The sequence below is a fragment of the Pararhizobium antarcticum genome (genome assembly GCF_001885585.1).
Lineage (GTDB): Bacteria > Pseudomonadota > Alphaproteobacteria > Rhizobiales > Rhizobiaceae > Pararhizobium > Pararhizobium antarcticum.
Genome location: NZ_LSRP01000002.1, coordinates 57,672 through 115,342 on the forward strand (window position 1 = coordinate 57,672; position 57,671 = coordinate 115,342).

The 57,671-nt window shown below is 61.2% G+C and carries 47 protein-coding genes (1 of these 47 only partly in view); 15 read left to right on the top strand and 32 right to left on the bottom strand.

Annotated elements, in window-relative coordinates:
* Both AX760_RS01555 and AX760_RS01560 read right to left on the bottom strand, forming a co-directional pair.
* Positions 1-92 carry the beginning of an FkbM family methyltransferase gene (locus tag AX760_RS01555; RefSeq protein WP_071831084.1) on the bottom strand. The gene continues 679 nt to the left of window position 1, outside the view, so the window shows 92 of its 771 coding nt (coding positions 1-92); its start codon is at positions 90-92; the stop codon falls past the left edge of the window.
* Entirely contained in the window at positions 89-1,333 is a 1,245-nt protein-coding gene (locus tag AX760_RS01560) for an FkbM family methyltransferase (protein ID WP_071831085.1), read from the bottom strand. The genes AX760_RS01555 and AX760_RS01560 overlap by 4 nt, the downstream gene beginning before the upstream one ends.
* Positions 1,334-1,485: 152 nt before the next feature.
* Between AX760_RS01560 and AX760_RS01565 the strand changes: the two genes are divergently transcribed.
* The 3 genes from AX760_RS01565 to AX760_RS01575 are packed head-to-tail and all read left to right on the top strand — an operon-like array spanning position 1,486 to position 4,651.
* Positions 1,486-2,343, top strand: a complete 858-nt coding sequence (locus tag AX760_RS01565) for an NAD-dependent epimerase/dehydratase family protein (protein ID WP_071831086.1) — start codon at positions 1,486-1,488, stop codon at positions 2,341-2,343.
* The gene (locus AX760_RS01570) at positions 2,340-3,413 is read left to right on the top strand and encodes a radical SAM/SPASM domain-containing protein (RefSeq protein WP_071831087.1); all 1,074 of its coding nucleotides are present in this window, start codon (positions 2,340-2,342) and stop codon (positions 3,411-3,413) included. The genes AX760_RS01565 and AX760_RS01570 overlap by 4 nt, the downstream gene beginning before the upstream one ends.
* Positions 3,410-4,651: a glycosyltransferase gene (locus tag AX760_RS01575; protein WP_071831088.1), complete on the top strand. Its 1,242-nt coding sequence runs from the start codon at positions 3,410-3,412 to the stop codon at positions 4,649-4,651. Before AX760_RS01570 ends, AX760_RS01575 begins: the two co-directional genes overlap by 4 nt.
* An 86-nt stretch (positions 4,652-4,737) precedes the next feature.
* On the opposite strand, the gene AX760_RS01580 is transcribed toward AX760_RS01575, so the two are convergent.
* The 5 genes from AX760_RS01580 to AX760_RS01600 all read right to left on the bottom strand — a co-directional run bounded on the left by AX760_RS01580 (position 4,738) and on the right by AX760_RS01600 (position 11,406).
* Positions 4,738-5,841, bottom strand: coding sequence for a hypothetical protein (locus AX760_RS01580; RefSeq protein ID WP_071831089.1), 1,104 nt, complete (start codon positions 5,839-5,841; stop codon positions 4,738-4,740).
* A gap of 224 nt (positions 5,842-6,065) precedes the next feature.
* Complete coding sequence (locus AX760_RS01585; RefSeq protein WP_071831090.1) at positions 6,066-6,875, bottom strand: inositol monophosphatase family protein; 810 nt, start codon at positions 6,873-6,875, stop codon at positions 6,066-6,068.
* Positions 6,876-6,923: 48 nt separating this feature from the next.
* Positions 6,924-7,985, bottom strand: a complete 1,062-nt coding sequence (locus tag AX760_RS01590) for an ABC transporter ATP-binding protein (protein WP_071831091.1) — start codon at positions 7,983-7,985, stop codon at positions 6,924-6,926.
* Positions 7,982-10,231, bottom strand: coding sequence for an ABC transporter permease (locus AX760_RS01595; protein ID WP_071831092.1), 2,250 nt, complete (start codon positions 10,229-10,231; stop codon positions 7,982-7,984). The genes AX760_RS01590 and AX760_RS01595 overlap by 4 nt, the downstream gene beginning before the upstream one ends.
* A 146-nt stretch (positions 10,232-10,377) precedes the next feature.
* Positions 10,378-11,406, bottom strand: a complete 1,029-nt coding sequence (locus tag AX760_RS01600; protein WP_071831093.1) for an ABC transporter substrate-binding protein — start codon at positions 11,404-11,406, stop codon at positions 10,378-10,380.
* A 211-nt stretch (positions 11,407-11,617) separates the two neighbouring features.
* On the opposite strand from AX760_RS01600, the gene AX760_RS01605 reads away from it, so the two are divergent.
* A complete protein-coding gene (locus tag AX760_RS01605; protein ID WP_071831094.1) occupies positions 11,618-12,634 on the top strand; it encodes a LacI family DNA-binding transcriptional regulator in 1,017 nt (338 codons plus the stop codon).
* 85 nt (positions 12,635-12,719) lie between these two features.
* Here the strand turns inward: AX760_RS01605 and AX760_RS01610 are convergent, their stop codons facing one another.
* Positions 12,720-12,911, bottom strand: a complete 192-nt coding sequence (locus AX760_RS01610) for a DUF2735 domain-containing protein (protein WP_071831095.1) — start codon at positions 12,909-12,911, stop codon at positions 12,720-12,722.
* A gap of 508 nt (positions 12,912-13,419) precedes the next feature.
* On the opposite strand from AX760_RS01610, the gene AX760_RS01615 reads away from it, so the two are divergent.
* Positions 13,420-14,460 (top strand): glutamine synthetase beta-grasp domain-containing protein, encoded by a 1,041-nt coding sequence (locus AX760_RS01615; protein ID WP_071831096.1) that lies wholly within the window; start codon positions 13,420-13,422, stop codon positions 14,458-14,460.
* 111 nt (positions 14,461-14,571) lie between these two features.
* Here the strand turns inward: AX760_RS01615 and AX760_RS01620 are convergent, their stop codons facing one another.
* The 5 genes from AX760_RS01620 to AX760_RS01640 all read right to left on the bottom strand — a co-directional run bounded on the left by AX760_RS01620 (position 14,572) and on the right by AX760_RS01640 (position 18,832).
* Complete coding sequence (locus AX760_RS01620; RefSeq protein ID WP_071831097.1) at positions 14,572-15,219, bottom strand: acyltransferase; 648 nt, start codon at positions 15,217-15,219, stop codon at positions 14,572-14,574.
* 138 nt (positions 15,220-15,357) lie between these two features.
* Positions 15,358-16,713 carry a capsular polysaccharide export protein, LipB/KpsS family gene (locus AX760_RS01625; RefSeq protein ID WP_425348804.1) on the bottom strand — a complete coding sequence of 452 codons (1,356 nt, stop codon included), beginning with the start codon at positions 16,711-16,713 and terminating at the stop codon, positions 15,358-15,360.
* Between the two features lie 21 nt (positions 16,714-16,734).
* The gene (locus tag AX760_RS01630; RefSeq protein ID WP_071831099.1) at positions 16,735-17,745 is read right to left on the bottom strand and encodes a KpsF/GutQ family sugar-phosphate isomerase; all 1,011 of its coding nucleotides are present in this window, start codon (positions 17,743-17,745) and stop codon (positions 16,735-16,737) included.
* A gap of 199 nt (positions 17,746-17,944) precedes the next feature.
* On the bottom strand, positions 17,945-18,409 hold the full coding sequence (locus AX760_RS01635) for an RrF2 family transcriptional regulator (protein WP_071831100.1): 465 nt from the start codon (positions 18,407-18,409) through the stop codon (positions 17,945-17,947).
* A 210-nt stretch (positions 18,410-18,619) separates the two neighbouring features.
* On the bottom strand, positions 18,620-18,832 hold the full coding sequence (locus tag AX760_RS01640) for a hypothetical protein (RefSeq protein WP_071831101.1): 213 nt from the start codon (positions 18,830-18,832) through the stop codon (positions 18,620-18,622).
* Between the two features lie 329 nt (positions 18,833-19,161).
* Between AX760_RS01640 and AX760_RS27900 the strand changes: the two genes are divergently transcribed.
* Positions 19,162-19,284, top strand: a complete 123-nt coding sequence (locus AX760_RS27900; protein ID WP_280950744.1) for a hypothetical protein — start codon at positions 19,162-19,164, stop codon at positions 19,282-19,284.
* Here the strand turns inward: AX760_RS27900 and secD are convergent.
* The 6 genes from secD to AX760_RS01670 all read right to left on the bottom strand — a co-directional run bounded on the left by secD (position 19,271) and on the right by AX760_RS01670 (position 26,844).
* Complete coding sequence (gene secD / locus AX760_RS01645; RefSeq protein WP_071831102.1) at positions 19,271-21,802, bottom strand: protein translocase subunit SecD; 2,532 nt, start codon at positions 21,800-21,802, stop codon at positions 19,271-19,273. The two genes, AX760_RS27900 and secD, sit on opposite strands and share 14 nt — an antisense overlap.
* 93 nt (positions 21,803-21,895) lie before the next feature.
* A complete protein-coding gene (locus tag AX760_RS01650; RefSeq protein ID WP_071831103.1) occupies positions 21,896-22,354 on the bottom strand; it encodes a hypothetical protein in 459 nt (152 codons plus the stop codon).
* Between the two features lie 131 nt (positions 22,355-22,485).
* Complete coding sequence (locus tag AX760_RS01655; RefSeq protein ID WP_071831104.1) at positions 22,486-24,096, bottom strand: 5-guanidino-2-oxopentanoate decarboxylase; 1,611 nt, start codon at positions 24,094-24,096, stop codon at positions 22,486-22,488.
* Positions 24,093-25,307 carry a pyridoxal phosphate-dependent aminotransferase gene (locus AX760_RS01660; RefSeq protein ID WP_071831105.1) on the bottom strand — a complete coding sequence of 405 codons (1,215 nt, stop codon included), beginning with the start codon at positions 25,305-25,307 and terminating at the stop codon, positions 24,093-24,095. The genes AX760_RS01655 and AX760_RS01660 overlap by 4 nt, the downstream gene beginning before the upstream one ends.
* Positions 25,308-25,327: 20 nt before the next feature.
* Positions 25,328-25,969 carry a TetR/AcrR family transcriptional regulator gene (locus tag AX760_RS01665; RefSeq protein WP_071831106.1) on the bottom strand — a complete coding sequence of 214 codons (642 nt, stop codon included), beginning with the start codon at positions 25,967-25,969 and terminating at the stop codon, positions 25,328-25,330.
* On the bottom strand, positions 25,966-26,844 hold the full coding sequence (locus AX760_RS01670; RefSeq protein ID WP_071831107.1) for a dimethylarginine dimethylaminohydrolase family protein: 879 nt from the start codon (positions 26,842-26,844) through the stop codon (positions 25,966-25,968). Before AX760_RS01670 ends, AX760_RS01665 begins: the two co-directional genes overlap by 4 nt.
* A gap of 207 nt (positions 26,845-27,051) precedes the next feature.
* Here AX760_RS01670 and AX760_RS01675 point away from each other — a divergent pair, with 207 nt between their 5' ends.
* The 5 genes from AX760_RS01675 to AX760_RS01695 all read left to right on the top strand — a co-directional run bounded on the left by AX760_RS01675 (position 27,052) and on the right by AX760_RS01695 (position 31,436).
* Positions 27,052-27,825, top strand: a complete 774-nt coding sequence (locus AX760_RS01675) for an ABC transporter ATP-binding protein (protein ID WP_071831108.1) — start codon at positions 27,052-27,054, stop codon at positions 27,823-27,825.
* Between the two features lie 36 nt (positions 27,826-27,861).
* Positions 27,862-28,644, top strand: a complete 783-nt coding sequence (locus tag AX760_RS01680) for a transporter substrate-binding domain-containing protein (protein WP_071831109.1) — start codon at positions 27,862-27,864, stop codon at positions 28,642-28,644.
* A gap of 68 nt (positions 28,645-28,712) precedes the next feature.
* A complete protein-coding gene (locus tag AX760_RS01685; RefSeq protein WP_071831144.1) occupies positions 28,713-29,444 on the top strand; it encodes an ABC transporter permease in 732 nt (243 codons plus the stop codon).
* Positions 29,441-30,265, top strand: coding sequence for an ABC transporter permease (locus tag AX760_RS01690; RefSeq protein ID WP_071831110.1), 825 nt, complete (start codon positions 29,441-29,443; stop codon positions 30,263-30,265). The genes AX760_RS01685 and AX760_RS01690 overlap by 4 nt, the downstream gene beginning before the upstream one ends.
* A gap of 1 nt (position 30,266) precedes the next feature.
* On the top strand, positions 30,267-31,436 hold the full coding sequence (locus AX760_RS01695; RefSeq protein ID WP_071831111.1) for a M20 aminoacylase family protein: 1,170 nt from the start codon (positions 30,267-30,269) through the stop codon (positions 31,434-31,436).
* A gap of 184 nt (positions 31,437-31,620) precedes the next feature.
* On the opposite strand, the gene AX760_RS01700 is transcribed toward AX760_RS01695, so the two are convergent.
* Positions 31,621-32,184 carry a transglutaminase-like cysteine peptidase gene (locus AX760_RS01700; RefSeq protein ID WP_071831112.1) on the bottom strand — a complete coding sequence of 188 codons (564 nt, stop codon included), beginning with the start codon at positions 32,182-32,184 and terminating at the stop codon, positions 31,621-31,623.
* Positions 32,185-32,668: 484 nt separating this feature from the next.
* On the opposite strand from AX760_RS01700, the gene AX760_RS01705 reads away from it, so the two are divergent.
* The 3 genes from AX760_RS01705 to AX760_RS26550 are packed head-to-tail and all read left to right on the top strand — an operon-like array spanning position 32,669 to position 35,209.
* Positions 32,669-34,102 carry a cytochrome ubiquinol oxidase subunit I gene (locus tag AX760_RS01705; protein ID WP_071831113.1) on the top strand — a complete coding sequence of 478 codons (1,434 nt, stop codon included), beginning with the start codon at positions 32,669-32,671 and terminating at the stop codon, positions 34,100-34,102.
* Positions 34,092-35,096, top strand: a complete 1,005-nt coding sequence (cydB, locus tag AX760_RS01710) for a cytochrome d ubiquinol oxidase subunit II (RefSeq protein ID WP_071831145.1) — start codon at positions 34,092-34,094, stop codon at positions 35,094-35,096. Before AX760_RS01705 ends, cydB begins: the two co-directional genes overlap by 11 nt.
* The gene (locus AX760_RS26550; RefSeq protein ID WP_139276022.1) at positions 35,096-35,209 is read left to right on the top strand and encodes a DUF2474 family protein; all 114 of its coding nucleotides are present in this window, start codon (positions 35,096-35,098) and stop codon (positions 35,207-35,209) included. Before cydB ends, AX760_RS26550 begins: the two co-directional genes overlap by 1 nt.
* Before the next feature lie 9 nt (positions 35,210-35,218).
* Here the strand turns inward: AX760_RS26550 and AX760_RS01715 are convergent, their stop codons facing one another.
* The 5 genes from AX760_RS01715 to AX760_RS01735 all read right to left on the bottom strand — a co-directional run bounded on the left by AX760_RS01715 (position 35,219) and on the right by AX760_RS01735 (position 48,171).
* On the bottom strand, positions 35,219-36,520 hold the full coding sequence (locus tag AX760_RS01715; RefSeq protein WP_071831114.1) for a capsule biosynthesis protein: 1,302 nt from the start codon (positions 36,518-36,520) through the stop codon (positions 35,219-35,221).
* A 31-nt stretch (positions 36,521-36,551) separates the two neighbouring features.
* A complete protein-coding gene (locus tag AX760_RS01720; protein WP_071831115.1) occupies positions 36,552-38,153 on the bottom strand; it encodes an LTA synthase family protein in 1,602 nt (533 codons plus the stop codon).
* A 202-nt stretch (positions 38,154-38,355) separates the two neighbouring features.
* Positions 38,356-39,165 (bottom strand): SDR family oxidoreductase, encoded by an 810-nt coding sequence (locus tag AX760_RS01725; protein ID WP_071831116.1) that lies wholly within the window; start codon positions 39,163-39,165, stop codon positions 38,356-38,358.
* A gap of 25 nt (positions 39,166-39,190) precedes the next feature.
* Positions 39,191-40,606, bottom strand: coding sequence for an aminotransferase class I/II-fold pyridoxal phosphate-dependent enzyme (locus AX760_RS01730; RefSeq protein ID WP_071831117.1), 1,416 nt, complete (start codon positions 40,604-40,606; stop codon positions 39,191-39,193).
* Positions 40,603-48,171, bottom strand: coding sequence for a type I polyketide synthase (locus tag AX760_RS01735; RefSeq protein WP_071831118.1), 7,569 nt, complete (start codon positions 48,169-48,171; stop codon positions 40,603-40,605). Before AX760_RS01735 ends, AX760_RS01730 begins: the two co-directional genes overlap by 4 nt.
* A gap of 411 nt (positions 48,172-48,582) precedes the next feature.
* On the opposite strand from AX760_RS01735, the gene AX760_RS01740 reads away from it, so the two are divergent.
* Complete coding sequence (locus AX760_RS01740) at positions 48,583-49,755, top strand: polysaccharide biosynthesis/export family protein (RefSeq protein WP_071831119.1); 1,173 nt, start codon at positions 48,583-48,585, stop codon at positions 49,753-49,755.
* A gap of 102 nt (positions 49,756-49,857) precedes the next feature.
* On the opposite strand, the gene AX760_RS01745 is transcribed toward AX760_RS01740, so the two are convergent.
* The 7 genes from AX760_RS01745 to AX760_RS01775 all read right to left on the bottom strand — a co-directional run bounded on the left by AX760_RS01745 (position 49,858) and on the right by AX760_RS01775 (position 57,483).
* A complete protein-coding gene (locus tag AX760_RS01745; protein ID WP_071831120.1) occupies positions 49,858-50,616 on the bottom strand; it encodes a FadR/GntR family transcriptional regulator in 759 nt (252 codons plus the stop codon).
* Complete coding sequence (locus tag AX760_RS01750; protein WP_071831121.1) at positions 50,606-51,760, bottom strand: four-carbon acid sugar kinase family protein; 1,155 nt, start codon at positions 51,758-51,760, stop codon at positions 50,606-50,608. Before AX760_RS01750 ends, AX760_RS01745 begins: the two co-directional genes overlap by 11 nt.
* Entirely contained in the window at positions 51,757-52,767 is a 1,011-nt protein-coding gene (locus AX760_RS01755; protein WP_071831122.1) for an ABC transporter ATP-binding protein, read from the bottom strand. The genes AX760_RS01750 and AX760_RS01755 overlap by 4 nt, the downstream gene beginning before the upstream one ends.
* Positions 52,767-53,774, bottom strand: a complete 1,008-nt coding sequence (locus tag AX760_RS01760; RefSeq protein WP_071831123.1) for an ABC transporter ATP-binding protein — start codon at positions 53,772-53,774, stop codon at positions 52,767-52,769. Before AX760_RS01760 ends, AX760_RS01755 begins: the two co-directional genes overlap by 1 nt.
* Positions 53,771-54,730, bottom strand: coding sequence for an ABC transporter permease (locus tag AX760_RS01765; protein ID WP_071831124.1), 960 nt, complete (start codon positions 54,728-54,730; stop codon positions 53,771-53,773). Before AX760_RS01765 ends, AX760_RS01760 begins: the two co-directional genes overlap by 4 nt.
* 2 nt (positions 54,731-54,732) lie before the next feature.
* On the bottom strand, positions 54,733-55,689 hold the full coding sequence (locus AX760_RS01770; RefSeq protein ID WP_071831125.1) for an ABC transporter permease: 957 nt from the start codon (positions 55,687-55,689) through the stop codon (positions 54,733-54,735).
* A 141-nt stretch (positions 55,690-55,830) separates the two neighbouring features.
* Positions 55,831-57,483: an ABC transporter substrate-binding protein gene (locus tag AX760_RS01775; protein ID WP_071831126.1), complete on the bottom strand. Its 1,653-nt coding sequence runs from the start codon at positions 57,481-57,483 to the stop codon at positions 55,831-55,833.
* Between the last annotated feature and the right edge of the window lie 188 nt (positions 57,484-57,671).

Below are 57,671 nucleotides of genomic sequence, written 5' to 3' on the forward strand. Positions count from 1 at the left end.
CGAAAACCGCGCTTCAGGTAATAGTCGGTGTCGTCGCCATTGTTCATGCCGAGGTCGAAGACAAGGTTGCTGTCAAAGGCGAATGCGCTCATCGGTTCTCCACCCGCTCCCGCGGGATCGCATAGACGACCGCGCCGGTGCCGCACCAGCTGTGCAGGCGCATCAGGAAGCGGTAGTTTTCGAAATGTTCCATCATGAAGAGCGGCGTTTTCCAGAGCCCGTCATCATTGTGATAGGTGGTGACGGCGACGATCGGCCGGTGTTGGTGGATCGTCTGCATCGCGCCCCGCAGCGCATCATATTCGCCGCCTTCGAGGTGCAGCTTGATAAAGCTCGGGGTAATTTTCAGCGCGTCGACGGTGGTCGTCTGCACGACGTCCTGTCCGGTTTCGGCAAATTGCGAGGCATAGCCGAGGCCGGAATGAAAGCGACGGGGGCGTGCCACGGCGTCGAGTGCGGCAGCACCTGTGCGGATGCGGCCGGCGATATCGGACGGCAGGGTCGCAACCAGCGTTTCCAGATGGCTGCGGCTTTCGGCATCCGGCTCGAGCGCCAGAACCCGCGAAAAGGCACCGTCGGTCTGTGCCACAAACGCCTCGACGACGCTGCCGTGATGGGCGCCGGCATCGAGAAAGACTTCGTCGCTGCGCAGCACGCAGACAATTTCCGGGATGAAGAAACGCACGCAACTGGCAACGGGCGCCGCATCGAAGGTCCATTCCTGTCGCAACCGCCGCCAGGCGATGAACTGCAGGTGATGTGCGCGGGAAGTATCGTCGTCCCAGCTTTCGAGCACGTCCGTCGTGTGGGCAAGGTTGTTCGCATCGAGCGGCCCGGCAAACCAGCCGTTCGACAGCGGATGGCGGTCGCGGAAACTTTCGGCGAGATCGTAAAAGGGCACCACGTTTTGCCAGCCATCGGCCATCAGCTCTGCCTCAAGCGGGGCATAGGCGCTGGTCGCGACGCTGACGGCAAGCAGGCTGTCGCGCTTGACGGACGCCGGCACATCCTGCGGTCTTGCGAGGACAACGCCCTGCCAGGCCGGATCGGCCGCAAGCCTGTCGGCCTGGCGATCGATGACCATGGCAAAGTCCAGGCCGACGAGGCGCAGATGATCGCGCGCCAGCCGGCCCATATTGCCGGCCCCATAGAGCACCAGCGGCTGACGCGGCGTTTCGGCTGCAAACGGGCAGATGCCGTTGTTGATGTCGTGGAGCAGGGCGGACGCCCGCGGTGCATCCGGCAGCTCCGGAAAGACCCGCGCAATATGGGCCACCCGCGTGCCATCGGCGCCGGAAGCGCTCGCCGTTCTATGTTCCTGCGAACGTGCCATTTCAGTCCCGTCTGCGGCTTGATACGCTCAGGCTCCATTCTTATCCGATTCGGGCCGGTTCCAATGAAGCTTGTTTTATCCGCACCTAACAGACCCGACCTTTCCCGGAGCTTGTCCCCAGGCGTGTCTCGTAGCATGTCCGGAGTGTCCTCATGAGCCGCGTGCTGTTGACCGGCGCGACCGGTTTCGTCGGGCGGCACATTCACAGCCACCTTCTGGCACTTGGCCATGACGTGGTCGCCGTCGTGCGGCCGGGGTCCGAAGACCGTCTGGTCGGTCCGGTGGCCGGGATCGTGCGCACAGCGGATGGCTTTGCGCAGGATGCGACCTGGTGGGCCGATGCCTGCCGCGATATTGATGTCGTCATCCATGCCGCCTGGTATGTCGAGCCGGGAAAATATCTCGACGGCCCGGAGAACATGGTCTGTGTCAGCGGCACATTCGAACTGGCAAGGGGCGCGATGCAGGCCGGTGTGCGCCATTTCATCGGGCTTGGCACCTGCATGGAGTACGCGCTGCCCTCCGCGCATCTCGATATCGACGCGCCGCTTCATCCGACGACGCTTTATGCTGCCTGTAAACTTTCCGTTTACCATATTTTGCGAGAGTGGTTTTCCAAACAGGAGGGCACTTTTTCCTGGTGCAGGATCTTCTATCTTTTCGGCGAGGGAGAGCATCCGGCAAGGCTTGTGCCCTACCTTCGCAGACGGCTCGAGGCGGGCGAAATCGCAAAACTGTCGGCTGGAACCCAGCTGCGCGATTTCCTCGATGTATCCCTTGCCGGGGCGATGATCGCCAATGTGGTTGAAACTGGTCAGCCTGGGGCAATCAATATTTGTTCAGGTCGATCGACAACGATTCGCCAGCTCGCGGAGCGGATCGCCGACGACTATGGCAGACGTGATCTGCTGGAGTTCGGCACGGCGCAGATCCATCCTTCCGATCCGGCGGCAGTCGTAGGTGTTTGCAACGCCATCCCGAAGCGGGATGTGCCGGAGACAAGTATATGAAAGCCGAACTGAAACCACGGATCAATCTCGAAGGCCGCACCTTGCTCGAGACGGTCATTCCGATCGAAACCCCGTTTATCGTCTTCATCGATCCGGCCAGTTCCTGCAATTTCAAATGCACCTTCTGCCCCACCGGCCACCGCGGCATGATCGCCGAGACCGGCCGCTACCAGGGCGCCATGAAGTATGACGTCTTCACCAAGGCGATCGACGATCTGGCTGCCTTCAGCAAGCCGATCAAGGTTCTGCGCATGTACAAGGATGGCGAGCCCTTCCTCAACAAGCGCCTCGCCGACATGATCCGCTATGCCAAGCAGAGCGGCTATGTCGACTATATCGACACGACGACCAACGGCACCTTCCTGACGCCCGAGCGCATGAAACCGATCATCGCCGCCGGCCTCGACAAGCTGAACATTTCGGTCGACGGCATGACCAAGGAAACCTATCAGGAGTTTACCGGCTTCAATTTCGACTTCGACACATTTGTCGAGAATGTGAAGTGGCTCTACGACAACAAGGGCGACATGGAAGTGTCGATCAAGATCCCCGGGGAACTGATCACCGAAGACCAGCGCCAGCTGTTCTTCGACACGTTCGGCGATTATTGCGACCGCATCTTCGTGGAAAACTTCGCGCCCTGCTGGCCGAATTTCGACGTCGAGGAAAAGTCGGGCATCAAGATCGGCGACGTCGGCATCTACCAGCAGAAGCTCAAGCCGACCGACACCTGCCCCTATATTTTCTACGCGATGAGCGTCAATGCTGATGGCCTTGTCTCGTCCTGCTTCCTCGACTGGGGCCGCAAGCTCATCATCGGCGACGTGCGCACCACGCCGCTTTCGGAAATCTGGAACTCCGACAAGATGAACGCGCTGCGCCTGCAGCACCTCGAGGGCCGCCGTTGCGAAAACAAGGTCTGTGGCAGCTGTGGCCAGCTGACCCACTGCCTGCCCGACAATATCGACGATCACCGGCCGATGCTGCTCGAAAAATTCAGGAGCATCGTCAAGATCAACCCGAATGTTGCGGCGCCCGGCGGGCTGAATTTGCCCATCGCCGCTGAATGAAGGTTCTGCATGTCACTGCGCATCTGGGCGGAGGGGTCGGAAAGGCGCACTCCGCCCTTTGCGTTGCGACAGATCCCGCCATCCAGCGAAATTATGTGCTGCTGGAAACACCGCGCGACCGGCGCTTTGCCGATCAGGTCGAGGCCGCCGGCGGGCGCCTGACGATCGCGCCGGATAGCGCCACGCTGGCGGCTCTTGCGGCAGACGCCGATATCGTCCAGATCGAATGGTGGAACCATCCGCGTCTCTATGCGGCCCTGTGCTCGACGCCGTTTCCTGCCATGCGAACCGTGTTCTGGTGTCATATTTCCGGTCTGTTCGCGCCCTTCATCCCGGCATCGCTGTATCAAGCGGCGGACCGGTTCGTCTTCACTTCGCCCTGTTCGCTGGCAATGCCTGATGTTCTGGCCCTGCCGGACCATGCCCGCGCCGGGCTGGAGGCGATCGGCAGCGGCTTCGGCTTTGCCGGTGCTGCCCCGAATCAACCGGCCGCCGCCCGCCATCCGCGCCGGATCGGCTATCTCGGCACGCTCGACTTCGCGAAGATGAGCCCGCAGTTTTTTAAAATGGTCGATGCTGTCGAGGCAGACCCTTTTCAGGTTTCGCTCTGGGGCGCCTGCGATCCGGATGGTCCGGTCGCCCAGGCAGCAAGACGCATGCGGCATCCCGACCGCATCCGTTTCGAAGGCCATGTCGACGATCCGGCAGCGGTGCTGAGCGAAACCGGCATCTTTCTCTATCTGCTCCAGCCGGAACATTATGGCACGGCGGAAAATGCGCTGGTCGAGGCGATGTCGCTCGGCTGCGTGCCGCTGGTCCTTGCCAATCCGGCAGAACAGGCGATCGTCGATCATGGCGTCACCGGCTTCACCGAGGTGGATATACCGGCCGCCGCCCGCCGTCTGGAAGGGATGCTTGGGCACCCCGAAACGCTTTGCGAGATCGGCCGAAACGCCATGGCTGCGACGGCGGCCACGCGCACACCGGTCCTGTCTGCCACGCGGTTCCAACGGCTTTACACGGACCTGCTGCGCAGCGAAAAACGGCCCCTGGATTTCAAGGCTCTGCTGGGTGAGACGCCCGCGCAATGGTTTCTCGGCACGCAGATGCGCGGCCCCCTTACCGCCGGTGCGGCGCAGGATCTTCTGCGTGGCTTTGCCGCCGCCGGGTCAGAAGCCAAAGGCAGCCTCGTCCATTTCCGCAGCTGCTTCCCGGATGATCCCTCGCTCGCCGTGTAACGCCTAACTGGAACGCACATGGAAACACCCGGAAGCGAGGGCTGCCGGGTGTTTCTATGTGCGTTCCAGTCGGTTTGTTGGTCGCTTCAGGCGCTGGCCGTTGTGCCGCCGCAGATCAGGCCGACAGGGGCCATCATCGATTTGACGACATTGTAGAATTCCGGTGCCGTGCGGGCGCCGCCGATGAAGCGATCGACGAGAACAGCGCTGTCGTGCAGGCCGCGGCGGTTGTCCTGCTTGCGTGCCTCGACGAATTCGGGCTTGAACAGCGGCGCCAGGCGCCCGTCCTCGAAAGCCTGGAGACCGGCAAAATAAGCGTTGCCCTTGGCGCGGAAAGCGTCACGCGTGGTTTCCATCATGCAATCGATCACCAGGGCCCGGACAAAGGCCTCGTTGCCGCCGGACCACGGCGTTCCCAGTTCGCGCAGGACATGGAACTGCACGTCGGCGATGGCGCCGGTCAGGCCGATGCCGCCATGGAAAGGGAAATTCCAGGCTTGGCCGACCTGTTCGGCAACATAGGGCGTGGTCGCCGCTGCCGACATCGGGCGCGAGCAAAACGCCAAGCTTTCCGAAAACAGCAACACCTTGGTCGCCCATTCGTAATGCGGGACTGTGGTCGCCCAGTCGCTCGGCTCGGGATGCTGCAGGAGGATGTCGACCAGCGACCGGCGAATGGCGGCGTGGTAGAGACCAAACGGCATTTTCGGCGTGTTCAGGCTGTTTTCCCAATAGAAAAAGCTCTTCAGCATGGCGGTCTTGTCGAACGTATTGATCTGGTAGCCGGCCGGAATCGCAATCGATGCTGACTTGCCCGGCTCTGCATCATGGTCGATCTGGAAGACATTCCATGCGAGCGCATCGATGCCGGACGACGTCTGATCGAGAAAGCCGACCATCGTTGCAAGCTCTGGTTCGATCATGTCGCCGGGATTGACGAGCGTCACCCATTCGCCGCTCGTGGCGGCAACCGCACGGCGCCACAGGCGCTGGCGGGTAATGTCGGCTTCGGTACGGATGATTCTCAGGCGACTGTCGCTAGCAGCAAGTCCGACCAGGCTCTCGAGCGGCGCGGCGCCGGCCACGACCACCTCGAGGGCAGCGTTGCTGTTGCGCAGCAGGAGACTGACGAGTTCGACCGGATCGGTGGCGGCGGTTTCGACGGGAATGCAGATCGAGAGTTTTGTCATGGGGCTTGCCTCTGAACTGTCGCGCCGTTGAGATCGGCGATCTGCCGTTGCGCGAGGCTGTCGGGTGGTCACATCAGCAGGCAAGTTAACTTCTGCCCGGGAGGAGGGTGCGGTCCTGTCTCCCTTCGGAAGCCATTGCCTGCTGATGTGTGAGCCCAGAGATAGCGCCTCAAACTTGAGCGAGGCTTTGCATCCGCGTCGCGATCGCGCGGATGTCGCGATCATCACGCGTCGGCGGGAAGACCTGCGATCTTTTTCAGGTCCTTGATCGCGCCGGGGGATGCGGCAAGCACCGGTGCACCTTTTGTCAGGGCTCCCCCCTCGACGGGAAACGGCAGGACCCAGCCGCCGGCTTCCGTGATCAGGCAATAGCCGGCCAGGCAATCCCAGGCGTGCATGTAGGGCTCGTAGTAGCCGACCAGCCGGCCAGCCGCGACATAGGCCAGCATCAGCGCACCCGAGCCGTTGCGGATAAAATTGCCACCGGCCTCAAGCAGGTTTTCCACCATCTTGCCGACGAAGGCCGGCGTGACATGGTTGTTGGCGCCAAGGCCGGTGACGGCATTGCGGATCGTGCGGGACGGATCAAGCGACAGGACCTTGCCGTTCAGGGTTGCGCCCTGGCCTTTGGCACTCAGGTAGAGCTCGTCGTGACAGGGCGCCGAGATGACGCCGATGACCGGTTCGCTATCGTGCAGGACGGCGATCGACACGCACCAGTTCGGCATGCCGTTGACGAAGGGGCTGGTGCCGTCGATCGGGTCGACGACCCAGGTATATCCCGACGTACCGTCGACAAGCCCGTATTCCTCACCGAGAAAACCGTCTTCGGGAAAGTGTTCGGCAACGCGATCGCGGATCATCGTCTCGACATTGCGATCGGCGATCGACACGACATCCTGAAGATCGCGTTTGGTCTCGATCACCAGCGTCTCGCGGTTCTCGAAATAGTCGAGTGCCAAGGCGCCGGCGGCGCGCACGATGTCCTGCGCCAGCGTGAAACGGGCGCCGAGATCGGGTGTCAGCGAGGTCATGACGATGGTCCTTCTTTCAAAAAATGCGGGCTGCGGCAATGTCGCCGATCAGTCGTTTATAATCGCGATGCCGCGACCCTTGAAGCCGATGGAAACGGAAGTATTCGCGGCGAGCGGCCTCTCGACCGCCGGGTCTACAACAAAAAGCGGGCCGTTTGCGGTTTCCACCTCGTATTCGACATGGTCGCCCAGATAGGCGGTATGCGTGATGGTCCCGGAAAAGGCGGCTTCCGCTGCCGGTTCCAGCGTAATCGAATTGGGTCGCACAGCGAGTTTCGCCGGGCCCTTCCTGGCATTGCGGCTGGGAACACGATGTTCCAGCGCGCCGATCCGGATGGTGGCGTCCTCGCCATCGACGGAGATGACCTCGCAGGCAACGACATTCGCCTCGCCCATGAAATCGGCGATGAAGGCGGAGGCCGGCGCCTCGTAGAGATCGCGCGGCGTGCCTTCCTGTGCGATATGCCCGTCTTTCATGACAATGATACGATCGGATACGGCCAACGCTTCATCCTGGTCATGCGTGACATAGACCGCGGTGAAGCCGAGACGCTGCTGCAGTTCGCGGATTTCGGTGCGCACGCGGCGGCGCAGCCGGGCATCCAGATTGGACAACGGCTCGTCCAGCAGCAGCACCTGCGGTTCGAGCACCAGCGCCCGGGCAACGGCGACGCGCTGCTGCTGTCCGCCGGAAAGCTCGGCCGGCAGGCGCTGTCCGAAACCGCCGAGGCCGACTAGCTTCAGCCCCTCCTCGGCCCGCTCGCGCGCTTCCTTCTTTTTCAAGCCGGACGATTCCAGCCCATAGGCGACGTTGTCGAGCGAGGTCATATGCGGAAACAGCGCATAGGACTGGAACACCATGGAGACGTCGCGCTCGTTGGCCGGCAGCATGGTGACGTCCTTGCCACCGATGAGGATGCGGCCGGATGTCGGATGCTCGAGACCGGCGAGCATGCGCAGCGTCGTGGTCTTGCCGCAACCGGACGGTCCCAGAAGCGTCACCAGCGTGCCCGGCTCGATGGTCAGCGACAGGTCATGGATGGCGGTAAAGGCACCGAAGGTCTTGCGCAGATTCTGGAAGACCACCGAACCGGACGTGAGAGCGCTCATGCGGTTTTCTCCTGGTGGGAAGACGAAGGGTGAACAGGAAGGGAAGGGGACGGCGTGGTGATGCCGGCAACACGGTTTTCGCGGCGCAGGCGACGTTCGCCAACCAGAAGCTGGAAGCCTGCGATGACGACGATCATCACCACGATCAGCATCGAGGAATAGGCGATCGCCACGCCGTATTCGCCATTTTCGACAAGGCCGACAATGTAGGAGGTGGCCATGTTGTATTCGGCGCTGACCAGGAAGATGACCGCGCTGATCGAGGTGATCGCCCGCACGAAGGAATAGACGAGGGCCGCGGTGATCGCCGGGCGCAACAGGGGCAGGATCACCTTGCGGATCGTCCGGAAACTGGTGGCGCGCAGCGTCAGAGAAGCTTCATCAAGGCTCTTGTCGAGCTGGCTCATGGCCGCCACGCCGCCGCGCACGCCCACCGGCATGTTGCGGAAGACGAAGCAGGCGATCAGGATCAGCGCCGTGCCGGTCATTTCCAGCGGCGGCAGATTGAAGGCCATGATGTAGCTGATGCCGATCACCGTTCCCGGAATGGCAAAGCTCATCATCAGCGCGAATTCAAAGAGTTCGCGGCCGGCGAATTTCTGCCGGACGATGAGATAGGCGGTCAGAAGCCCGACAATGGCTGTCAGCGGCGCGGAAATCAGCGCGATCTCCATCGTCGTCCAGAAGGAGTTCCAGGCAACGCCGGTCCAGGCGATGGCCCCGTCGCGGATTTCGATCGAGAAGGCGCGGCTGTAATGTTCTGTTGTCAGCGAATTGTCGAGCCCCCAGGTCTTCACGAAACCACCGACCAGGATCATGCCATAGACGACAACGGTGAAGATCATCCACGGGATGACGATAAGATGCACGCCGATCGACAGCGGCTTCGGCAATGCGATATGCGAGCCGCTGTCACCCTTGCCGGTGACGGTCGCGAAATTCTTGCCCGACAGCCAGTACCGTTGCGCAAGGAATGCGGTGAGCGTGAAGCTGAGCAGGATGATGGCGAGCACGGCGGCCCGGGACGGATCGTTCTGCGAACCGACGACGGCAAAGAAGATTTCCGTCGAGAGCACGCCATGACTGCCGCCGAGCACCAGCGGATTGCCGAAATCCGCCATGCTTTCGATGAAACCGATGAGGAAGGCATTGGCAAGGCCGGGCTTCATCAGCGGCAGCGAGACCCGCCAGAAGGTCCGCCAGCGGTCGGCCCGCAGGGTCTGCGAGGCCTCTTCCATCGACGGACTGACGCCTTCGACGACGCCGATCAGCACGAGGAAGGAGATCGGCGTGAACGACAGGACCTGGGCGATCCAGATGCCGGTCAGTCCATAGAGCCAGCGGCCGGGCTCGATGCCGAACAGATCGGAAAGCCCCTCCGTGACGACGCCGGCACGGCCGAAGAGCAGGGTGAGCGCCAGGCCGATGACAAAGGGCGGCGTGATGATCGGTAGTACGGTCAGCAATCGCAGCCCCTTCTTGAAGGGAAACCGCGTGCGGGTGGCAACCAGGGCGAAGGCGAGCCCGAGCAGTGTCGAGCCGCTGGCCGTCATCAGGGCGAGCCACAGCGTGCGCCAGGCAACGCCGCAGCGCTCAGTGCCAATCACGCAGCCCAGGCTCCAGATCGAATTGTCCTGGATGTTGCGGGTGAAACCGTCGGGATTGAACGAGCCGTCGAAATCCTGGAAGGCGCCGACGAGCATGCTGACGACCGGATAGAAGACGAAGATCGCGACGAGGAAAACCAGAAGCGAGATGGCGGATACGACGAAGGCGTCACCCTTCATCACGCCGCGTTCGGCAAGGCCGAAGGAAAAGATGAGGGCAAAACACAGGCCCGCAAGCACGGCGCCTGCTCCCATGGCCGGCTGGCCATCCGCAAGTGCGCCGAACAGCGTTTCGCTGATCGTCCAGCTCCAGCCCGAAAAGCCGATCGCCAGCCCCTGGAGTGACAGCATGAGCATGCCGAGCCCGCCGGCAAGGGCAAGAAGCCCGCCACGGCGCATGGGATCGCCGACGAAGCGGGCCGCCAAAGCAAGGCCCAGAAGCGCCAGCGCTGCGATCAGCCACCAGCGGCCATGCGACAGCATCTGAAGGATACCCGGCGCACCGGCCGCATCCGAGGGAAATCCGCCCAGCCAGCCAAAGCCGAGAAATCCGCCTTCGATGCGATACCAGGGGACGACGAGAAAGGCGGCAATGGCCAGGCCCAGCACGATATCCAGTCTGCGGTTACGATTGTCCATAACGAGCCCCGCGCCTTTTCATGACGTCAAAAAATTTGGATTGGAATATTGGCCGGAGACCGCATCTCCATCATTGAAGAATGCGATGCGGTCCCCGGAGAGGCTGCGGACGCGGCAGGGGACCTGCCGTCGGCCGAGAGCCGTGCCTAGTTGGCGCTGGCGCTGATTTCGCGATCCCAGCGCTCCAGCAGTTGCTTGCGCTTGGCAGGGTCGCCATAGGTCTTGAAGTCGTAGTCGATCAGCTTGATATCCTCGAACCGTGGCGCTTCCTTCGGCACTTCGGCGGTCTTGTTGGACGGAAGCTGGAAGGACTTTGCATCCTTCATGCGCGACTGCACCTCGGGCTTCAGCGCCCAGTCGTACCAGGCCTTGGCATTGTCGAGGTTCTTGGCGCCCTTGATGATGGACATCGAACCGATTTCATAGCCGGTGCCTTCGCAGGGCGCGACCGACTTGACGGGGAAGCCTTCGACGGTCTGCGCCACGGCGTCATGCATGAAGACGATACCGAGTGCCGTTTCGCCGCGGGCCGCAGCCTTGACCGGTGCAGAGCCGGATTTGGTGTATTGCGAGACGTTCGCATTCAGCTTTTTGAGATAGTCGAAAGCCGGTTCTTCGCCCATGATCTGGACCAGCGAGGCGAGCGCCGTATAGGCGGTGCCGGACGAATTCGGATTGGCAATCTGGATCTCGCCCTTCAGCGCAGGATCCAGCAGATCCGCCCAGCACTTCGGCTCCTTGAAGCCCTTGGCGGTGAAGATGTCAGTGTTGTAGCCCCAGCCGAGTGCGCCGGCATAGACGCCGACGGTCTTGTATCCGGCGCTTTCCGCCTGCTTCTGGGCCCAATCCTGCAACTGGTCGAGCATCGGTGACTTGTATTCGAGCGTCAGATCCTCGGCGGCAGCCTGCAGATGGGGATCTCCTGTGCCGGCCCACCAGAGATCGGTCTTCGGATTGCGGGCCTCGGCCCGGATCTTGGCATAGGTCTCGCCGGAAGACAGGCGCACCATGTTGACCTTGATGTCATTTTCCTTCTCGAAGCTTTCCTTCATCTGTTCGCAGATGACAACGTCGGCCGAGCAGATCAGGTTGAGATTGCCCACCGCCTTGGCGGGCGTGCTGGTGATCGTCAACCCCGTGGCAATGGCCGTGGCTGCAATGAGTGCTGAACGCATGGATAGTCCTCCCGTTTGAATGCGGCGCCTCCACGCCGCCCGCCTTGCAAGCGTGTGCAAAACTCTCACAAACAAAACACGGCTGTCAATACATCGGGTGCTCGAATTGTCATATTTGATAAGATTGGAGGGTGCAGCTTTTTACAGATGGTGCATTGCACAGCATTGCATTCTTGTGCAAACTCCGTGCAACAATCAACGGGACGACGGTATGGCTCAGGGCAAGATCTATGTGAGTGCGCTGGAGGTGGCCGAGCGGGCCGGCGTGTCGCGCTCCGCCGTATCACGCACCTTCACGCCCGGCGCGAGCGTCGCGCCGGAAACGCGCCGCAAGGTGGTGGAGGCTGCCGAAGCGCTGGGCTACCACGTCAACCAACTGGCGCGCGGCTTGATGCGCAATGAAAGCGGCATCGTCTGCCTGATCGTCTCCGACATGGCGACGCCCTATCGCTCTAGCCTGATCAAGGCGCTGACGCAGCAGCTGCAGAATACCGGCAAGATCGCCATGCTTGTGAACACCGACCGCTCCGACGGCAGTGTCGATCTGGCGCTGCGTCAGGCCATTCGTTACCGCGCCGACGCATCGATTATTCTGTCCGGCCTGCCGGACAAGTCGATTGCGGATCTCTGCCTGAAAAGCGGACAGCGGCTGGTGCTCATCAATCGCAATGACGATCAGGAAGGAACCCTGAAAATCAACCTCGACGATCGGGAGGCCGCAGGCCGGGTGCTGACGGCTTTCGTTCGAGCCGGGTGCGAGCGGCTGGCCTTTGCCAATTCGGATGCGCGCACGCCCAGCCTGATGGCCCGCGAGGACGGCTTCGTGGATGCGGCCAGGGCCCATGGCCTTGATGTCATCGTCGAGCGGTTCGGGGGGACGACCTATGAGAGCGGCAAGATTTTGGCGCAGAAGCTGTTGACGCGGTCGCTCCGGCCGGATGCCGTGTTCTGCGCTACGGATCTTTTGGCCTGTGGATTGCTGGATGCGGCGCGTCACCAGTTTTCCCTGTCGGTGCCGGAGGATCTCTGTGTGGCCGGCTTCGACGATATCCAGCAGGCGTCGTGGTCGTCCTATGATCTCACGACATTTTCCCAGCCGGTAGAGGCAATCGCGCTTGAAGCGGTGTCCTGGCTTGCGGACGAGATGGATCCTGCGGTGCGGCAGTCGCACTCATCGCGACGGTTGCACGCCGAACTCGTCTGGCGCGGCTCCATCAGGGGCGGTTGAGGCTTCCAGTCAGACAGGACAGTGCTAGCTGGCTGGTACTCGCAGAACGCATAGGCGAGAGAGTAAGCGGGCGTTTTGCGCCGGATTACGATTTCGGCTTCTGGTCTTCGCGCATCGCCTCGTCATGGTACCAGTTGCTGTAGTCGACAACCATGACCGGCTTCGGCTTGAACTCGGCAATCGTGCCGGCCTGCTCGAAGCGGCGGCGACCGAAATTGCGGCCACCGATGGGGAATTCGAAGATCTGGGCGGAATTGCCCATGGAAATCACAGCCATGTCTGAACTCTTTCTGCTTTGCGAACCCTCGTGGATCGAATTCTCTGAATATAACACGTCTGCGCAGGAAATGCGCGTGTCTGATTAAAAAAAAATCACTTCGCCTAAAAAATAGGCTATTTTTTAGGCATGGGGACAAAGCATCGTTTTTCCAAACAAATTTTGTGCGTCTGCACGAAAAGGCAAAATGTCGCGCGTTCTGTGCAAAATTTGCGCACGAAGAGGATTTCCCGGAGAGGATCGGTCCAAAAATCTCCGAAAAATGCACCAGATCGTCGCAAAATGTTCAATTGTGCCAGTTGTTTCGCCCTGCGCGCTGTAACCACGGGGTCAGTTCGCGTCCAAGAACTGTGCAGTGTTGCGAAGGGTCGCAAATGACGAATCTGCGTGGGAACGCAACCCCGCGCACAAACTGGCACGCGCCGTGCATGTTCCTGGTCAGCCGTTGGCGGCGGGGCACGGTTCAGGTTCCTGGTGCCGCGCATCATCAACCCATGAGAGGTTTGAAATGACGAAATACAAGCTCGAGTACATCTGGCTCGATGGTTACACACCGGTACCGAATCTCCGCGGTAAGACACAGATCAAGGAATTCGAAACCTTCCCGACGCTTGAACAGCTGCCGCTGTGGGGCTTTGACGGTTCGTCGACGATGCAGGCCGAAGGCCGCTCGTCCGACTGCGTGCTGAAGCCGGTCGCCATCTATCCTGACCCGGCCCGCACAAATGGCGCGCTGGTCATGTGCGAAGTCATGATGCCGGACGGTGTCACGCCGCATGCGACCAACAAGCGTGCGACCATTCTCGATGACGAAGGCACGTGGTTCGGCTTCGAACAGGAATACTTCTTCTACCAGGACGGCCGCCCGCTCGGCTTCCCGGAAAATGGCTTCCCCGGTCCGCAGGGTCCGTACTACACCGGCGTCGGCTTCAAGAATGTCGGCGACGTGGCGCGCGAAATCGTCGAAGAGCATCTGGACCTGTGCCTCGCTGCCGGCATCAACCACGAAGGCATCAATGCCGAAGTGGCCAAGGGCCAGTGGGAATTCCAGGTCTTCGGCAAGGGCTCCAAGAGAGCTGCCGACGAAATCTGGATGGCCCGCTACCTGCTCGAGCGCCTGACGGAAAAATATGGCATCGACATCGAATACCACTGCAAGCCGCTCGGCGACACCGACTGGAACGGTTCCGGCATGCATTGCAACTTCTCGACGAAGTACATGCGCGAAGTCGGCGGCAAGGAGTATTTCGAAGCCCTGATGGCAGCCTTCGAGAAGAACCTGATGGACCACATCGATGTCTACGGCCCTGATAACGACAAGCGCCTGACCGGCAAGCACGAAACCGCTCCGTGGAACAAGTTCTCCTACGGCGTTGCCGACCGTGGCGCCTCGATCCGCGTGCCGCACTCGTTCGTCAACAACGGCTACAAGGGCTATCTCGAAGATCGTCGCCCGAACAGCCAGGGTGACCCCTACCAGATCGCTTCGCAGGTTCTGAAGACGATCGCCGAAGTTCCGACGGCCGACAGCGCTTCGGCTGCTGCCTGATCCAATTCATCGTGGCGCCGGTTTTCCGATCGGCGCCACGATTGCGTTCAGCGTATCCTACCGCGACGATCTGCCAGCACGCGTGCCGGATTTTACCCGAAAATTTCCAGTTCAGAGATCGTTTGGCGGCAATCGCCAGACGTCCATTTCGGCTGGCGAGAATTTCCGCTTGCGGCCCCGGTGCCAGGTTACGCCTTTTTTGATGACCTTCGCCGGCACGCCGGCAATGAGGCTGCCGCTTTCCGCAAACGGTTTGTTAACGAACGACTTGGCCCCGACGACGCAATCGTCGGCGATCGTCGTGCCCTTGTTAATGATCGAGCCGACGCCCACCCAGACGTGATCGCCGATGGTGACCGAGGCCGCCGGATTGAGGCGTTTGCCGGTCTTGCGGTCCAGCAGCGAATGGGCATCGCTGGTGCGGACTTCGATCTCGCGGGAAAACATGCACCAGCGTCCGATGCGGATGTGACTGGCTTCGATGCAAAGAAGGTAGACCGAGGCAAAGGTTGTTCCCTCGCCAATCGTGACGGTCTGGTTCGAACCCTTGACGACAATGTCTGCGGCTAGGCGGCAGTGCTCACCGATGGTCACGGTGACATTGTTGCCCTGAACAAAGATGTGGCCTCTGAAGCTCGTCGATGCTGGAATCTGGATGCGGTTATTGTTGCCTTTGACGCGCAGCGTGCCGTTGAAGCGCCCCTTGATCGACAGGACGTTCTCTCGTCCCCATTCCAACTTGACGGCGAGCGGCCGCATCCATCGGATGCATGGCAGGGCCGTGAGGAAATCACGCATGCGGAGACGGATGAGATAAGACCATTCTAAAAAACGGTGGGTTCTTCCAGGGCCAGCCAACCAACAGTGCCGTGAGCGCCATAAAAAGAATGCCGTTTCCTAACCACTGAAGGGATAAAGAATACGGCCGAGCAAGCGAAGCTTTGCATCAGGGACTTCGCGGAAAAAGGTGATCGGATCCTCGCGGTAGATCTGGACGTCATATTGCCCGCTGACCTTGCCGATGATGCCGGAGATCAGCGGGGTCAACAGATGGCGCCAGCCAAGCAGCCCGTAAGGGCCGTAGGCGCGCCAGAGCGGCCCGGCTCGCAGTCCATCGCGCTTTTGTATGTCATCGTCTTCGTTGGTCGCACTTCTGGCAAAATGGTTGGAAATGCTCTGGACCGTCGTTTCGAACGTCGCAGCCGAGCCGGTATCGGGATCGAAATAGTGAGGATAGAGAAGGAATGTACCGGCGAACAATTCCTCGATGGACAGGGTTCGGCCCCTGCGCGGATTGGGCTGGCGATCGTCGGTCAAACCCCATCCAGCGTAGAACGGGCAGCCGAAAGCCGTGACCTTGATGCCGCGCATCAGGGCTTCGAAGCCGGCAAGCGATGTGATCGTATAGACATGATCGATGGTCTCGAAGGCTTGCGCCATGGAAAGCGGCGCACTGAGGATGCCACAGAGATGACGCACGTCCTGCGGGTCGGACTGTGCAAGCCGCACCCTGTTCAAGATATCCGGATGCGGTTTGTAGAGAATGTCTGCGCCGGGGTTCTCGGTTGCTGCCAACACAACCAGGTCATTGTTGGTGACAGGCCTCGCGCAGCCGTACTGGATCGAAGCGTCATCCTCGACCTGGCCGATGACAAGAACGCGTTTTCGCATCTTGCGGCCGTAGAGGGCGTTCATGTCAGACTTGACATCACTGTTGTATTTGCTGACGCCGCGTTCGAGCATGAAGCGAATGCCCGCCCGGGCGCGCTCCATAAGCGCCGGGTCGCCGTCGAAATCATGCGTCTTCAGCAGGTTTTCCAGGTCGGAAGGTGCATTGCTGTCGAAATAGGCCGTGCCCTGGTCGAGGGTGAGCGACAAGGGTGGTGTCCGGCTGGCATTCGCCTTGACGGAGCGGATGAACCCGTCTTCTATGAAATAGAGTGGAATGCGGTGTTTCCTGGCAAGATCGACCAGGCCCGGCGGCGCCCGCTTGCTCCACACGAACACTTCGGCATCGCGCTCCGCAATGATCCGGGCGGCCCATTGGCTGGCAAACTCGTCAGCGCCCATGTACATCCGCGGGAACACGAAATCCCGATCGGGAAAATACAGACAGAAAACCTTCTGTTTCCAGACGGATATATGGAAGGCGAATGTCCTGATGCGTCTGACGGGCATCTGCGCGGTGCTTGTCCGGGAAAGATCGCTAGGCGTGTTCATGAAACCGCGCCGTTGACGAGACAAAACGCTCAGGTTCGCCGGGCATGCCTTGCGTCAAGCGACGCCCGCCCTCAGCAGGTCATGGATATGCAGAATGCCGGTCGGCGCACCTTGCGCGTCGACGAGAAATAGCACGGTGACCTTCTGTGCCTGCATGAATTCCATGGCAGCGCTGGCAAGGATCGTGCTCTTCACCACGCGCGGATTGTGCGACATGACGGTTTCGACCGTTTCCAGAAGCAGGTTCTGCGACATGTGACGGCGCAGGTCGCCATCCGTAATGACGCCGGCGAGCAGGCCGTTTCCATCGACGATTCCCAGAACACCGAAGCCTTTGGTGGACATGTGGATGACCGCATCGCTCATCGCAGTGCCGATTGGCAGCAGGGGAATGGCCTCGCCGGAATGGGCAAGTTCACTGACCAGCAGCAATTGCGATCCGAGTTTGCCGCCGGGATGGAAGGTCTTGAAATCCTCGGCCGAAAAGCCGCGTCGTTCAAGCAGGGCAATCGCCAGCGCATCGCCAACGGCAAGTTGCAGCATGGCCGACGTGGTCGGTGCCAGACCATGTGGGCAGGCTTCAACAACCTTCGGCAGCGCGATCGCTACCGCAGAATTGCGGGCCAGCAGGCTTTCCGCATTCGAGGTCACGGAAATGACCGGGACGTTGAAGCGCTTGGCATAGGTCAGCATGTTGGCGAGTTCGGCTGTTTCTCCCGACCAGGACAGAAGAATGAGCAGATCATCGGAGGTGATCATGCCGAGATCGCCATGGCTGGCTTCCGTCGGATGCACGAAATAGGCAGATGTCCCGGTGGAGGCCATGGTGGCGGCGATCTTGCGGCCGATATGACCGCTCTTGCCGACACCGGAAACGACAACGCGCCCGCCGCTGTTGGCGATCAATTCGACAGCCTTGACGAGGCTCATGCAGAAGTTCTGGTCGGATGAAAACCGGGCAGCCAGCGCACTGATGCCATCCACTGCCTTCGCCATCGTCCGGCTGATCGAATCGATCACTCCGGCTTCCGTCGCCGTACCGTTTGCCACTTGCCTGAGACCCATATTCACATCACTCCGGATCCGGATGACCAGCACTGCAGGCCGGCGATCACAGATCAATTCATACAGACGACCATATGCGCCCGACCAATGCCGTAACATAATCTCTATGATCAACAATTGCATCAGTGATGTGACAGTCTGGTGAAAACCGCACAAGATGCGCTGATCCCGAGACCGTCACTGGACGGGCAAGCTGAGCCTAGCCGGCCAGATTTTCCACCATCTCGCCCTCTGACATCCGCGGGATCCGCGCGCTGCGAACGAAATCCTCAAGCGTCATTGTGTCCAGGATGTCTGCAATCGCGTCCCTGACTGTCGTCATCGATCGCCGCACTTCGCAGGTTTCCGGATCATTGCAATCGTCGCAGATTTCGTACGCAGTGCGGCTCGCGCAGCGGATCGGGGCAAGCGGGCCATCCAGTGTCCGCACCACATGGCCAATCCGGATGTCCGCTGCCGGACGCGACAGGGAGTATCCTCCGCCAGGGCCCTTCTTCGAGCGTAAGATGCCGGAATTGCGCAGTTCCAGCAGGATCGTATCGAGAAATTTCTTCGGAATATTGTTGCGGCTGGCGATCTCGTTGATGAAGGCGGTTTCACCGGGCGCCAATGCAGCCAGATCGACCAGAGCCTTCAGTCCGTATTTTCCCTTTTTCGTCAGCATGGCAGTTTGATTTTCCCGCAGAGGCAGCCCGAATCTTGCATTGCAGTCGATTCTTCAGGCCTTAACCCGCACGTTATATTTGTAATCATGGCAAATATACAGATTTGGTGAAAATTCTCCAGACACTCGTGCCATCACGGCAGATTGCGGCGCAATCGAACTGGATCGTGTGGCCATGCGGATAAGGGGTTGAAAAGATCCGTCGAAAGTTCAGGCCACGGCTCGCTCTGGGACTGCCGCCGCCGGTGCAAGCTGCGTCGCAAAAAGCCTCCGGATCGCTGCGCGTGCCTCGTCAGCAGAGCGGAACCTCTGGGCATCAAGATCCCAGACGTTGTATTTGACGGCAACAAACCTCAAGCCGTGTTCGTCCGGGACGACGACGCCGACCGCTTCACCTTCATATTCGATAACCTGCTTGTTCATGACTCATGCTCCTGCCGCGCGAAACGCGGATCTTTGAAATCGTGCAGTGGGAAAAGGTTTGGAGGGCGATCACATTCGGCAGAAGGAGCAAATGGATCTGGCTTTCACCGGTGCACGACAAAGAGCATTCCAGCCTTGGAGCGTGGTGATGCGAATGGTGGCGGTCATGGCACTCTCCTTTGGCTGTACCACGCGCGTTGATCGCGGCGGTTCACTTCAACGATTGGAACCGTTATCGTTCCACGGGTCTTCAGTAGAATATTATACTATTTTTGTCAACTAAAATCGATAATCGAGAATTTATTTTCTTCGTTGATCGGGCGTTTTCAGTGCTGAAGATCATCATGCCAGACATTGATGACAGGGAGATGATCCCCTCCAATGAAAAAGGCAGCCCGCAGGCTGCCTTCATCAATATTGACGGTGGTGTCGGTGGAATCAGGCCTTGCTGATTTCACCCGGCACGGGTGCGCGGGCAGCCTCGCGGGCCTGCCACCAGCGGCTGAGGACCAGCAGGATCGGGCCGCCGATATAGATCGACGATGTGGTTGCGACGATAACGCCGAAGATCATCGGCCAGGCAAAGCTCTTCACCGCGTCGCCGCCCCAGATCGCCATTGGGACCAGAGACAGGGCCGTTGCCATCGAGGTGAAGATACAACGGGCGAGAACCTGGTTGATCGACATATCGATCAGGTCGGAAAACGGCATCGACTTGTACTTGCGCAGGTTTTCACGCATGCGGTCGTAGACCACGACCTTGTCGTTCACGGAATAGCCGATCATCGTCAAAACGGCAGCGATCGCTGTCAGGTTGAAGTCGATGCCGGTCAGCGCAAAGAAGCCGATCGTCTTGGTAATGTCGAGCAGCAGAACCGCGATTGCACCCACGGCGAAGTGCCATTCGAACCGCCACCAGATGTAGAACAGGATGGCGAGCATGGCGAGGGCGACGGCCAGAAAGCCGGAACGTGCCAGTTCCGCGCTGATCGTCGGGCCGACGACCTCCGTCCGCTCGAAGCTCACATCGGGAATGACGGCAGTGACGCTTTCCCTGATCTGGTTGAGCGCAAGCGTCTGTTCCTGCTCTCCGCCCGGCTGGCGCTGGACGCGGATCAGGACCGACCTGTTCTGGCCGAACTCCTGCAGGGCAACTTCGCCGATATTCAGGCCTTCCAGTTCGCTGCGCAGCTTGCCGAGGTCGAGTTCGACGTTCGAGGTTGCCTCGACCTGGATGCCGCCGACAAAATCGATGCCGTAGTTCAGCCCCGGCGTGAAGAACAGAATGATCGAACTGATCGACAGGAAAGCCGACATGCCGATGGCAATGAACCTGCCACGCATGAAGGAGAAGGACGGCAAGTGACGGACCGGTCCGAAGAGCCACGGAATGTCCAGCTTCTTCATTTTCCGGCGGATGACGAACTGCTGCATCATCAGGCGCACAACGGTAATCGAGGTGAACATGGAGATGATGATGCCGATCATCATCGTGATAGCAAACCCGCGGACCGGGCCCGTGCCGAACATGAAGAGCAGAACGGTACCCGTGAGGGCCGTGACGTTGCTGTCGATGATGGTCGCGTAGGCTTTGTTGAAGCCGACGTCGAGCGCTTTCATGGCGCCGGCGCCCGCAGCGGTTTCCTCTCGAATACGGGCGTTGATCAGAATATTGGCGTCAACCGCCATGCCGATGCCGAGGATGATGCCGGCGATGCCGGGCAGGGTCAGTGTCGATCCGAGCATGCCGAGCACGCCGATGGTCAGGATGGTGTGCAGCAAGAGACCGATATTGGCGATCATGCCCCAGGCGCCATAGAGAATGACCATCAGCGAAACGACGAGAACGAAGCCTGCGAGACCGGTATAGATACCCATGCGGATCGAATCCGACCCTAGGTTCGGGCCGACCGAGCGTTCTTCGATGATCGTCAGCGGAGCCGGAAGCGCACCCGAGCGCAGCAGCGCGGATAGTATGGTTGCTTCCTGCGCCGTGAAATTGCCGGAAATCTGGCCCTGTCCGCCAACGATCGGTTCGCGGATAACCGGTGCTGTCAGGACCTTGCCGTCGAGAACGATGGCAAAGGGGCGGCCGACATTGTCGCGGGTGATTTCAGCGAACTGGCGCGCGCCCTGCGTATCGAAGGTGAACGAGACGATCGGCTCGTTCGTCTGCTGGTTGAAGCCGGCTTTGGCATCCGCCAGCCGATCCCCGGCAATCGCCACCCGGTTTTCGACGGCATATTTGGCGCCGTCATTGGCGCCCGGCAGAATATCGACGCCGCGTGGCGCGACGCCATTCGGGTCGACGCTCTGGTCGAGCATGTGAAAGCTCATCTGCGCGGTCGAGCCGAGCAACTGACGCAGACGGGTCGGATCCTGCAGACCCGGCAACTGCACGAGAATGCGGTCCGAACCGACGCGCTGGATCAGCGGTTCGGCGACGCCGACCTGGTCGACGCGACGACGGATGATCTCGAGGCTCTGGTCGACGGCAGCGGTCATGCGCTCCGTCAGGCCGGCTTCGGTCAACCGCACCGTGATCGTATCATTGTTCGTGGTCACTTCGATGTCGGAGCTGGTTGTTCCGAAGCCCAGCGTGCCGGTCGGAACCGCGAGTTCCTGGATCTTCGGCAGAACCTTGGTCCGGTTGGCCTCGTCAGCGATGGTCATCACCACGGCGTCGCCATTGATGCGGGCCGAGGAGGCCGGAATGCGCTCCGCCCGAAGCGCGCCGCGCGCGTCGTCAAGCAGTGTGTTGAGCCGCGCCTGGCGCAGTCCGGCGGCATCGACTTCGAGGACGAGATGCGAGCCGCCCTTCAGATCGAGACCGAGCGTGACCGGGCCGACCGGCAGATAGGAGGCGAACTGCTGTTGCTGCGCCTGGCTGAGAATGTTGGGAAGAGCGGCGAGAATCCCGAACAGGGTAATCGCCACATAGGCCAGGATGGCCCATTTCGGAGTGCGCATGATAAGGTTCCATTTTTACCCGCATCCGCCATTTTGGCGGGACGAGGGGGAGAAAACGTCAGGGATTGGGTGCGCAAGGCGCAGGAATGCGTGTCAGGCCGAAACGGCGGGAGGCGCACGGACACGGGTATGATGCCCGACCGCATTCGCCTGAACAGACAGCCCAAACGGTGTCACGACCGGATGGGCATGAAGGACAGGCAGAGTGTATGCAGCCACCGGCAGGACGAAGGGTCCCGTGCCGCCGGGAAACGGCTTGCCGTCGGGTCGGTCGGCCGCAAACCTGAGGTCGGCGACGGGTGCGGAGCGCATGGCTTGCCGGGAGAGCGTCTGATCTGACGGAGCCCCTTCCGGGACTGAAAAACTGCCTGCATTCCGGGTTGCGGAACTCCAGGCCGAAAAAGCCTGTGCGGACAGGACAAACTGCATGGCAAGGGCCGCAAACAGGATCCACAGCACGGCAAAATGCCGTCCTGCCTGTCCGTTCTTCAAGCTGTTGCCGTTCAGGTCCATCCGGACATCGCCCTTTCCGTCGGTTGTTGTCGTTTCCACGAAAACGTTTCGCGACGAGTTTTCACCGATTCCGTCCGCAATCGGGCCTAAAAATCACCAAGAGGCTTCAAAGTCAAACTTTACCACTGGCAGCTTGCCTTTAACAGAGGGCCGGCCAGCGGCTGCAATGCTCATGCCGTCACGCCGGTCGTGCCTGTCTGGTGGATCTCGATGAGCGAAGGACCGCCGCGTTTGCCGGCAATCGCCAGCGCTGCACCCAGCTCTTCGATACGCGAAAGTCGGACGGCGGGAACGCCATAGGCCTGCGCGGCGAGGAGGAAGTCCGGCGCCGATGGCTTGACGCCCTCCGGGGTGACGCCGGCTTCGACCATGTAGGATTCGATTTCCTGATAGCCGTCATTGTTCCAGACTAGGAAGATCACCGTGGCGGCTGCATCGACCGCCGAACCGATCTCGGCCAGCGAAAACTGGATGCCGCCATCGCCGACGAGGCAGACCACCGGCTTCGTCGGATCCGCCACCGCCGCGCCGATCGCCGCCGGCGGGGCATAGCCCAGGGCGCCGAAACCGGTCGCCGAGTTGAACCAGGATTTTGCCCGTGGCGCATCGCAATAGAGGTTGCCGGCATAGACCGCCTGTGTCGAATCGCCGACGATGATGCTCTCGGGCAAGGCCTTGTAGATCGCGTCGATGACGCCGATTTCCAGCCGGATTTTGGGCGACAGGTCCTTGAGAACAGCCTTGCGCGCAGCCTCCGCGCGACCCTTGCCGTTGCTTGCGGAAGACGCTGTGAGGAAAGCGAGAATGCCGGCCGTTGCCGCTTTGGTGCCGGAGAGGATGGAGAGTGCTGCATGCGGCCCGCGGGCAAGCTGCGCGGCATCGATATCCGTGCGGATGAGATTGCCCAGGATCGGAAATCCGCCGTCAGCATACATGTCATAGTCGGTCTGACCCATTTCGGTGCCAAGCGCGATGACCAGGTCCGAATCCGAAAGCAGCGCCCGCACCGCCTTCAGGCTCGGGCTTGCCGGCACACGCAGCGGATGGCCGGCCAGCATGCCGCGGGCATTGACTGTCATGACAACAGGCGCATCGATGCGTTCCGCAAGGTCGAGGATCTCTGCTTCGGCAGTGATCGCGCCACCACCGCAGATGATCACAGGCCGTGAGGCCGCCGCGCACAGGATCGCTGCCTTCTGCATCGTCTCCGCATCGGCGCGCGGTCGTGTCACAGAGGCCTTCCGCAGGACCGGCGCTGGAATGCGCGCGGTCATGACGTCGGTCGGGATCTCGATATGCACGGGCCCCGGCCGACCGGAGGTGAGCACTGAAAAGGCCCGTTCGACGACGGAGGCAAGATCCCCGGGATTGAGCAGGGTCTGCGAATAGAGCGCCAGCGTCTTGATCATGCCGTGCTGGTCCGGCAGTTCATGCAGCATGCCGCGGCCATGGCCGAGCGAGTCCCGCCGGTTGACCCCGGAAATGACCAGCATCGGGATCGAATCCTGCCGTGCCTGCGCCATGGCGGTGATCGTGTTGGTGAGGCCTGGTCCGGTGATCACCAGGGCCACGCCGGGCTTGCCGCTGACACGGGCATAACCGTCCGCCATGAAGCCGGCGCCCTGTTCGTGGCGGGGCGTGACGTGCCGGATCGGCGAGGCGGCAAGGCCCCTATAGAGCTCGACCGTATGCACGCCGGGAATACCGAAAACGACCTCGACGCCATTGGCCTCGAGAAGATTGACCAGAACTTCGCCGACGGTTTTCATCACATCGCTCATGCGCGGCGCTCCAGTTGTGGGGCCAAAGGTGGGGCAAGCGGTGCAGACAGACGCGTTGCCAGCGCCCGGATGCGGCGGCAGGCCTCGTCGATCGCGGCCTCCGGCACGGTCAGGCTCATCCGCACGAAGGAAAGGGCTTCTTCCCCGAAGGACGCGCCGGGCATCACCGCCACGCCTTCCTTTTCCAGAAGCATCCAGGCGAAGGCTTCGCCGGAAAGCCCGGTGCCGGCAACGTCAAGCAGGATGAACATGCCCGCTTCCGGCGGCAGGGGCACAATGCCGGGCACACCTTCGAGGGCTGTGGCGATCCGTTTCGAGCGGGCCGCGTAGGATGTCCGCATCAGCGCTGACGTCTCGACCGGATGGGTGAGCGCATAGGCGGTCATGTCGGCGATGAAGGGTTGCACGCCGAACAGCATGGTTTCCGAGACCGGCAGCAGGCGCGTGGCAAATTCGGCAGGCCCGATCGCCCAGCCGCTGCGAAAGCCCGGAGCGGCATGTGATTTGGAGATCGACGAGACGACAATGGTGCGGTCCGCAAGGTCTGGATTGTCGAAGGGTGAGGCGAATGTCCCTGCAAACACCAGCTCCTCATAGACTTCGTCGCTGACGATCCAGAGATCGTGCTTGCGGCAGACCGCGCCGATGGCGGCGATCTCGTCTGCCGTCAGAACGGCGCCGGTCGGGTTGTGCGGCGTATTCAAAAGCAGGACGCGGCAGTCCGGCGTGATCGCCTTTTCCAGATCGGCAGCCTGCATGTGGAAGCCGTGCTCGGGGCGCAGCGGCACGGTGACGCGATGGGCGCCTGTCGACTGGATGACGCCTTCATAGGTCGCGTAAAGCGGATCGCCTGTCAGAACGCCGTCGCCGGCCTCGACCAGTCCAAGCATGACGGCGAACAGGGCCGTCTGCGTGCCGGGAAAACACAGGACGTTTTCCGCCGTGACGCCGGGGCGGCGCCGCGCATATTTTGCCGTCAGCGCCTCGACCACAGGCGTTTCGCCACGGCCGTTGGAATAGCGGTAGCGCCCGGCATTCATCGAGCGCTGGCATTCGGCGATCAGCGAGGGATCGGGCGGCAGGTCTGGTTCGCCGATCGTCAGCTCGATGATGTCGGCACCGTCGGCCTTCATCTGGCGGGCACGAATGTGCAGGGCCCATTTTCCCGATCCGAGATCGGCCAGGCGGTCGGTGATCGAAGCATAACGCATGGCGGCTTTTTCTCCTGTTCTCAATTGCTGTTGCCGGTCCGGGCATGGGGCGGCACGAGCGGCAGGCCGAGCATCGCCTCGATCGAGGTCAAAGCGATGCTGACCAGTTCGGATTCGCGGAAAAGATCGCCGGCCAGACACCCTTCCAGCCAGAGCCCGTCCATTAGGCCGTTGATCGCGATGGCGTGACGCCGGCACGCGTCGCCATCAGGCGCTCGACCGTTCGCCACCAGAAAGTCCGAAATCAGTGTTTCCAGCGCATTGCGGAAGCCGAGATAGCCTTCCCGGTGGATCGCAGCCAGCGTCGGGTCGACGCGGACCTGGCTGATGAACGCGGCCCAGAGCGACAGGCTGCGGCTGTTGGCCACCGGTTCCGTCAGGTTGATGACGATGAAATCGCGCAGCCGCGTTTCGGGGTTGCCCTCAATGGCTTCGGCCTTCTCGGTCAGGGAAGCGATGACGGTGCGGTAGGCCTCCGCGACCATCTGGTCCTTCGAATCGAAATAATGGCGCACCAGGCCGGCGGTCACGCCGGCGCGGATGGCGATCTGGCGAAGTGTCGCGCCTTTCAGGCCGAATTCGGCGATGCAGTCGAGCGTGGCCTCGATCAGGTCCTGGCGACGCTCGCCCTCCGGCGCCCGATGAAAGGCGCGGCGGTTCATGGAGCCCGCCGCAGCACCGGCCGCGTCAGGCAGGTTGGCCCGCCTTCGCAGGCGATGCACAGGGCATCGGCGTCGAACGTCGTCACCGTGCAGCCGGCAGCTTCCATGGCGGCCTTGGTCTTCGGAAACCCCGAAACCATGATGACTTCGTTCGGTCGCACCGGCAGGACATTGAGGCTCAGCCCGTTGCTGGCATGGAACTCGTCGGCCGGCGCCTCGACCATGGCCACGCCCCACTCTTTCAGCAGCTGGTAGAATGCCGCCGGCAAGAGCGGCGCAAACACCAGCGCCAGACCGCTCGACAGCGGGCTCATGACCGACATCAGATGGAGGCAGGCGTCTTCGCCGTGCCACAGCGGCAGGTCGTAGCTGAGAACCGTGATGCCATGCGGCTGCAAAAGTTCGGCCAGCTGGGTGATGCCTTCCTCATTGGTGCGCACGCCGCGGCCGACGACCAGCGTCTCGGCATCGAGCCAGATGCAGTCGCCACCTTCGACCGTGCCCGGGGAGGTGATTCGGCCCAGGATCGGAATGCCCGCCTTCTTGTAGGCTGCCTCGTGCAAGGCGGGCTCGGGAACCCGCAACGGCTTGCCCATATTGAGGATGACGGCGCCGTGATCGGTCATCAGCGAGGGGTCATGGGTAAACATCGCATCTGCAAGACCATCGCCATTGTCTTCCAGCCAGAGGATTTCCGCACCGGATTTTTCGACCAGCGACGCAAAGACCTGATATTGCCGGACGGCCTTCTCGCCATCGAACGTCGGGCCATAATGCCACTTGGCATGGTCTGCCGATGTCAGGCTCGCTCCCGGCCGGCGCATCAGCACGCGAGTCAGATTGGCCGACATTTCCTGCGAACCATAAGCGGTCATCGTCTGCTCCTGTAGGAATTTTGATCATGTGAAGGGGCTGCCAAAATAAGCAGCATTCCGCTTATTATACGCTTGAATAATTTCTGCACAAGTGCAACGATGAGCCCATGAAACAGCGTGACAGGCAAAAATGCCGCACGACGAAACCAGGGGAACTGTTTTCATGTGTTCAAGACCGGCTCACTGCCTGACGCGGGCAGACAATTCATGACGGACAGCGCCCAGGCGATTGCGGTCAGTGACCTGCACAAACGTTTCGGGCCGCTGGAGGTGCTGAAGGGCGTTTCGCTGACGGCGAAAAAGGGAGACGTGATCGCCATCATCGGCGGCAGCGGCTCCGGCAAATCCACCTTCCTGCGCTGCATCAACATGCTCGAGCTGCCGACTGCCGGTACCGTCACCATTCACGGCGAGACGATTGCCATGAAGAAAGACGGTCATGGCGGCCAGCTGCCGGCCGATCGCCGCCAGGTGCAACGGCTGCGCACCCAGCTCGGCATGGTTTTCCAGAGTTTCAATCTCTGGCAGCACATGACCATCCTGCAGAATGTCACCGAAGTGCCAATCCATGTGCTTGGCAAGTCGAAGGCCGAGGCGATCGAGACGGCCGAGGCGCTGCTGCGTCGTGTCGGTCTCTACGAGAAGCGCGATGCCTATCCGGCCTTTCTCTCCGGCGGCCAGCAGCAGCGTGCGGCCATCGCCCGGGCGCTCGCCATCCAGCCTCTGGTCATGCTGTTCGACGAGCCGACATCGGCGCTCGACCCCGAACTTGTCGGTGAGGTGCTGAACGTCATCGGCGACCTTGCCAAGGAAAAGCGCACGATGATTCTGGTCACCCACGAGATGAAATTCGCACGCGAAGTCGCCAATCACATCGTTTTCCTCGCTGATGGTCTCATCGAGGAACAGGGGCCGCCGGATGCCATTTTCGGCGCACCGAAATCGGAGCGGCTGAAGAGGTTCATCAGCTCGATCCACTGACGTTTCAATGTTCAACACACCAAAAAGGGAACAGCCATGAAGAACACGCTCAAGATCCTTTCCGTCGCGCTCGCCGTCGGCCTTGCCGGCACAGCCTCGGTCGCCGCCCAGGAAATCAAGGTCGGTTTTGCCGCAGAACCCTATCCGCCCTTCACCTCGCCGGATGCCTCGGGCAACTGGGAAGGCTGGGAAGTCGAATTCCAGAAGGCGATCTGCGCCGAGGCCAAGCTCGACTGCGTGATCACGCCGGTCGCCTGGGATGGCATTATTCCGGCCCTGACAACGAAGAAGATCGACGTCATCATTGGATCGATGTCGATCACGCCCGAGCGCATGAAGACGATCGATTTCTCCGATAAATACTACAACACCCCGACCGCCGTCATCGGCCCGAAGGATGTGGCGTTCGAGGCGACCCCGGAAGGTCTCGCCGGCAAGACGATCGGCGTGCAGGTCTCGACCATCCACCAGGATTACGCCAACAAGTATTTCGTCGCGGCCGGCGCCACCCTGAAGGAATATCAGACGCAGGACGAAGCCAACAACGATCTGGCTGCCGGGCGCCTCGATGCGGTCCAGGCTGATTCGATCACGCTCGACGCCTTCCTGAAGAGCGAGCAGGGCGCTGCCTGCTGCGACAAGAAGGGCAACGTTGTCGACGACCCGGCTATCCTCGGCGCTGGCGTCGGTGTTGGCATCCGCAAGGAAGACACGGAGCTGAAGGGCAAGATCAACGCCGCCATCAAGGCGATCCGCGAGAACGGCACCTATGAAACCTTCTCGAAGAAGTATTTCGACTTCGACGTCTACGGCGGCTGATCCTTCTTCTATCCCACATGACGGCCGGCGGGCGACCGCCGGCCTTTCTCCAACAGGGTTCAGGTTACATGGCCGCTGATCCGGGTTCGCTCGTCAACTGGAGCCTGCTTGCCCTATCGCCCCCGGGCTGGGGCGGCGCCTTGCTGCGCGGCTTCGCCAATTCGCTGCAGATTGCCCTCGGCGGTTATTCGCTGGGGCTTTTGCTCGGCATCGGCGGCGCGTTCGGCAAGCTCTATGGCGGCCCGATCCTGCGCGACCTGATGGAGTGCTACACCACCATTGTCCGCGCCGTTCCGGAACTCGTGCTGATCCTCCTGCTCTATTATGCGGGCACCGACGCCATCAACCAGTTGCTGATTCTGGTCGGTTTCGGCACGATCGATATCAGTGGTCTGGTCGCCGGCATCTTCGTCATCGGCGTTGTCCAGGGTGCCTATTCGACCGAGGTGCTGCGCGGCGCGATCAAGGCGGTGCCGGCCGGTCAGATCGAAGCGGCGCGGGCCTATGGCATGTCGCCGACCAAGGTGATGACCCGGGTAACGCTTCCCGCCATGCTGCCCTACGCTATTCCCGGCCTGTCCAATCTCTGGCTGATCGCAACCAAGGACACCGCGCTTCTCGCCGTCGTCGGCTTTTCCGAACTCACCCTCGTCACCCGGCAGGCCGCCGGCACTACGAAATCCTACCTGCTGTTCTTCCTGGCCGCCGGTGCGCTCTATCTGGCGCTGACGCTTGTTTCCAACGTGTTCATCAAGATGATCGAGCGCCGTTCGCGGCGCGGCTTCGTGGAGCAGTCATGACGGAGACCACGACCCACGCCATGGCGCTGTCGCCGCAGGACCTGCCGAAGGCCAGCAGCTTCTTCAAGCCGCACCGGATCTTCCTGATGCTGCTGTTTGCGACCCTTGTGTTCTGCATTGCCTGGTTCATGCGCTGGGACTGGTTGCCGCGCTATCTCCCGAGGCTTGGAAGCGGCATGCTCGTCACCCTCGCCATGCTGTTCAGCACGGCCGCTCTCGGTTTTCTCTTCGCCGTGCCACTCGGGCTGGTGCAGGTCACCGGTCCACGGCCGCTGAAATGGGCCGCAAGCTGGTTCTGCACCATCATTCGCGGCACGCCGCTTCTGTTGCAGCTCTGGCTTCTGTATTATGGCCTCGGTTCGCTGTTCCCGCAGTTTCCCGCCATCCGCCAGTCGTTTCTCTGGCCATATCTGCGTGAATCCTGGCCCTATGGCGTCGCGGCACTGACGATTTCCTTTGCGGCCTATGAAGGCGAGGTCATGCGTGGCGCCTTTGCCGGCGTACCGGCCGGCGAACTCGAGGCCGGCCGCGCCTATGGCATGAGCCGCTGGACACTGTTCCGGCGCATCTGGCTGCCGCGGGCCCTGCACCGGGCGTTGCCGACGCTGAACGGCGAGACCGTGCTGCAGCTGAAATCGACACCGTTGGTCGCGACCATCACGGTTGTCGATCTTTACGCGGTGATTTCACGGGTTCGACAGGAAACCTTCCTGACCTATGAGCCGCTGCTGCTGCTGGCGCTCATCTATATGGGCCTGACGGGGCTGCTGGTCATCGCCTTCAAATATTTCGAGAATCGCATACCGACACGTGGTGCCTGACATGACCATTGCTCTTTCGCTGACCAACGCCATGCCCGATCTGGTCGCCATCCGCCGCGACCTGCACGCCCATCCGGAGCTTGGCCTGGAGGAGGTCAGAACATCGGATGTGGTCGCCGGCCACCTCGAAGCGCTGGGTTATCAAGTCACCCGCGGGCTTGCAAAGACCGGCCTGGTGGCGACCCTGAAGAATGGCACGGGCGGTCGCGCCATCGGCATCCGGGCTGACATGGATGCTCTGCCGATCCTCGAGGAGACCGGTCTCGACTATGCCTCGAAGACGCCGGGCCTGATGCACGCCTGCGGTCATGATGGTCACACGACGATGCTGCTTGGCGCAGCCCGTGCCATTGCCGAGCGTCGCAATTTCGACGGCACGGTGCATCTGATCTTCCAGCCGGCCGAGGAGAATTTCGGCGGCGCCAGGATCATGATGGAGGAGGGACTGTTCGAGCGGTTTCCCTGCGACGCCGTCTTTGCCCTGCACAACGAACCCAATCTGCCCTTCGGCCAGTTCGCGCTGCGCGACGGCCCTATCATGGCGGCGGTCGACGAGGCCCGCATCACAGTCAACGGTCGCGGTGGCCACGGCGCTGAACCGCAGGACACGGCGGATCCGATTGTCTGCGGCGCTTCGATCGTCATGGCGCTGCAGAGCATCGTCTCGCGCAACATCCATCCGATGGACCCGAGTGTCATTACGGTCGGTTCTTTCCATGGCGGGTCGGCCAGCAACATCATTCCCGAGCGGGCCGAGATCGTCATCGGCATCCGCTCTTTCGATCCGAAGGTGCGCGACGAACTCGAACGCCGCATCACGATGGTTGCGCGTCACCAGGCCGAAAGTTTCGGCATGACCGCAACGGTTCGCTACGAGCGTTCCTATGATGCCACGATCAATCATACCGCCGAGACCGATTTTGTCCGCGACCTCGCCGTGCGCTTCGCGGGCGCAGGCAAGGTGGTCGATCTCGAACGCCCTTTCATGGGCAGCGAAGATTTCGCCTATATGCTGCAGGAGCGGCCAGGCACCTATTTTTTCCTGGGCACCAGCGTATCGGGGACCGAAAAGCCGCTTCACCATCCGGGCTACAATTTCAACGATGATCTCCTGCCTGTGGGGGCAGCCTTCTGGACCGAACTGGTCGAGGCCTATCTGCCGTCGACGTGACGGTTCGTCGGCGGTCGGCAGGGCGGCCGGCAGAATGCCGCTTTGGCGCCTGTCTGGGCGGTGAAAAGCGCGACTGATCGACAGTTTCCAACTTCGCACCGACCGCAACGAAAAGGCCGCAGGAATCGCTTCCTGCGGCAAGTCGGGACAGTTGAGGTCGTCAGGTAAACTGGGGTGCCTTGGCTCAGTCGAAAAAACGCACTTCGGTGAGCGAGGCAAAGCTGTCGTCGCTGGCGTGACGCTTCATGACAGTTTGCTTGCGGCTATCGAGCACGAAGTCGCCGTTTGAGGTGGCCACGATCAGGACCGTATGGCGCCGACCACTCGGCCGTGTCACGCTGGCGAGCCGCAGAGCGCTGGCCGGCAGACCGGCCTTGATCAGTCGGGTGCGCTTCATCATCGCGTAATCCTCGCTCGGACCCGGCAGCGGGTTGAACGAAAGGAATTCACGATGTGCGCGGATCGCCGGCATGACGCGGTTGATGTTGCGGTTGACGGATGTCAGCACAGTGCGCAGCTTGTTCGTGTAGGCAACAACGCTTTTGCCGCCGCTGCGGCATTCCGTGCTCAGTTGCAGGCAGAAAATCTGCCGGGAAATCTTTGCACGATCGCTGAATTTCGCAGTCTGGATCGGCATGGCAGTCGCGATGGAACGCGTCGCCGAACTGATGCTCATGGCCTGGGATGGTGCGATCATGCCGACGGTGAATGTGATGGCGGCGATGATGCCGAGGAAAAGCGTTTTCATGTCTCTGTCCCTTTGTTCCCGCTCGTTTGCCCCTGTCCGGACCGTCGAGTTTGATCGCCGGATTCATTCCGGCACACGGGGAAGCGTCATGCAGCGAAACCCGAAGGACCGGTTTCGTTCTCCGATACCCAGACACTAGCCGAGACAGTTTTCGGCGCGCTTAAATCGATATCTACAATTTTACGCAATTCGCATTTTTCGAAAAACCGATTCAAATGACCGCCGCAGTTGATGAAAAAACGATTCAAAAGCGCGATGTCAGGGCCCGCCGCAGACGCATGCGCTTGCAGGCCGCGCAGGGTCGGTCGATAATGCCGCAGGCGCGAGATTGTCACGGTGTGACACTATGGCGGGAAAATGACATTGACCTTTGCCCGCTTTGGCGCAGACTTGAAGCGACGGTGAACCTGAAGGTTCGAACGGAGATGCCCGATAGACGACCGGGCACGAACCCGGCGGCGATCACCGAGGAAAGGAATGTTCCGTGTTCGAGACCTTTGACGCGATTCTGCTCGCCCGTATACAATTTGCCTTCACCGTATCCTTCCACATTGTTTTCCCTGCTTTTTCCATCGGACTCGCAAGTTATCTGGCAGTGCTTGAGGGACTGTGGCTCTGGAAGAAGGATCAGGTCTACATGGACCTGTTCAATTTCTGGAAGACCATCTTCGCCGTCGCCTTCGGCATGGGCGTGGTCTCCGGTATCGTCATGTCCTACCAGTTCGGGACGAACTGGAGTGTATTTTCCGACAAGGCCGGGCCGATCATCGGGCCGCTGATGGGCTATGAAGTTCTGACGGCCTTCTTTCTCGAGGCGGGCTTTCTCGGTGTCATGCTCTTCGGCCTGCACCGGGTCGGGCCGAAGCTGCATTTTCTCGCCACTGGCATGGTTGCCTTCGGCACGCTGATTTCGGCCACCTGGATTCTTTCCGTGAACTCCTGGATGCAGACGCCCGATGGTTTCGGCATGAATGCGGCCGGCCAGTTCATTCCGCTTGACTGGTGGAAAATCGTCTTCAACCCGTCCTTCCCCTATCGCCTGGTCCATATGGTGCTCGCCGCCTATCTGACCACGGCGCTCGTCGTCGGCGCCGTTGGCGCCTGGCATCTTCTGCGCAACACAGCCCCGAGGCGGTCGCGCACCATGTTCTCCATGGCCATGTGGATGGTGATGATCGTCGCTCCGATGCAGATCCTGGCGGGCGACTTCCACGGCCTCAACACGCTCGAGCATCAGCCCGCCAAGGTCATGGCGATGGAAGGCCATTATCAAAGCCATCCGGATGGTGCGCCGCTGATCCTGTTTGGCATCCCCAATTCGGAAGAGAAGCGCATCGACTATGCGATCCAGATCCCGAAGCTGTCGAGCCTGATCCTCAAACACGATCTCAATGCGCCGCTGGCCGGGCTCGACACCATACCCGAAGAGCTCCAGCCGCCGGTCGCCATCGTCTTCTGGTCGTTCCGGGTCATGGTTTCCATCGGCTTTGCCATGCTCGGCCTTGGGCTCTGGAGCCTGTGGAACCGCTATCGCGGTACGCTTCATAGCAATGACTGGCTGCACCGGGCCGCCATCTTGATGGGACCGGCCGGCTTTGTCGCCGTGCTCGCCGGTTGGGTCACAACCGAGGTCGGGCGCCAGCCCTACACGGTCTATGGCCACCTTCTGACGGCGGATTCGATCTCGCCCGTGCAGGCGCCGGCCGTTGCTGCCTCGCTGATCTCCTTCGTGATCGTCTATTTCTTCGTCTTTGGCGCAGGCACATTCTACATCCTGCGCCTGATGAGGCGCCTGCCGCGTGATCCGATGCCCGATCTCGACGACGGGCCGCTGAGGACCGCCGGGATCACGCCCGGCCCGGCCACTGGAAACAACCATCCCGACAGCAAGCATGGAGGCACGCATCATGGCCATTGATCTTCCGTTAATCTGGGCCGGAATCATCGCCTTTGCCGTGCTGGCCTATGTCATTCTCGACGGCTTCGATCTCGGCGTCGGCATCCTGTTTCCATTCTTTCCGGAAAAGCACGATCGCGACGTCATGATGAATTCGGTGGCGCCGGTCTGGGACGGCAACGAGACCTGGCTGGTGCTGGGTGGCGGCGGCCTGATGGCGGTGTTTCCGCTCGCCTATGCCACCATCCTGCCGGCGCTCTACGCCCCGATCATCGCCATGCTGCTCGGACTGATCTTTCGCGGCGTCGCCTTCGAATATCGCTGGCGCACGAAACGTGGCGAGTTCCTGTGGAACTGGGCTTTTGCCGGAGGGTCTCTGCTCGCCGGCTTTTCGCAAGGCGTGGCACTCGGTGCGCTGGTGCAGGGCATCCCTGTGGCCAATCGCGCCTATGCCGGCGCCTGGTGGGACTGGTTGACGCCATTCTCCCTCGCCACCGGTCTTGCCCTGGTGATCGGCTACGGCCTTCTCGGCGCCACCTGGCTGGTCATGAAGACCAGCGGTGACCTCAACGAAAAGGCCCGGCGGATCGCCTTTCGCGCCTGTTTCGCCACCATTGCCGCCATGGGGGTGGTCAGCCTCTGGACGCCCTTCCTCGAGCCGCTTTATCTTGAGCGCTGGTTCAGTTTTCCGACGGCGGTCTTCAGCATCATCGTTCCGGCTCTGGTCCTGGGCTGCTTTGCACTGCTGCTGTCCGGCATCCGCAACAAACGCGATGTCCAGCCTTTCCTCGCGGCCCTCGGTCTTTTTGTCCTGGGTTACGCCGGAATCGGCATCAGCTTCTATCCGTTCATCGTGCCGCCATCGGTGACGATCTGGGATGCGGCATCGCCGGATTCGAGCCTCGCCTTCCTGCTTGTCGGTGCGCTGATCCTGGTGCCAATCATCCTGATCTACACCGGCTACGCCTATTGGGTGTTTCGTGGAAAGGTCGATCCGGAAGAGGGCTATCACTGATGTCGGAAAACAGCCTGCCGCGCAAATTGCTCTGGTTCGTCGCCCTGTGGACGGCGGGCGTACTGGCTGTCGGTATTGTCGGCTATGGCATCAAGATCTGGCTGGGACATTAAAAACCGCAGTCAGGTCGATTGCCGCCGCTTTGCCGGCTTCCCGCGGGGTGGCGGATCGACATAGGCGCCGGGCTCATTGACCGTGCCCGCGTCCAGCCGAGCGGCGATCGCATCGGCGCCGGCATCGGTGCCCTCAGCGGAATAGAAATTGCCGCGCACCTGGATGGAGGCGGCAAGCAGCCGCAGGAATGCGGTCCGCAGGGCCTCGTCCGGAAGTGCCGGTGTTGCCCAGAACCGATCCAGCGCCACCTGGTCGGTCAAGCCATCGATATTGAAGATCGCCGTGCCGAGCACCTTGACTGGCCGGCCGCGCTGAAGCGCGTGCAGGCCGACCGTCGAGTTGATCGTTACAACGCCTAAGCACGTTTCCAGCAAGGCATTCAGGTCTCCGCCGTCGAGAAAGGACACGCGGTCGCCGAGAGCATGCCTATCGGCGGTTTTGCGGATGTGCGCCTGCCAGTCGATCAGGCCATTGTCGAGCGGGTGGACCTTGACGACCAACGTGGTGCCCGCCGGCGCATACGCTGCAAACGAAGCCAAAACCTCGTCGATGGCCTGATGCTGCCCATTGAAAGGGGAATGGGCGCGCAACTGAAAATCCGTCTGCAATTGCAGCGGAAAGACAAAGAAGGGCGTGTCGCCCTTGGCCAGCCGGTCGACCAGAACCGTTGCAGCCACCTTGCGTCGGCCTTCGCCGGCAAGCCGCAGCAGCCAGCCGCCATATTCGGCCAGGGGATGAAACAGCGCATGCCGGCGGTAATGGGGATAGAGGAACCAGAGGAAGACGTTTGGCAGATTGTAGAGCAGGTCATAGGTCGCCTCCGCAAGGAAGGTCTGGCTATGGCGGCGCTGCCAGTCCGGCTCGGGCAGATCGCGGCCGGCGGCGATGATCTGGCCTGGATCGGCGGGGAAATGCGAGTTCGACGACATGCCGTCACGCTCGAGCGTCAGCCAGTCCGGCCGCAGGTAACCCATCTCGACGACGTAGATATCGACGGTCTCCCGTTTGGCCATCGCAAGGGCCGCCTGGTGATAGGCACGTTCTTCGCCGAGCAGCACCAGATCCGTAACCGCGTGCCGTTTGAGGAAAGCGGCAAGATAGCTCTCCCAGTCTGCCGGACGCCCGCGGAAATTATAGCCGCCCCGCCGGCGCCAGAAGATCCGGTCGCCGGCGTTGAGGTTGATCCTGAGGCAACGGTGACCGCGCGCCTCCAGACGGTCGGCGATCTTGGCGAAGATCGGCGAGGAGGGCCCTTGCAGAAACAGGAAGACACGGTTTTGCCCTGTCATCGCCGCTGTCCCCGCAGCCATGATCCACGTCCTGTTGTTGTGCGCCGGTCTCTTATTGCAGTTCATCCTTCTGCAGATTGGCGTGCTTCAGCATCGCCTCGAACAGGTTCCAAGGTTCCTCCGTCTGCGCCGGCACGGACGATCCCCTGGCATTGCGCACCGAGCCGAGCGGGACGATGAAATAATCGGTGCGCGGGTCCGGGAAAGGATCGGCAAACGACTTCAGCAAGGGCGCATGGTCGCCATAGAACACCAGCCAGACCGGCCGGTCGAGTGCGTCAAGATGATCGACCAGCGTTCCGAGGGCAGCATCCGACTGCTGCAGAATCTCGAGGTAGATGCTCACAGGGTCGGTCAGTTCGCCGCAGCGGCCGGGCTCCCAGGGGCCGTGGTTGGCCATCGAGGCGACAAACAGGAGACTGCCCTTGGCGTCGGTCTGGGCCTCTACCTGTTCGATGACCTTCTCCGTGAGGGTCGCATCTGAAACATAGGGGCCATCCCGTGCCACGTCATGCGCGAATTCGTCGAGCATGGTCATCTTTTCGAAGCCGAGTTGGGGCATAGCCTTGTGGCGCAGGAAGAAGGTGCGGTCATAGGGATGGATGAAATGCGTGCTCCAGCCGGCATTCTTCAGCTTGGTCGGCCAGACGACATCGGTGTAGTGGCTCGCCCGAAGATAGGGATAGCTGGCATCGACATGCAGATCATCCGGCAGGAGGCCGCTCAGAACGGCAAATTCCGTGCGCAGCGTGTAACCGCCCTCGAACACCGTTGCCAGAAGCCCCCATTGCGATGCCCGCTTCTGGAGGCGGTCCATGGTCGGCAGTGCCAGCGTATCGACACCCAGCCGCCGCATGTCGAGAAACGATTCCGATTGCCAGACGATCACCAGCGGCGCCTTGTTGTCCGCATCGTGGCCGATCAGGTCCTGAACGGCCGCAAAGAACCGTTCCTGCAACTCCGAAACGATCTTCTCGCGCCGCGCGCCCAGCCACATGATGAAATGGAAGACGACGGAGGTGAAGGTTCCGAAGCGGATGGTGCTGACCCTGGCACTTGGCTTGCCGACGATCTTTCGCACCATGTCGGCCGTCAACCTGTTGACCGGGCCGTAGAACAGAAGCAGCCATGGGACATCGGCGATGGCCAGCATGATCACGGCCCAGATAAACCAGTGACGGTCGGGGATCAGATCCGGCTCGAAATACATATAGAGCCCGGAGACGCCGAACACGTAAAGGAAGGCGACAGTCCAGAAAACGATGTTCAGCGAGTTGGCGTAGAAGATCGACTTGTACTTGAACACGTCTGCGACGAGGGCGATGTCTGAAAACACCAGCGGTTCGCGGATGAACTTGAATTTCGCACGCGAGATCGCGGTGAAGATGATGAAGAAACTCATTGTCCCCGCGCCAGCGTAGAGCGGTCGCCAGGAAATGGCAAAGAACCCGGCGAAGACGAGGAAGATCACCGGCAGGCGTGCCAAAGCCTCGATGACATGGTCTTTCGGGCGTGTCGGCGGGCGGTGCTTCCGGCGTTCCCGCTTGGGCAGGGCAAAGCGATCCGTGAACAGGATGACCAGGCACGAAAGCGCATAGCAGAAGAGCGTCAGCAATACGGGGCTGTCGTGCAGGTGGATCGACGTCAACGCCAAAAGGATACCCTTGATTGTTGCAGTAATGCGTTGGCCCCGTCGTTGGAACCACCACGGGGTTTGAATGCTCTACTGCATAATTCCGGAAATCGGAATCGATTTAAGACTGAAATCATGACGGTGGTTTCCGGTTCCCCGGCGATCCGGCGCGTTATATCAGGCGCGCTGCGATCCGGGTCCGGTAAAGACACACCGTGCCTTTTCAGCGGCGGATGCTGCGGACACTGCGGATAGCCCGGTCGAACCACCAGTTGAGGAAGGGTTTCAGCGTCGAACCGAAGCGGCCCAGCGCATGGAGCGACAGGCCGAAGAACACGTCGAAACGCCCCCTGTCGATCGCCCGGACGATGTTGTTGGCGACCGTCTCTGCCGACCACGGCCGAACCGCTCCCATGATGATTGCGGCTTCGGGTGGTCGCAGCGCGATCTCGCCGTCGAATTGCGGCGTCTGCGTATCCGGCGGGAAGCAGACGCTGACCCGGACGCCGCGCGGACGCGCTTCAGAGCGCAGGGCCTCGGCAAATCCGTGTAAGGCGAATTTCGAGGCACAATAGGCGGCATAGCCATAGATGCCGATCAGTCCGGCGCCGGATGAAACCAGCATGATGCGGCCGGATCCGCGATCGCACATGCTGTCATAGACGGCGCGCACGGCATAGACGCTGCCTTGGAAATTGGTGGCCATCTGCTGGTCGAAATCCGCCGAAGACAGGGTATCGAACGGACCGGGATGAACGATGCCGGCTGCGGTAACGAGAATATCGCAGGGGCCGAACCGTGCCTCGCAGGCATGCATGGCAGCGCGGATCTGCGCCTCTTGCGCCACATCCGCCGAGGCGACGGCGATCATGGCCGCGTCGATGCCTTCTCTTGCTGTGATCGCTGTGCGGGCGGCGTCCAGGGTTGCCGCTGTTCTGGCGATCAGGGAAATCCTGGCACCGCGCGCCGCGTAGATATGGCCGATCGCAAGGCCGATGCCGCTCGAACCGCCCGTGATGATAACATGTGTCATGGGACGGTCCGCACTCGGTTCTCTGTCAGCGTGCGGCGAGCAATTTCATCATCTGCTGGATATCGACGGAGCCGAGACCAAAGTTCCGTTCGGTCAGATCCTTCAGCTTTTCGGCGGTGAGGGCAACCGTTTGGCGGATCTGCTCTTCCGTGTGATCGCTGGTGATGAAGAAGCGCAGCCGCGCGAGCCCTTCGGGCACGGCCGGATGGATGATCGGCAGGGCATTGACGCCGGCGGCCAAAAGGTCGTTCGAAAGCTGCACGGCCCGCAGCGAATCGCCGACGAGCACGGGAACGACAGAGTAGCCGGCGCTCAGGCCCGTATCGAGGCCAGCTTCCTGTGCGAGCTTCAGGAACAGGGCGCCGTTGCGTTTCAGGGCGGCCGGCCGTTCAGGCTCGTTCTCGACGATGTCGAGACTAGCAATCGCCGACGCCGTCAACACCGGTGCAAGGCCGACGCTGTATACAAAACCGCCAGCCGACGCCTTCAGCACCGCCGCCAGCGCAGCACTGCCGGCAATATAGCCACCACAGCTCGATGTCGTCTTCGAAAGCGTGCCCATCCAGATATCGACCTGACGCGGATCAACACCGAAATGCTCGAACGTGCCCTTGCCGCGCTTGCCAAGAATGCCGAGCGAGTGGGCCTCATCGACCATCAGCCAGAAGCCATATTCGGCCTTCAGCTTCATGATCGCCGGCAGGTTGGCGACGTCGCCATCCATGGAATAGACGCCCTCGACGATGACCAGAATGCGGCGATAGTCACCGGACACGGTGCGCAGCACATGGTCGAGATCGGCAGCGTCGTTGTGCTTGAAAAGGCGTCGCGTGGCACCGGAAAGCTTGATACCGGCCAGCGCACTGTTGTGGATGAATTCGTCATGGACGATGAGGTCCTTCGGACCCATCAGGCAGCTGATCGCCGCGACATTGGTCAGGTAGCCACTGACGAAACAGACGGCCGCATCGACGCCGTAGAAGGCCGCCACCCGATCTTCCAGCTCTGCATGCACGGGTCGTTCGCCTGCCACCACACGGCTTGCCGAGGCCGATATACCGAAGGTCTGCATCGCTTCGCGCGCCTTTGACAGGACGTGCGGATGGCGGTTGAGGCCAAGATAATCATAGGACGCAAAGTTGATCAGCTTGCGCCCGTCGATGACCGTCGTCGCACCGGCTGCTGTCTCATGGGCGCGATAGAAAGGGTTGCTGATGCCAAGCTGTTCGCTGGCGAGCTTCTGGGCCAGTAGCTGCTTGTATTCCGGCAGATCCTCGAATTTCGTCTGCTTGCGGCGAACAGGCGGCGGAACATCGCGCTCCGACCGCGCCATGCGATTGCGTTCAGAAGATTGATGCGCATTGCGCATGCGGTCCAGCAGGCTTTCCTTGACGCTGCTGTTCATCTTCGGAACCGCCGGGTGGTTGTCTTCCCTGTTCATTGGCTTGCTGCTTTCTCCGTGGCCGTGCCGACGTGGCGCTGTGTCAGTTCGCTGACAAGCTTGCTGTCGCCCGGCTCGTCCTGCTCATCGCTGCCCTGATCCCGCTTGCTGACTTTTTCGTGCAGCTTGCGGGCAACGTCGCCAACCGTCGTATTGTCGGCAACACCGCTGAGCGGCATGTCGAAACCGGTATTCTGCTGGAAGCTCATGCCCAGTTCGACAGCCATCAGGCTGTCCAGCCCGATTTCCTTCAGGATCTTGTTGCGCGATATCGTGTCCTTCGAGACGCGCAAGATAGCAGCAATTTCGCTCGCGACCAGTTCATACAGGACGTCCTCCGCCTCCTGCGGCGATTTGCCTTCGATCATGGCCACGAGGTCCATGGTGGTTCCTTCGCCACCGGTCGAATACTGGTCGGCGGTCCGCAGGATCACGTCGAACAGCGACTGCTTGACCACAGGCAGGTTGCGTGCGGCGTTCCAGTCGAATTCCGAAATCATCACCACGGCGGCATCGACGGTGCCCGGCTCGGAGCGAATGTGGTTTTCCACCTGCTCCAGGGCAGACTGGGCTTTCAGGGCCGTCTTTCCGATGCGCTTGGCCAGCAGGTCGTTGACGTCGGTGTTCTGGGCCAGATAGCCCTTGTCGGCGATCGCGCCGAAACCGACGGCGAGACCAGCAAGGCCTTCGCTGCGGCGGGCGCGGGCGAGACCTTCGAGATAGCCATTGGCCGCAACATAATTGGCCTGCCCGGGGTTGCCGACGAGTGTCGTCGCCGAAGAAAACAGGATGAAGTGATCCAGCGTGTCGACGCGTGTCAGCTTGTCGAGCACTGCAGCGCCCTTGGCCTTGACGTCGATGACAGGCTGGTTGCGCTGGCGCGTCAGGTTGTTGATCAACGCATCGTCGAGAACCATCGCGGCATGGATGATGGCCTTGATCGGCCCGATCTGGCGCAGGGCGCCAAGAAGTTCGCCGGCAGCAACCTCGTCGGTGACGTCGCAGGCATGAATGGTGGCAGATGCCCCCTTCTTTTCCCAGCGCTTGATCGCCGCTAGCGTCTCGTCATCGGCAACGCCGCGGCGCGAGCAGAGCGCAATATTGCGGGCGCCCTTGTCGACCAGCCAGTTGGCAGCGGCAAGACCAAAGCCGCCAATGCCGCCGACGACCAGATGGACGCCGTTTGCATCGACTTCCATGCGGCCGGACGGGCGTTTGGCCACCTGCTGCTTTCCCGCAACCGGGGGCATCACGATGATCTTGCCGATATGGCCGGCATTCTGCATCAGGCGGAACGCATTGCCGATCTCGTCGAAATCGAAGGCACGGTAGGGAAGGGGCACGAGCTTGCCTTCCTCGAACAGTGCACCGATTTCGGTGAAGATCCGCTTGGTCAGCTCCGGTGCATTGACCAGAAGCTGGTCGGCATCGATCCCGAAATAGCTGACATTGCGACGGAACGGCCGCAGGCCGATCTTGCTGTCGCCGTAGTAGTCGCGCTTTCCAAGCTCGAGGAAACGGCCGAACGGCTTGACGAGCGATATGCTCTGTTCCATCGCCTCTGCGAACAGGGAGTTGAGCACGAGGTCGACGCCCTGGCCATCGGTGACGCGCAGCACGTCCTGGACAAAGGCAAGCGTGCGGGAATCGAATACATGGTCGGCACCCAGCATCTTCAGGAAACGGCGCTTCTCGCGTGTCCCCGCCGTGGCAATCACCTTGGCCCCGGCCAGTTTTGCGACCTGCAGCGCGGCAAGGCCAACGCCACCGGCAGCACCATGAATCAGAATGGTTTCACCGGCCTTGATACGGCCAAGTTCGACCATGGCGTAATAGGCGGTGAGGAAGGCCACCGGAACCGTGGCAGCTGCAACGGGGTTGACCGTTTCGGGCAGTCTTGCCACGCCGGAGCGCGACACAAGCGCATGCGTCGAAAACGCAGCCGGTGCGATTGCCATGACGGTGTCGCCCACCGAAAGGTCGGTGATGCCGCTGCCGATGGCGGCGACATGGCCGGAAAGCTCCATGCCGATGGTGGCGCCGGCAAAGCCGTCTTCCAGCGCTTCTTCCGGCAAAAGGCCCATAGCCCACATGACGTCACGGAAATTCAGGCCAGCGGCAGCAACCTTGACGACGATATCGCCGGGGCCGGGCTTGGGGACATCGCATTCTTCCCAGGTGATGCTCCCGACCTGCGAACTGACGCGCTGGCGGATGGTTGCGGCACGGAAGGCAGTCGTTTTGCGCAGGGACAGATCCACCGGACCCGGAACGGCACGCAACTCTCTCAACAGGCCCGTTTTGCCGTCGAACAGCCATTCGCGGTTTGCACCGTCTTGGCCCAGCATGGAAATTGCAGCCGCAAGCTGGCCGCCGGTTCCGCCGTCGCCAAGGCCGTTGAAATCGACGAGGTGGATGTCGAGGAGATCATATTCGTTCTGGACGACTCTTGCGAAGGACCAGAGGCCACTGTTGACGCTCGATCCCTGATGTTTGCCAGAAACCGGAGCGCCGCCCGGTGCGGCGATGACAAGCTTCGGTCGTTTGTCGACGCCCGGTTCGGTTCCGGCAAAATGCTGGCGCAGGGCCTCCGCAAAGGCACTCAAAGCAAGAACGCGTGTCTGCAGAACAGCGGAATCGCCGGTGCGGTCGCCGCTGGTCGCACCGGAAACATAGACGGCCCGAAGCGGTTTGTTGCCGAAGTCTTGAAAGGCCTGCAGAAGGCGTGCCTTGTCGGCATCGAGATCGCCGGTGACATGCACGGGCACGAGGGCGCCCTGATCGATGCCGGGCGGAACCGACCGCATGAGATCGAACATGTTGCCTTCATGAAGCACCAGAATCGACCGGCTGGCTTCAACGCCGGCCTCGAGCGAAAGCGGCGCCGCGCTGTCCGACGTCGCACCGCGCGCTTCGACGGTGATGATATTGCCGTGCGACAGTTCGCGGTCGTCGACGACGACGTCGTGCAGCCCGAGATCGGTGAGACACTTCTGCCATTGGGTGACCGTCGCGAGCTTGCCGATCGGGAATTCGACGGACTGGCTGCGGGCAAACCAGTTTTCCGTCAGACCGAAGGCAAAATCGCTGAAGACCGTCGGTGCATTGGTCGCAGCGACGAGTGCGCCATGCGCGACGAGCGATGTGCGCATGGCGTTGCGGACCGCCGTGTCTTCATCGACCAGTGTGAACAGCGTATCCGAGGCACTGACCGCCAGGCCGAAAGCCGGAATAGACGCGAACTCTTCCTTTTTCAGGATGCGGACATGCGCATCGTCCTCGAACGCAATCTCGAGGTTACGCTGCGCATTCTCGCGCGGCTCGACGACAATGAGGCTCGCCTGGTAGCGCGCAGCCAGCGTTGCCAGCCGGCGGGTAAAGCCGGCCGAGACGGTGCCTGCCTCGACGATCCGCAGATCGGCATTGTTGCGGGCATTCTGCAGCGCCGTTTCGGCTGCCGCGATGACGAGATCCATCCGTTGCCGGCTTGATTCCGAATGTACCATCTGGTGGTCGAGCGTCGCATCGCTGATAAACGGCGCGATTTTCGCTGTGCCGTCAGGATCGACGCTGGTGATATCAGCAGCAAAAAGCCTGTCGAGACGATCGAGCGCTTCGACATAGGCGTTGTTGATGAGAACGGCTTCGACAGCGCGCTCCGCCCGTTCGCCGTAAAGCTCCTTGAGGATCTCCCCGACGGGAGGAAGCGAGAATTCGGACGCGATTTTCCAGATGCCGTTTTTCTGTTCGCACAGTCCGGCATCCTCCAGAATATAGAGACAGCTCGCGAGGAAGCAGCGGAACGCGAAGTCTCCAGGTATCGATCGGGTGTCGACCCGCGCGGTTCCCTTGCCAAGCTTCAGTGCAATCTCGTGGCAGGCCCGGTAGATCGCCGCGTTGAACAGCAGCGTCACATTGTCGATGCCGACATCGTCCGAAACAGCCAGCAAGGGCGAAGGCAGGGCGGTCGCCGGCCTCGCAGGCGAAAATGCGGCATCGCAGTCGGAAAGCACGGCCTCGTAATGGAAAGACAAGGTCTCCAGCGTCTTGTGCTGGCGCAGATAGGTGCGGCGGAAGCGGCAGTCATCGAAGGCCGCGATCATCGCGCCGGCTTTGTCGAAGAAGCGGAACTTCGCCTTGATGGAATTGGGACTGATGCGCTCGATCTCAACGATCGCACGCTTGATCGTCTGGCCCGAACTGCGGACACGCACGGATCCGAAACGCACCGGAATATAGGGCGCGCCGCCGACTTCGCCGGTAAACCGGTCGAACAGTGCAACAAGACCATGGAACGTTGCATCAACCGAGATCGGATTGAGGCTGTAGCTGACGAACGGATGACCGGCGTCCTGCGGATCCTTCAGTTCGACGTCGATGAAGCGGTCGCCATAGGATATGGCTTTCGCCAGAAGCTGGAAACGCGGGCCGTAATCGAGGCCGAACTGGCGGGCCGTCTCGTAGGCCTTGTCCGGCGTAACTGTGGCGGTCTTTTCCATGCCGGCAAACGGATTGGCTGGCGCAGGTTCGCTTTGCGTGATCGGCTTGCGGCTTCGTGCCACGGCGTGAACCGCCCAGTCGTCTTCGGTCAGACGTTCACGCGAGCGGATTTCGATGTCACCGGTTTCCGGCGAAAGGATGGTCGAAAGCTCCATCATCCGGGTCTCGCCCAGCTCCAAAGGCCGGACGATTTCCAGATTGGTGATGTCGACGTCGGATGTGCCGTAATATTGTTGCGCAGCCGAGATCGCGATCTCGATGAAGCCGCTGCCTGGCAGGATCGCCTTGCCGTCGACGACGTGCTCGGCCAGATCGGGGAAAAGATGGCCGTCGATATGATTCTTCCAGCTGCCGCTGTTAAGATCAGAACGCCAGCCTGCCAGCGTATAGGGGGCCTTGTTGCCGCGCCCGAACAGGTCGGTTGCATCGCTGGTCGTCGCCGGACGCAGTTCGACCGTTTCGAACGGCAGGTTGGGGACGCGCACGAAGGCGTTGCGCTTTCCGAACAGGCGGGCTTCGTCGAAGGAGGCACCATGGGCGATCGCGCGCGCCATGGCCCGTGAAATCGGATCCTGGCCCTTCTCGCCGGGGTCACGCAGGAGCGTTGGCACCACGGTTCCGGCAACGGCAGACTGCTTGATCGTTTCCTTGACGTAGGACGACAGGATCGGACGCGGCGAAATTTCAATGAACAGCGTGCAGCCAAGCGCAATGGCGGCCTCGGTCGCCGCCTGGAAGCGCACCGGCTCCCGGACGTTCTTCCACCAGTAGTCCGGATCGAGATAGGTGCCGTCGAGCTTCTCGCCGGTCACCGTCGAGAGATAGACGAGTTCCGACTTGCGCGGCGCGATGTCCGGGATATCGGCCAGGAAGGACTTCTTCGCCTGATCGATGATCGGATGATGGAAGGGATAGTTGATGTCGAGAATCTGGACCGGAATCTTGGCCTTGCGCGCCGCATCACGAAACGCCTGGACCTCGTTTGCCGGTCCAGAAATCGTCACGGAATTATGCGCGTTGATGGCGGCGACACAGATCTGCTCAAGCCCGCGCGACTTGGCGAAGGCAACGGCCTGTTCTTCACTGAGCATGGCCGCAGCCATGGTTCCCTGGCCAGCGAGCAGGTCCTGGTGCAGGGAGCGCTTGGCAACAATCGAGACCGCATCGACCAGCGACACGGCACCGGCAGCATAGGCCGCGGCAATTTCGCCGACCGAGTGACCGAAGACGGCCGTCGGCTTGATGCCCATTGCAACCAGCGAATCGGACAGGGCTGCCTGGACGGCAAACAGAAGCGGCTGGGCGATCTTGGTATCCGACAGTTTCTTGTCGAGATCCGGATCGGTCAAAAGTTCGGTAAGAACCACGTCGGAATGGAAATTGAAGAGTGCGCTGACCGACGTAAAGCTCTGGCGGAAATGCAGGTTTTCGCGAAAGGCTTCGACACCCATGCCGGCCCATTGCGATCCGTTGCCGGAAAACACGAAGGCAACCTTGGCGTCCTTGGTAATGGCTTCACCGGCTTCGCCGATGTCGGAGGCCGGCTTTTCGAGATGGCTGGCGATGGCGCGGATGATGTCTTCGGGTTGGTCGCTGCGGGCGGCAAACCGATGGCGCATCTGGGTCCGGTTTGCTCCGGACGCTGCAATGAGGGCGCGGGTTTCGTCCCGGGATGCCTTGCCGAAAGCCGCCTTGTAGGATTTCAGCAGTTCTTCCAGGCTGTTGACGGTGTGCGCACTGGCCATGAAGACATGGCCGGTCGCATTGCTCCGGGTTCTGTCGTCCTGCACCGGGTCCGGATCGCTGATTACGACGTGGGCGTTGGCACCGCCGAAGCCGAACGAGTTGATGCCGGCAAGACGGGCGCGCTTGCCACGCAGCAGTTCGATCGGATTGGCTGTCACGCGGACGTTGAGACCTTCGAAGTCGATGTTTTCGTTCGGAGTGTCGAAATGCAGCGAGGCCGGCAGATAGTTGTTCTCGAGCGCCATGACGGCCTTGAGCATGCCGAACAGGCCAGATGCAGGCTCCGTATGGCCGATGTTCGACTTGATCGAACCGATCGGAACCGGTGCGCGGCGATTGGTGCCGATGACCGTGCCGATCGACCAGACTTCCGCGGGATCGCCGACCTTGGTCCCGGTGCCGTGGCCTTCGACGAAGGCAACCTGGTTGGCGTCGATATTGTTGCCCTGATAGATCGAGCGCAAAAGGTTTGCCTGCGCCTCGCGCGAGGGCAGCGAAATGCCGTTGGTGCGGCCGGCGGAATTGACGCCGGAAGCAACGATCTTGGCGTAGCTGCGGTCTTTTTCCTGCCTGGCGCGATCGGAGCGGCGCAGCACGAAGACAACGCCGCCTTCCGCGCGCACATAGCCGCCACCATCATTGTCATAGGCGCGGCAAAGCCCTTCCGGGGACAGCATGCGCGCCTGCGCAAAACCGACGAAGGGCAGCGGATGCGCAAGAATATTGACGCCACCAACGATGGCTGTATCGATTTCGCCGGCGTTCATCGCCCGCATCGCCTGATCGAGAGCGACCAGGGAGGAGGAACAGGCCGTATCGACCGTCATGCTTGGTCCGCTCAGGCCGAAAATATGCGAAATCCGGTTGGAGACGATCGAGAGCGTGTTGCCCGTCATGAAATAAGGGCCGGCGGCGGCCGGGTCCTCGACGGTCAGGTTGGCATGATCGAGGCTGGACGCGCCGACATAGACGCCGACATTTTCCCCGTGCAGGGAAGGGATGGAAATATTGGCGTCTTCAAGCGCGCGCCAGGCCAACTGCAGCAGCACCCGCTGTTGCGGGTCCATATACATGGCCTCGCGCTGCGACATGCCGAAGGCGGCGGCATCGAAATCATAGATATCGTCGAGCACACCGGCTGCGAAGGAGTAGGTCTTGCCCTGATTCCCCATGACCGGATGCCAGAATCGCGCGAGATCCCAGCGATCGGACGGTATCGTCGTGACGGTGCATTTGCCCTGACGCAAGACCTTGAAAAGCGCCTGGGGCGATTTTGCTCCAGGAGCGATACAGGCGCGCCCAATGATTTCAACTGTCATATTCAATCGAACGCTCTAAACTGCTGCTGAATTATATTGCTGATTGCACTTAGGACGCGAAAAAGCAACTCGACCTCATTATCTAACAGGGAGGCGGATCGCCGGTGCGAACCGTGAGCCTGAACATTAGTGAGCTTTTAACCCAACTTCTATACGTTTCAACCCTGTCGATCGAAGATACACATGCGGTCCGGTGTGCCAAAACAATTATGGAAACATGCCGTAACCGTTGTGGAGAGGTATTGCCGGAAAGGCGCACCGTGAATTATTTGGCCGAAAACCCATCCGGATGACTTGTTGTGGGTCATCTATTATGCTTTTCAAGGATCCATCGGGATTCCCGGTTCTAGAATGCGACAGCGCCTGTCCTTTGACGAATGTCGTCAGCGCGTTGATTTCGGAGTGCTTTAATTGGTCCGTTTGAATGCCATCCTGATCTGCGCCGTCTTGACGGGATGTCAGGCTGTTCCCGGAGAGGGGCCTGTTTCGTCGGACATCCTCGCGGATGCCGGGAAATCCGGCTATGAAATTGGCCGTGAAAACACGGTTCCCTATGAGATTGTCGACGTGGACGGGCGTTCCGCCCGGCTTGTGTCTGACTATGTCGCAACGGCGCTCAACCGGCGCTTCGGCATTGGCGGCGGCGTCGGCCAGGTGGTCATCGGCGTGGGAGACCAGCTGAAAGTCACGATCTTCGAAGCCGGCAGCGATGGCCTGTTCTCGACCGCCGATTCCAAGCAGACGAATTTGGATCTTGTGGTTCAGCCGGACGGCACGGCGGCCATTCCCTATGTCGGTTCCGTGAAGTTTTCCGGCAAGACACTGGAGCAGGCTCGCCAGACAATCCTCAAGCAATTGCTCAACAAGGCAGTCGAGCCTGATGTGATCGTGACCAGCATGTCCACCGCATCGCGCAATGTCACCGTGTCGGGCGCTGTCGGACGTTCCGCACTGGTGCCGCTCAATCTGGTCGGCGAAACCATCAACGAGGTGATCGCCAAGGCCGGCGGTCCGACATCGCAGCCTTACGAAACCTATGTGACGCTCGTTCGCGGCAAGAAGACCGGGACGGTTCTGCTGAAGTCGATCATCGAGAACCCGTCGGAAAACGTGCATGTCCAGCCCGGCGACCAGATTTTCGTGACGCGCGATCCGCGCACCTTCACGATCCTCGGCGCGGCCAAGCAGAACAAGCGCATCGAATTCGGTGCCAACGACGTCAACCTTCTCGAGGCCGTTGCAATGGCCGGTGGCGGCAGTGATGCGGCCGTTGACATGAAGGGCTATTTTGTCTTCCGTTACGAAGAGCCTGACGTGATCATGAGCCTGCTCGGCACGCAGCGTTTCGACGAAATGCTGAACAAGGGCATGACGCCGGACAGCATCGGCCGTTATCCGATCGTCTATCGCCTCGACATGTCGAAGCCTGACAGCCTGATCGTCGGCCAGACGTTCCCCGTAAAGAGCCGCGACGTGATCTACGCATCGCGTCACCCTGCCGTGGACATCGGCAAATTCCTGACGATCGTTGGCAGGCCGATCGGCATCGCCTCCGGTGTCATCAACGTTGCAGACGACCTTTAGCAGCGGACAGGTTCGGCAAATAGCAGCGGACAGGTTCGGCAAATCTGCCGCGACGGAATATGAAAGCCCGGCAATCCATGCGGATGCCGGGCTTTTCCGTTTTCAGAATGACAGGTCCAGAACCCTGTCCTCGAACAGCCGGTTGCGCGACCCCTCCAGATGCAGGCGCATCGCCGTCTGTGCATCCTCGGCGCGCCCCTCGGCGATTGCCTGATAGATGGCGTCGTGCTCTTGAAAAACCTTTTCCAGTCCGAGACGTGGCCCCATCAAGGACAGCCCGTGCAGGTGCATGCCGACGGCGATATGCGGCTTCAGCGCATCGATGGAGGCTGTATAATAATGATTGTTGGCGGCTTCGGTCACGCATTTGTGGAAAACGAAGTCGGCGTCGGTCCGGTGCAACTGGTGGCTCGTGGCTTCGCGCAAATCCGCAAGCGCCGCCGCGATCTTCTGGATGGCGGCCTCGTCGCGGCGCTGGGCGGCAAAATAGGCCGCTTGCGGCTCGATCGTCAGGCGGAATTCGTAACAGCGCTGGATATCGGCAATGGTCTTGACCGGCGAATAGGCAAGATGAGCCGCAGGCGTCGCCCGGGCGCTGACGAATGTCCCGGCCCCCTGCCGCGAATAGACGAGCCCCTCCTCGCGCAATTGCCCGAGCGCGTCGCGTATGATCGGTCGCGAAACCCCCATGATCGACGCCAGTTCATGCTCGCCGGGCAGGCGCGAGTCCGCCGGATAATTGCCGGAGCGGATGCGTTCACGCAACTGCTCGACAACGCGATCGACCAGCCGCACCGATTTACCCCGCTCCGCCTTGGGGGCTGGGCCGGGTTCGCCGGTCGAGGGTGCGTCATGCGTCATGCTTTTCACCACAAGTGTTGTCACGGGCCGGTTTCCCGGCGCCGATCTGCTTTAGCAGATTCTCCGGAATGAGTTTTAGCAAAGAATCGGCATTACCGAAGCTCCCCGATTTGACCGCACAGACCAGGGATCGCCCGTCCTGCAGCCCGATCTGGAACCAGGGCATGCCGGCCTCGATTTCGCCGCAGGGCATCAGGACCTTGGCGCCGAGTGCCTGCAGAATGGCAAGTGCCGTATCGCCACCACCCATCATCAGCATGTCGGGACGCGTTGCGCCTACCATCTGCGAGATCCCCTCCGCAAACAGCGAAACAACGCGGTCGGGCCTGTCGCTCATTTCGCCGGTGCAGCGGATGACCGCCGGCAGTGTCGGCGAATGCATCTGCAAAACGGAACCGGCCGGCGCATCGAGCACCTTGTCCAGGTAGCATCCCTGCTGCAGGCGATCGATCTGCGCTGCAGTGATCGGATCCCGGGAACCAAATGCAAACAGGGTTTCTGCCATTGGCGCGAAGCAAACGTTGGCAGGCGCTGTCCTTTGCCCAGCGCGGCTCCCGGAAAGGGGCAGGGAACGGGCCAGGGACCGCGCCAGTGCGCTGCCGAGGCCGCGCGCGCCAACCAGCACCGTCTGCGGCGAATGAATACCCGATACCGTACGATCCAGATCGGCATCATCCGTCGCGTCGATGATGTCGAGGGCCATGTCCGTCTGGCCGAACAGGGCCCGGATAGGAAGGGGGGCCTCGACCCCGCGGCCGCTCACGGCTCCGCCGATCGTAAAACGTTGCTGGTCGGGAATGGCGGGCGCGACAACGATGGTGTGGCGCCCGCTGATCCTGGCCAAGGCCAGACTCTCGGCGGCGACATTGCCTTTCAGTCGCGAGTCGATCTTCTTGAACAGAATGTCGGGCAGGGCAGGGCCAAGTCCTGCAAGGACGAGCGCGATCTGGTCCACGGCCGCCTTGGAGGAGAGACCGCGCGAGGCGGTGTTGACCGCCAGAATATCCGGCTCCAGCGCCAGCGCCGGCGCAAGCACGCCCGGTTCGATTGCAACGGCGACCGTCAATCCGGCTTCGACAAAGGGCGTGCTGGTGTCCAGCGCACCGGTGAGATCGTCGGCAATGATGACGGCAAGCAACGTCATCCAGGCAGGCCTCCCGTGCCGGAAATACCCTCGGTCACGGCGTGGCAGGCGACATGGTGTCCGGGCAGGGCCTCGCGCCATTCCGGCACGACCTTGCTGCAGACATCCATGGCGACAGGGCAGCGTGTGTGAAACCGGCAACCGGAAGGTGGCGACAGCGGGCTTGGGACATCGCCCTGCAGCACCTGCCGTTTGCGGCTGCGTTCATGTGCCGGATCGGCCTCCGGAACCGCTGACAGCAGCGCCTTAGTATAGGGATGCAGCGGATTGTCGAACAGCTCTTCACGGCTCGTCAGTTCTGCAAGGCGGCCGAGATACATGACGCCGACCCGGTCGCTGATATGCCGGACAACAGCAAGATCATGGGCGATGAACAGATAGGTCAGGCCGTATTTCTGCTGCAGGTCGAGCAGAAGGTTGATGATCTGCGCCTGCACGGAGACATCGAGCGCCGAGATCGCCTCGTCGCAGACGATGAATTTTGGCTGGCAGGCCAGCGCCCGGGCAATGGCGACGCGCTGCCGCTGGCCGCCCGACAGCTCATGCGGGTAGCGCGAGGCAAAACGCGGCGGCAGGCCGACATCGGCAAGCAGCGTGGCGATCCCGTCCTTCAGTTCGGCCTTGGTTGCCAGCTTGTGAAACAGGATCGGTTCGCCAACCGCTTCCCCGATCGTCATGCGCGGGTTGAGGGTCGAGTAGGGATCCTGAAAGACGATCTGCAACTGGCGGCGATAGGGGCGCATCGCCTTTTCGTCGAGTTCGACGATGTTCTTGCCCTGGTAGATGACCTTGCCGTGTGTCGCCTTGTGCAGGTTGAGCAGGGTAAAGCCGGTGGTCGACTTGCCGCAACCGGATTCGCCGACAAGGCTCAGCGTCTCGCCGTCCAGAATGTCAAAAGTGATATCGTCCAGCGCATGCACGGTGGCCGCGCGTTCCCCGAAGGCGCCGAGGCGAACATGGAAATGCTTGACGAGGTTTTCGATGCGCATAAGCGGTTGGGCACCCATCATGCAGCCTCCAGCTTGCGTTGCGCGACAAAGCAGGCGACGCGATGCGCCCCGGCAGAAACAAGGCTTTCCAGCACCGGCACCTTGTCGTGGCAGATGGCCTCTGCCAGAGGGCAACGCGGCGCAAAAGGGCAACCTTTCGGCCGGCGACCGGGTTCCGGCGGTGTGCCGCCGATCGAGCTCAAACGGCTCGCCCTCTCGTCCGAAAGTTTCGGGATCGAGGCGAGAAGACCTTGTGTATAGGGATGGGCGGGGCGGGCAAACAGGTCGTCCACCGGTGCATCCTCGACGACGGTCCCGGCATAGAGCACCGCAACGCGATCCACCAGGCCGGCGATCAGGGCAAGATCATGGGTGATCCAGACAATCGACATGCCGAGCCTGTCGCGCAGCTCCTTCACCAGGTCGACGATCTGGGCCTGAATGGTGACATCGAGCGCGGTCGTTGGTTCGTCGGCGATCAAGAGCTGTGGGTTGCAGGCAAGTCCGATGGCGATCATCACCCGCTGGCGCATGCCACCGGACAACTCATGCGGATAGGCATCGAGGCGGTCCTCGGCGCCGGGAATGCCGACAAGCTTCAGCAACTCGCCGGCACGCTTGCGCGCCTGTGCCTTGTTCATGCCGCGATGATAGATCAGCGGCTCGGCCAGTTGCTGGCCGATGCGCATCACCGGGTTGAGCGACGTCATCGGATCCTGGAAGACGAAGCCGACCTCGCCGCCGCGCACCTTTCGCAGTTCCGAATTGGACATGGTCTGCAGGTCGCGCCCGGCAAAATGGGCTGTGCCCTTGGTGACGCGGATCTTGTTCGGCAACAGCCGCATCAGGCTAAGCATGGTCAGGCTCTTGCCGCAGCCGGATTCGCCGACGACGCCGAGTGTCTCGCCCTTGTTCACATGGAGGTCGATGCCGTCCACGATGGTCGCCGGCCCGTTGCGCGTCTCGATCTCGATCGTCAGGCCTTTGACGTCGAGCAGCCGTTCGCTGGTGTTCGTCTTCGTCATTTGGCACCGCGTGGATTGAGGGCGTCGTTGAGGCCGTCGCCGAGGAAGGAGAAGGCAACCGAGGCAAGACCGAGCACGGCAGCGGGGGCTGCCAGAAGATGCGGGTAGTGTTGCCACACGCGCAGGCCGTCGGAGATCATGTTGCCCCAGCTCGGTGTCGGCGGATTGACCCCGACGCCGAGGAACGAAAAGGCGCTTTCCAGCACCATCGCGGTCCCGAGCCCGGCGCTGACCGCAACGATCAGCGGCCCCAGCGCGTTGGGCACCACATAGCGCATGAGGATGATGCGGTTGGTGAGGCCCAGCGCCTGCGCTGCGGTGATGTAGGGCCGCGAGCGGATGGACAGGACCTGGGCGCGCACGAGGCGGGCATAGGGTGGCCAGGAAATCAGCGCCATGGAACCGAAGACCAGGAGGAAATCGACCCAGATCGTTTCGCGGTAGAAGGGATTGAGCGTTGCCAGGTAGCGGCTCTCCATCCAGCTCGATATCGGTGATTTCAACGAAGCATTGATGACGACGACGAGCAGGAGATTGGGGATCGACATCGTCATATCGGTCAGCCACATGACGACCCTGTCGAGCCAGCCGCCGAAAAAGCCGGCCAGGGCGCCGAGCGTCACGCCGATCACGACGGCGATCGCGGTCACGACGATGGCCACGAGAAAGGCGGTTCGCGTGCCGAAGATCACCCGGCTGAAGACGTCGCGACCCAGATCGTCGGTGCCGAACAGATGGGTCAGCGACGGTGGCATGTTGCGCGCATCGAGATTCTGGCTCAGAAAATCGAACGGCGTCAGATAGGGACCGAACAGGGCCGTGAAGGCCAGCAGCACGACGACGCCAAGCCCGAAGACGGCCAGCCGGTTGCGGCGCAGCCGGAACCAGGCGTCGCGCCAGAGGCTGACGGGAGGCTCTTCCTTGATGTCGGTGGTGGCCATGGGAACGACGGTCATAGTCAGCGGCTCCTTCGCGTGTCGTTGGCGCGCGGATCGAGCAGCGGATACAGCACATCGACGAGCAGATTGGAGATCATCACGAGGAACGAGCCGATCAACGTGATGGCGAGAATGACGGGGTAGTCGGTGTTGGTCAGCGCCTGCACAGTCAGGCGACCGAGGCCGGGCAGGCCGAACACCAGTTCAACAAAGATCGCGCCGTTGACGATGGTGATCATGATCAGGCCAAGCTGGGTCACGACGGGTGTCAGCACCGGCCGCAAGATATGGCGCAGCGCAACGATCATCTCCGGCACGCCCTTGGCGCGGGCTGTGCGCACGAAATCCTCCGACAGTACCTCGATCACCGCGGCGCGCGTCTGGCGCACGATCAGCGCGATCGGCTGGAATGACAGAACGAACAGCGGCAGCAGAATGCGAACGTCAAAGATCCCGCCCCAGCCATACGGAACATTGGAGCCGGGGATGACCATGATCAGGAGCACCATCAGCATCGGACCGGCGACATAGGCCGGGATGGCCCAGAGGAAGAGTGCCGAACCCAGAATGGCATAATCGGTGCGGGTGTTCTGTTTCAGCGCGGCGATCAGGCCGAGCGGGATGGCGACGACGGCGGTGAGCAGGATGGAACAGAGGGCAAGCTTGAAGGAAACGGGCGCTGCCGCCGAAATCATCGCCCAGACAGAGCGACCAGAGGTCAGCGAATTTCCGAAATTGCCATGCAGCAGGTTCCAGATATAGCTGCCGAACTGGACGAGGAATGGCCGGTTGAGACCCGCGCTTTCGCGGATCGCCTCGATGCGTTCGGGATTATAGGCGACGTCGCCGGGCGCGCGCAGGAAGATCAGCTTGATCGGGTCTCCGGCACCAAAATAGGCCAGTGCATAGACCCCGAGCATGACGAGCAGGACGGATGGTATCCAGACGGCGAAGCGGGTCGCAATGTAACGCAGCATGGAAGTCTCCCACCCATGTTTACAAAAGAAGAGGCGACGGAGGCGCGCATCAGCACCTGATCACACCTCGGCATTCAAGCTTTGTGCGGAAGCGGAAACCGCTCCCGCACAGGAGGTCGTGGGAAGAGGACACGCAGCCGATCAGGCGATCGAGATGTCCCAGGGCGCGACAACCTGCCAGTCGAGGTTCTTGTCCATGCCCGAGACATTGGCATTGGCCCAGCGCGACATGGTCTGCGCGTACCAGGGGATGAACTGCCAGTCCTCACGGAAGACCTTTTGGGCTTCCTGCGCCAGTGCGACGCGCTGCGGATCGTCGACGGCCTTGGTTGCCGCTTCGGCCAGCAGACTGTCGACCTTGTCGTTCTTGTAGCCACCGAGCTTGTTCTGGGCGTTGGACGAGGTCGAGGCGATCGAACCGGCGAGGTAGGAGACGGCATCTGGTACACGGGTGCCGACGTCGTCGCGGAAGATCTGCACCGCGTTCTGGTCCGGGCCGGAGTAGGCATCCTGCTGCGGCTTCATGTCGACGGCGGTGATGCCGAGGTTCTGGCGCCACTGTTCGGCGATGAACTGCGCCGCAGCCTCGATCGCCGGGCCGGAAATGCCGACGAAAAGCAGTTTCGGCAGGCGCTCGGGGCCACCATAGCTGGATTCGGCAAGCAGCTTCTTGGCCGCCTCCGGATCATAGGGATAAGGTTCGAAACCGGAATTGTCGGCTCCCGGAACCGAATTGATGACCTGATCGGTCTTCTTGTGCGGACCGTCCGGGAAAGACGCCTTGATCAGCCCGTCGCGGTCGACCGCCATGATCAGTGCCTGGCGAACCTTCGGATCGTCCATCGGCGCGCGCGCGCTGTTGAACCAGAAATGCTGGCTGGTCGGGATCAGCGGACCCGATGCGAAATCGGCACCGAGATCCTGGACGATGGTCGATGTGACAAGCTCGGTATGGGCGTTGAACTCGCCGGATTTCAAAAGCGACGTCGCCGTGACATTGTCTTCGATCGAGGAAATCTCGATGCGCGCCAGCTTCGGCTTCGGTCCAAAGAAGTTTTCATTGGCTTCGAACACCAGCTTGCCGGCGTCGATATCGATGCTGGTTAGCTTGAACGGACCGGAATAGACGGCGCCATTGTCCGGCATGTACCAGTCCATCACTTCTTCGCCGTCTTCGCCGCGCGACTGCGAAGCCTTGGTGATCGGAGCGATGTGATTGGCGATGCGCATGAAGAAGATCGGATCGGAGGCGCCGAGCGTCACGACCACGGTTGCCTCATCCGGCGTCGCGATGCCGGAGATTTCCTTGGCCGTGCCGCCGCTGACCTCCGCGAAGCCTGCGACTTTGCCCAGCACCTGGTCGGCGCGCTGGCTCTTGCTGTTGGGCATCGAGGCAACGTTCCACGACCCCTTCACGTCTTCAGCCGTAATCTTGCTGCCATCCGAAAAGACGGCTTTGGGGTCAATCTTGAAGGTCCAGATCTTGTTGTCGTCGGACGGCTCCCAGCTTGTGAAGACATATGGGTGCAGGTCGCCTTTCGCATCGAAATACATCGGCGAGGCCCACCATGCCGAATTCCAGCGGAACGGTACGCCGCCGCCGCGCAACGGCGACCAATCCTGGTTGAAGGCGGGGTTGGCGACCTTCAGCACCTGGCCCTCCTGGGCCATGACAATGCGCGCGCCCATGCCGAAAAGCGTGACGGCGAGGCTGGTGCCGAGGCCGATTTTCAGGGCGCTGCGGCGGGTGAGTTGTGATCTCGGCGAAGCGAATTCATTGTTCTGATTAGACATCTGATCCTCCAATAGATGCAATCATCGCGCCCTCCATTCTGCCTGGTTCCCGACAGGTTGCCGCGCCATGATGAGGCCAGACACTGGAACCATATTGTAAATCTGTCAACAATAATTCCATTTATCGGGAGGAGAAAAAACTCATAACTGAAATATATATATATAAAACAACGACGAATTTTTATGTT

What these genes read in the sequence shown, in the direction of transcription:
- AX760_RS01665 (WP_071831106.1), bottom strand. Translation starts at nt 25,969, where the DNA reads ATGAACCGCCGCGCCTTTCATCGGGCGCCGGAGGGCGAGCGTCGCCAG.
- AX760_RS01570 (WP_071831087.1), top strand. Translation starts at nt 2,340, where the DNA reads ATGAAAGCCGAACTGAAACCACGGATCAATCTCGAAGGCCGCACCTTG.
- AX760_RS01715 (WP_071831114.1), bottom strand. Translation starts at nt 36,520, where the DNA reads ATGGCTGCGGGGACAGCGGCGATGACAGGGCAAAACCGTGTCTTCCTG.
- AX760_RS01590 (WP_071831091.1), bottom strand. Translation starts at nt 7,985, where the DNA reads ATGAGCGCTCTCACGTCCGGTTCGGTGGTCTTCCAGAATCTGCGCAAG.
- AX760_RS01750 (WP_071831121.1), bottom strand. Translation starts at nt 51,760, where the DNA reads ATGACGTTGCTTGCCGTCATCATTGCCGACGATCTCACCGGTGCGCTG.
- AX760_RS01610 (WP_071831095.1), bottom strand. Translation starts at nt 12,911, where the DNA reads ATGGCTGTGATTTCCATGGGCAATTCCGCCCAGATCTTCGAATTCCCC.
- AX760_RS01685 (WP_071831144.1), top strand. Translation starts at nt 28,713, where the DNA reads ATGGCCGCTGATCCGGGTTCGCTCGTCAACTGGAGCCTGCTTGCCCTA.
- AX760_RS01760 (WP_071831123.1), bottom strand. Translation starts at nt 53,774, where the DNA reads ATGACGAAGACGAACACCAGCGAACGGCTGCTCGACGTCAAAGGCCTG.
- AX760_RS01635 (WP_071831100.1), bottom strand. Translation starts at nt 18,409, where the DNA reads ATGCTGACGAAAAAGGGAAAATACGGACTGAAGGCTCTGGTCGATCTG.
- AX760_RS01725 (WP_071831116.1), bottom strand. Translation starts at nt 39,165, where the DNA reads ATGACACATGTTATCATCACGGGCGGTTCGAGCGGCATCGGCCTTGCG.
- AX760_RS01585 (WP_071831090.1), bottom strand. Translation starts at nt 6,875, where the DNA reads ATGACCTCGCTGACACCCGATCTCGGCGCCCGTTTCACGCTGGCGCAG.
- AX760_RS01680 (WP_071831109.1), top strand. Translation starts at nt 27,862, where the DNA reads ATGAAGAACACGCTCAAGATCCTTTCCGTCGCGCTCGCCGTCGGCCTT.
- cydB (WP_071831145.1), top strand. Translation starts at nt 34,092, where the DNA reads ATGGCCATTGATCTTCCGTTAATCTGGGCCGGAATCATCGCCTTTGCC.
- AX760_RS01675 (WP_071831108.1), top strand. Translation starts at nt 27,052, where the DNA reads ATGACGGACAGCGCCCAGGCGATTGCGGTCAGTGACCTGCACAAACGT.
- AX760_RS01695 (WP_071831111.1), top strand. Translation starts at nt 30,267, where the DNA reads ATGACCATTGCTCTTTCGCTGACCAACGCCATGCCCGATCTGGTCGCC.
- secD (WP_071831102.1), bottom strand. Translation starts at nt 21,802, where the DNA reads ATGCGCACTCCGAAATGGGCCATCCTGGCCTATGTGGCGATTACCCTG.
- AX760_RS01605 (WP_071831094.1), top strand. Translation starts at nt 11,618, where the DNA reads ATGGCTCAGGGCAAGATCTATGTGAGTGCGCTGGAGGTGGCCGAGCGG.
- AX760_RS01560 (WP_071831085.1), bottom strand. Translation starts at nt 1,333, where the DNA reads ATGGCACGTTCGCAGGAACATAGAACGGCGAGCGCTTCCGGCGCCGAT.
- AX760_RS01765 (WP_071831124.1), bottom strand. Translation starts at nt 54,730, where the DNA reads ATGACCGTCGTTCCCATGGCCACCACCGACATCAAGGAAGAGCCTCCC.
- AX760_RS01660 (WP_071831105.1), bottom strand. Translation starts at nt 25,307, where the DNA reads ATGCGTTATGCTTCGATCACCGACCGCCTGGCCGATCTCGGATCGGGA.
- AX760_RS01580 (WP_071831089.1), bottom strand. Translation starts at nt 5,841, where the DNA reads ATGACAAAACTCTCGATCTGCATTCCCGTCGAAACCGCCGCCACCGAT.
- AX760_RS26550 (WP_139276022.1), top strand. Translation starts at nt 35,096, where the DNA reads ATGTCGGAAAACAGCCTGCCGCGCAAATTGCTCTGGTTCGTCGCCCTG.
- AX760_RS01690 (WP_071831110.1), top strand. Translation starts at nt 29,441, where the DNA reads ATGACGGAGACCACGACCCACGCCATGGCGCTGTCGCCGCAGGACCTG.
- AX760_RS01745 (WP_071831120.1), bottom strand. Translation starts at nt 50,616, where the DNA reads ATGACGCATGACGCACCCTCGACCGGCGAACCCGGCCCAGCCCCCAAG.
- AX760_RS01615 (WP_071831096.1), top strand. Translation starts at nt 13,420, where the DNA reads ATGACGAAATACAAGCTCGAGTACATCTGGCTCGATGGTTACACACCG.
- AX760_RS01730 (WP_071831117.1), bottom strand. Translation starts at nt 40,606, where the DNA reads ATGAACAGGGAAGACAACCACCCGGCGGTTCCGAAGATGAACAGCAGC.
- AX760_RS01775 (WP_071831126.1), bottom strand. Translation starts at nt 57,483, where the DNA reads ATGTCTAATCAGAACAATGAATTCGCTTCGCCGAGATCACAACTCACC.
- AX760_RS01655 (WP_071831104.1), bottom strand. Translation starts at nt 24,096, where the DNA reads ATGAGCGATGTGATGAAAACCGTCGGCGAAGTTCTGGTCAATCTTCTC.
- AX760_RS01670 (WP_071831107.1), bottom strand. Translation starts at nt 26,844, where the DNA reads ATGACCGCTTATGGTTCGCAGGAAATGTCGGCCAATCTGACTCGCGTG.
- AX760_RS01575 (WP_071831088.1), top strand. Translation starts at nt 3,410, where the DNA reads ATGAAGGTTCTGCATGTCACTGCGCATCTGGGCGGAGGGGTCGGAAAG.
- AX760_RS01770 (WP_071831125.1), bottom strand. Translation starts at nt 55,689, where the DNA reads ATGCTGCGTTACATTGCGACCCGCTTCGCCGTCTGGATACCATCCGTC.
- AX760_RS01620 (WP_071831097.1), bottom strand. Translation starts at nt 15,219, where the DNA reads ATGCGGCCGCTCGCCGTCAAGTTGGAATGGGGACGAGAGAACGTCCTG.
- AX760_RS01755 (WP_071831122.1), bottom strand. Translation starts at nt 52,767, where the DNA reads ATGGGTGCCCAACCGCTTATGCGCATCGAAAACCTCGTCAAGCATTTC.
- AX760_RS01700 (WP_071831112.1), bottom strand. Translation starts at nt 32,184, where the DNA reads ATGAAAACGCTTTTCCTCGGCATCATCGCCGCCATCACATTCACCGTC.
- AX760_RS01735 (WP_071831118.1), bottom strand. Translation starts at nt 48,171, where the DNA reads ATGACAGTTGAAATCATTGGGCGCGCCTGTATCGCTCCTGGAGCAAAA.
- AX760_RS01640 (WP_071831101.1), bottom strand. Translation starts at nt 18,832, where the DNA reads ATGAACAAGCAGGTTATCGAATATGAAGGTGAAGCGGTCGGCGTCGTC.
- AX760_RS01595 (WP_071831092.1), bottom strand. Translation starts at nt 10,231, where the DNA reads ATGGACAATCGTAACCGCAGACTGGATATCGTGCTGGGCCTGGCCATT.
- AX760_RS01600 (WP_071831093.1), bottom strand. Translation starts at nt 11,406, where the DNA reads ATGCGTTCAGCACTCATTGCAGCCACGGCCATTGCCACGGGGTTGACG.
- AX760_RS01630 (WP_071831099.1), bottom strand. Translation starts at nt 17,745, where the DNA reads ATGGGTCTCAGGCAAGTGGCAAACGGTACGGCGACGGAAGCCGGAGTG.
- AX760_RS01565 (WP_071831086.1), top strand. Translation starts at nt 1,486, where the DNA reads ATGAGCCGCGTGCTGTTGACCGGCGCGACCGGTTTCGTCGGGCGGCAC.